This is a genomic window from Haloferax sp. Atlit-12N, from assembly GCF_003383095.1.
GTDB lineage: Archaea > Halobacteriota > Halobacteria > Halobacteriales > Haloferacaceae > Haloferax.
The window spans coordinates 1,262,093-1,317,327 of the sequence record NZ_PSYW01000001.1 but is presented as its reverse complement, the minus strand read 5'-3'; the positions used below and the strand labels follow the sequence as shown (position 1 = coordinate 1,317,327).

The 55,235-nt window shown below is 67.9% G+C and carries 58 protein-coding genes (1 of these 58 cut by a window edge); 38 read left to right on the top strand and 20 right to left on the bottom strand.

The genetic code is table 11. From position 1 onward, the window contains the following. Window position 1: 1 nt before the first annotated feature. The gene (gene hjc, locus C5B90_RS06980; RefSeq protein ID WP_007275553.1) at window positions 2-424 is read left to right on the top strand and encodes a Holliday junction resolvase Hjc; all 423 of its coding nucleotides are present in this window, start codon (window positions 2-4) and stop codon (window positions 422-424) included. 36 nt (window positions 425-460) lie between these two features. On the opposite strand, the gene C5B90_RS06975 is transcribed toward hjc, so the two are convergent. Further along, window positions 461-1,108 carry an SWIM zinc finger family protein gene (locus tag C5B90_RS06975; RefSeq protein WP_058568417.1) on the bottom strand — a complete coding sequence of 216 codons (648 nt, stop codon included), beginning with the start codon at window positions 1,106-1,108 and terminating at the stop codon, window positions 461-463. Between the two features lie 219 nt (window positions 1,109-1,327). Here C5B90_RS06975 and C5B90_RS06970 point away from each other — a divergent pair, with 219 nt between their 5' ends. Then, entirely contained in the window at window positions 1,328-1,531 is a 204-nt protein-coding gene (locus C5B90_RS06970) for a hypothetical protein (protein WP_004973872.1), read from the top strand. A 116-nt stretch (window positions 1,532-1,647) separates the two neighbouring features. Here C5B90_RS06970 and C5B90_RS06965 read toward each other — a convergent pair whose 3' ends face one another. Then, window positions 1,648-2,748: a DNA primase gene (locus tag C5B90_RS06965; protein ID WP_115880613.1), complete on the bottom strand. Its 1,101-nt coding sequence runs from the start codon at window positions 2,746-2,748 to the stop codon at window positions 1,648-1,650. 144 nt (window positions 2,749-2,892) lie between these two features. Between C5B90_RS06965 and C5B90_RS06960 the strand changes: the two genes are divergently transcribed. From C5B90_RS06960 to C5B90_RS06950, 3 genes are all read left to right on the top strand, one after another. Beyond that, window positions 2,893-3,486: a hypothetical protein gene (locus C5B90_RS06960; RefSeq protein ID WP_115880151.1), complete on the top strand. Its 594-nt coding sequence runs from the start codon at window positions 2,893-2,895 to the stop codon at window positions 3,484-3,486. A 65-nt stretch (window positions 3,487-3,551) separates the two neighbouring features. Continuing rightward, on the top strand, window positions 3,552-4,916 hold the full coding sequence (locus C5B90_RS06955) for an MFS transporter (protein ID WP_115880149.1): 1,365 nt from the start codon (window positions 3,552-3,554) through the stop codon (window positions 4,914-4,916). Between the two features lie 115 nt (window positions 4,917-5,031). Continuing rightward, window positions 5,032-6,798: a histidine kinase N-terminal 7TM domain-containing protein gene (locus C5B90_RS06950; protein WP_115880147.1), complete on the top strand. Its 1,767-nt coding sequence runs from the start codon at window positions 5,032-5,034 to the stop codon at window positions 6,796-6,798. Window positions 6,799-6,864: 66 nt separating this feature from the next. Here the strand turns inward: C5B90_RS06950 and C5B90_RS06945 are convergent, their stop codons facing one another. Further along, the gene (locus tag C5B90_RS06945; RefSeq protein WP_004065599.1) at window positions 6,865-7,608 is read right to left on the bottom strand and encodes a DNA polymerase sliding clamp; all 744 of its coding nucleotides are present in this window, start codon (window positions 7,606-7,608) and stop codon (window positions 6,865-6,867) included. A gap of 273 nt (window positions 7,609-7,881) precedes the next feature. Between C5B90_RS06945 and C5B90_RS06940 the strand changes: the two genes are divergently transcribed. The 3 genes from C5B90_RS06940 to C5B90_RS06930 all read left to right on the top strand — a co-directional run bounded on the left by C5B90_RS06940 (window position 7,882) and on the right by C5B90_RS06930 (window position 9,735). Then, window positions 7,882-8,331 carry a low molecular weight phosphatase family protein gene (locus C5B90_RS06940; protein ID WP_115880145.1) on the top strand — a complete coding sequence of 150 codons (450 nt, stop codon included), beginning with the start codon at window positions 7,882-7,884 and terminating at the stop codon, window positions 8,329-8,331. 109 nt (window positions 8,332-8,440) lie between these two features. After that, complete coding sequence (locus C5B90_RS06935; RefSeq protein ID WP_058568340.1) at window positions 8,441-9,214, top strand: 23S rRNA (uridine(2552)-2'-O)-methyltransferase; 774 nt, start codon at window positions 8,441-8,443, stop codon at window positions 9,212-9,214. A 119-nt stretch (window positions 9,215-9,333) separates the two neighbouring features. Then, window positions 9,334-9,735 carry a hypothetical protein gene (locus C5B90_RS06930; protein WP_115880143.1) on the top strand — a complete coding sequence of 134 codons (402 nt, stop codon included), beginning with the start codon at window positions 9,334-9,336 and terminating at the stop codon, window positions 9,733-9,735. A gap of 60 nt (window positions 9,736-9,795) precedes the next feature. On the opposite strand, the gene C5B90_RS20775 is transcribed toward C5B90_RS06930, so the two are convergent. The 4 genes from C5B90_RS20775 to C5B90_RS06915 form a co-directional block, all read right to left on the bottom strand. After that, a complete protein-coding gene (locus C5B90_RS20775; protein WP_004968931.1) occupies window positions 9,796-9,972 on the bottom strand; it encodes a hypothetical protein in 177 nt (58 codons plus the stop codon). A 55-nt stretch (window positions 9,973-10,027) separates the two neighbouring features. After that, on the bottom strand, window positions 10,028-10,744 hold the full coding sequence (locus C5B90_RS06925; protein ID WP_115880141.1) for a queuosine precursor transporter: 717 nt from the start codon (window positions 10,742-10,744) through the stop codon (window positions 10,028-10,030). Then, window positions 10,737-10,913, bottom strand: a complete 177-nt coding sequence (locus tag C5B90_RS06920) for a ribbon-helix-helix domain-containing protein (protein ID WP_115880139.1) — start codon at window positions 10,911-10,913, stop codon at window positions 10,737-10,739. The genes C5B90_RS06925 and C5B90_RS06920 overlap by 8 nt, the downstream gene beginning before the upstream one ends. 111 nt (window positions 10,914-11,024) lie before the next feature. Further along, window positions 11,025-13,181, bottom strand: coding sequence for a twin-arginine translocase subunit TatC (locus tag C5B90_RS06915; protein ID WP_115880137.1), 2,157 nt, complete (start codon window positions 13,179-13,181; stop codon window positions 11,025-11,027). Between the two features lie 130 nt (window positions 13,182-13,311). On the opposite strand from C5B90_RS06915, the gene C5B90_RS06910 reads away from it, so the two are divergent. Both C5B90_RS06910 and C5B90_RS06905 read left to right on the top strand, forming a co-directional pair. After that, window positions 13,312-14,745 carry a twin-arginine translocase subunit TatC gene (locus C5B90_RS06910; RefSeq protein WP_115880135.1) on the top strand — a complete coding sequence of 478 codons (1,434 nt, stop codon included), beginning with the start codon at window positions 13,312-13,314 and terminating at the stop codon, window positions 14,743-14,745. Between the two features lie 118 nt (window positions 14,746-14,863). After that, on the top strand, window positions 14,864-15,184 hold the full coding sequence (locus C5B90_RS06905; protein ID WP_115880133.1) for a hypothetical protein: 321 nt from the start codon (window positions 14,864-14,866) through the stop codon (window positions 15,182-15,184). Window positions 15,185-15,214: 30 nt separating this feature from the next. On the opposite strand, the gene C5B90_RS06900 is transcribed toward C5B90_RS06905, so the two are convergent. Continuing rightward, on the bottom strand, window positions 15,215-15,697 hold the full coding sequence (locus tag C5B90_RS06900; protein ID WP_115880131.1) for an SRPBCC domain-containing protein: 483 nt from the start codon (window positions 15,695-15,697) through the stop codon (window positions 15,215-15,217). A 74-nt stretch (window positions 15,698-15,771) separates the two neighbouring features. Between C5B90_RS06900 and C5B90_RS06895 the strand changes: the two genes are divergently transcribed. After that, window positions 15,772-16,410, top strand: a complete 639-nt coding sequence (locus tag C5B90_RS06895) for a histidine phosphatase family protein (RefSeq protein WP_115880129.1) — start codon at window positions 15,772-15,774, stop codon at window positions 16,408-16,410. Window positions 16,411-16,455: 45 nt separating this feature from the next. Here the strand turns inward: C5B90_RS06895 and larE are convergent, their stop codons facing one another. Continuing rightward, complete coding sequence (gene larE, locus C5B90_RS06890; RefSeq protein WP_115880127.1) at window positions 16,456-17,346, bottom strand: ATP-dependent sacrificial sulfur transferase LarE; 891 nt, start codon at window positions 17,344-17,346, stop codon at window positions 16,456-16,458. A gap of 177 nt (window positions 17,347-17,523) precedes the next feature. On the opposite strand from larE, the gene C5B90_RS06885 reads away from it, so the two are divergent. The 4 genes from C5B90_RS06885 to rpiA all read left to right on the top strand — a co-directional run bounded on the left by C5B90_RS06885 (window position 17,524) and on the right by rpiA (window position 21,844). Further along, on the top strand, window positions 17,524-19,518 hold the full coding sequence (locus C5B90_RS06885) for an endonuclease MutS2 (RefSeq protein ID WP_115880125.1): 1,995 nt from the start codon (window positions 17,524-17,526) through the stop codon (window positions 19,516-19,518). 54 nt (window positions 19,519-19,572) lie between these two features. Next, on the top strand, window positions 19,573-19,842 hold the full coding sequence (locus C5B90_RS06880) for a hypothetical protein (RefSeq protein ID WP_115880123.1): 270 nt from the start codon (window positions 19,573-19,575) through the stop codon (window positions 19,840-19,842). A gap of 134 nt (window positions 19,843-19,976) precedes the next feature. Beyond that, window positions 19,977-21,101, top strand: coding sequence for an ORC1-type DNA replication protein (locus C5B90_RS06875; RefSeq protein ID WP_004973842.1), 1,125 nt, complete (start codon window positions 19,977-19,979; stop codon window positions 21,099-21,101). 50 nt (window positions 21,102-21,151) lie between these two features. Further along, entirely contained in the window at window positions 21,152-21,844 is a 693-nt protein-coding gene (rpiA, locus tag C5B90_RS06870; protein WP_115880121.1) for a ribose-5-phosphate isomerase RpiA, read from the top strand. Window positions 21,845-21,974: 130 nt separating this feature from the next. Here the strand turns inward: rpiA and C5B90_RS06865 are convergent, their stop codons facing one another. After that, window positions 21,975-22,142 carry a DUF1931 family protein gene (locus tag C5B90_RS06865; RefSeq protein ID WP_004045310.1) on the bottom strand — a complete coding sequence of 56 codons (168 nt, stop codon included), beginning with the start codon at window positions 22,140-22,142 and terminating at the stop codon, window positions 21,975-21,977. 184 nt (window positions 22,143-22,326) lie between these two features. On the opposite strand from C5B90_RS06865, the gene larB reads away from it, so the two are divergent. The 3 genes from larB to C5B90_RS06850 all read left to right on the top strand — a co-directional run bounded on the left by larB (window position 22,327) and on the right by C5B90_RS06850 (window position 25,194). Continuing rightward, entirely contained in the window at window positions 22,327-23,088 is a 762-nt protein-coding gene (gene larB, locus C5B90_RS06860) for a nickel pincer cofactor biosynthesis protein LarB (RefSeq protein ID WP_115880119.1), read from the top strand. 369 nt (window positions 23,089-23,457) lie between these two features. Then, window positions 23,458-23,697 carry a GIY-YIG nuclease family protein gene (locus C5B90_RS06855; protein WP_004973837.1) on the top strand — a complete coding sequence of 80 codons (240 nt, stop codon included), beginning with the start codon at window positions 23,458-23,460 and terminating at the stop codon, window positions 23,695-23,697. A 123-nt stretch (window positions 23,698-23,820) separates the two neighbouring features. Then, complete coding sequence (locus C5B90_RS06850; protein ID WP_115880117.1) at window positions 23,821-25,194, top strand: phosphoglucomutase/phosphomannomutase family protein; 1,374 nt, start codon at window positions 23,821-23,823, stop codon at window positions 25,192-25,194. Between the two features lie 11 nt (window positions 25,195-25,205). On the opposite strand, the gene C5B90_RS06845 is transcribed toward C5B90_RS06850, so the two are convergent. The 3 genes from C5B90_RS06845 to samp2 form a co-directional block, all read right to left on the bottom strand. After that, window positions 25,206-25,586: a helix-turn-helix domain-containing protein gene (locus C5B90_RS06845; protein ID WP_115880115.1), complete on the bottom strand. Its 381-nt coding sequence runs from the start codon at window positions 25,584-25,586 to the stop codon at window positions 25,206-25,208. 78 nt (window positions 25,587-25,664) lie between these two features. After that, a complete protein-coding gene (locus C5B90_RS06840; RefSeq protein ID WP_115880113.1) occupies window positions 25,665-26,126 on the bottom strand; it encodes a GNAT family N-acetyltransferase in 462 nt (153 codons plus the stop codon). Between the two features lie 8 nt (window positions 26,127-26,134). Then, window positions 26,135-26,335, bottom strand: coding sequence for a ubiquitin-like modifier protein SAMP2 (gene samp2 / locus C5B90_RS06835; protein WP_004065555.1), 201 nt, complete (start codon window positions 26,333-26,335; stop codon window positions 26,135-26,137). Window positions 26,336-26,485: 150 nt separating this feature from the next. Here samp2 and C5B90_RS06830 point away from each other — a divergent pair, with 150 nt between their 5' ends. Next, window positions 26,486-27,469, top strand: coding sequence for a replication factor C small subunit (locus tag C5B90_RS06830; RefSeq protein ID WP_004973825.1), 984 nt, complete (start codon window positions 26,486-26,488; stop codon window positions 27,467-27,469). A gap of 58 nt (window positions 27,470-27,527) precedes the next feature. Here the strand turns inward: C5B90_RS06830 and C5B90_RS06825 are convergent, their stop codons facing one another. Both C5B90_RS06825 and C5B90_RS06820 read right to left on the bottom strand, forming a co-directional pair. Continuing rightward, window positions 27,528-29,804 carry a GAF domain-containing protein gene (locus tag C5B90_RS06825; protein ID WP_115880111.1) on the bottom strand — a complete coding sequence of 759 codons (2,277 nt, stop codon included), beginning with the start codon at window positions 29,802-29,804 and terminating at the stop codon, window positions 27,528-27,530. A 120-nt stretch (window positions 29,805-29,924) separates the two neighbouring features. Further along, complete coding sequence (locus tag C5B90_RS06820; protein ID WP_115880109.1) at window positions 29,925-30,410, bottom strand: TspO/MBR family protein; 486 nt, start codon at window positions 30,408-30,410, stop codon at window positions 29,925-29,927. A 122-nt stretch (window positions 30,411-30,532) separates the two neighbouring features. Between C5B90_RS06820 and alaS the strand changes: the two genes are divergently transcribed. The 11 genes from alaS (at window position 30,533) to C5B90_RS06765 (ending at window position 41,430) form a co-directional block, all read left to right on the top strand. Next, complete coding sequence (gene alaS, locus C5B90_RS06815) at window positions 30,533-33,301, top strand: alanine--tRNA ligase (protein ID WP_115880107.1); 2,769 nt, start codon at window positions 30,533-30,535, stop codon at window positions 33,299-33,301. A 102-nt stretch (window positions 33,302-33,403) separates the two neighbouring features. Next, window positions 33,404-34,180 (top strand): alpha/beta fold hydrolase, encoded by a 777-nt coding sequence (locus C5B90_RS06810; RefSeq protein ID WP_115880105.1) that lies wholly within the window; start codon window positions 33,404-33,406, stop codon window positions 34,178-34,180. Between the two features lie 114 nt (window positions 34,181-34,294). After that, window positions 34,295-35,008, top strand: coding sequence for a type 1 glutamine amidotransferase (locus C5B90_RS06805; protein ID WP_115880103.1), 714 nt, complete (start codon window positions 34,295-34,297; stop codon window positions 35,006-35,008). A 165-nt stretch (window positions 35,009-35,173) separates the two neighbouring features. Beyond that, window positions 35,174-36,337, top strand: a complete 1,164-nt coding sequence (locus C5B90_RS06800; protein ID WP_115880101.1) for an acyl-CoA dehydrogenase family protein — start codon at window positions 35,174-35,176, stop codon at window positions 36,335-36,337. Window positions 36,338-36,445: 108 nt separating this feature from the next. Continuing rightward, the gene (locus C5B90_RS06795) at window positions 36,446-36,736 is read left to right on the top strand and encodes a hypothetical protein (protein WP_058826829.1); all 291 of its coding nucleotides are present in this window, start codon (window positions 36,446-36,448) and stop codon (window positions 36,734-36,736) included. A 161-nt stretch (window positions 36,737-36,897) separates the two neighbouring features. Then, window positions 36,898-37,608 carry a PGF-CTERM sorting domain-containing protein gene (locus tag C5B90_RS06790; protein ID WP_115880099.1) on the top strand — a complete coding sequence of 237 codons (711 nt, stop codon included), beginning with the start codon at window positions 36,898-36,900 and terminating at the stop codon, window positions 37,606-37,608. 143 nt (window positions 37,609-37,751) lie between these two features. Continuing rightward, entirely contained in the window at window positions 37,752-38,828 is a 1,077-nt protein-coding gene (locus C5B90_RS06785; RefSeq protein ID WP_115880097.1) for a PGF-CTERM sorting domain-containing protein, read from the top strand. A 140-nt stretch (window positions 38,829-38,968) separates the two neighbouring features. Next, window positions 38,969-39,292 carry a ferredoxin family protein gene (locus tag C5B90_RS06780; RefSeq protein WP_058826827.1) on the top strand — a complete coding sequence of 108 codons (324 nt, stop codon included), beginning with the start codon at window positions 38,969-38,971 and terminating at the stop codon, window positions 39,290-39,292. 44 nt (window positions 39,293-39,336) lie between these two features. Next, window positions 39,337-39,711 carry a VOC family protein gene (locus tag C5B90_RS06775; RefSeq protein ID WP_115880095.1) on the top strand — a complete coding sequence of 125 codons (375 nt, stop codon included), beginning with the start codon at window positions 39,337-39,339 and terminating at the stop codon, window positions 39,709-39,711. Window positions 39,712-39,829: 118 nt separating this feature from the next. Further along, complete coding sequence (locus C5B90_RS06770; protein WP_008576810.1) at window positions 39,830-40,282, top strand: ferritin-like domain-containing protein; 453 nt, start codon at window positions 39,830-39,832, stop codon at window positions 40,280-40,282. A 185-nt stretch (window positions 40,283-40,467) separates the two neighbouring features. After that, window positions 40,468-41,430, top strand: coding sequence for an L-lactate dehydrogenase (locus tag C5B90_RS06765; protein ID WP_115880093.1), 963 nt, complete (start codon window positions 40,468-40,470; stop codon window positions 41,428-41,430). A 43-nt stretch (window positions 41,431-41,473) separates the two neighbouring features. On the opposite strand, the gene C5B90_RS06760 is transcribed toward C5B90_RS06765, so the two are convergent. The 4 genes from C5B90_RS06760 to C5B90_RS06745 all read right to left on the bottom strand — a co-directional run bounded on the left by C5B90_RS06760 (window position 41,474) and on the right by C5B90_RS06745 (window position 45,650). After that, window positions 41,474-43,591: a (Fe-S)-binding protein gene (locus tag C5B90_RS06760; RefSeq protein WP_115880091.1), complete on the bottom strand. Its 2,118-nt coding sequence runs from the start codon at window positions 43,589-43,591 to the stop codon at window positions 41,474-41,476. 80 nt (window positions 43,592-43,671) lie between these two features. Beyond that, entirely contained in the window at window positions 43,672-44,376 is a 705-nt protein-coding gene (locus tag C5B90_RS06755; protein ID WP_115880089.1) for an energy-coupling factor transporter transmembrane protein EcfT, read from the bottom strand. Then, a complete protein-coding gene (locus tag C5B90_RS06750) occupies window positions 44,370-45,071 on the bottom strand; it encodes an energy-coupling factor ABC transporter ATP-binding protein (protein WP_115880087.1) in 702 nt (233 codons plus the stop codon). The genes C5B90_RS06755 and C5B90_RS06750 overlap by 7 nt, the downstream gene beginning before the upstream one ends. Next, window positions 45,072-45,650, bottom strand: coding sequence for a biotin transporter BioY (locus tag C5B90_RS06745; RefSeq protein ID WP_115880611.1), 579 nt, complete (start codon window positions 45,648-45,650; stop codon window positions 45,072-45,074). A gap of 159 nt (window positions 45,651-45,809) precedes the next feature. On the opposite strand from C5B90_RS06745, the gene C5B90_RS06740 reads away from it, so the two are divergent. From C5B90_RS06740 to C5B90_RS06705, 8 genes are all read left to right on the top strand, one after another. Then, window positions 45,810-46,415, top strand: coding sequence for a conditioned medium-induced protein 4 (locus C5B90_RS06740; protein ID WP_115880085.1), 606 nt, complete (start codon window positions 45,810-45,812; stop codon window positions 46,413-46,415). Window positions 46,416-46,536: 121 nt separating this feature from the next. Continuing rightward, on the top strand, window positions 46,537-50,058 hold the full coding sequence (locus tag C5B90_RS06735; protein ID WP_115880083.1) for an LAGLIDADG family homing endonuclease: 3,522 nt from the start codon (window positions 46,537-46,539) through the stop codon (window positions 50,056-50,058). Between the two features lie 139 nt (window positions 50,059-50,197). After that, the gene (locus C5B90_RS06730) at window positions 50,198-51,301 is read left to right on the top strand and encodes a hypothetical protein (RefSeq protein WP_115880082.1); all 1,104 of its coding nucleotides are present in this window, start codon (window positions 50,198-50,200) and stop codon (window positions 51,299-51,301) included. Window positions 51,302-51,390: 89 nt separating this feature from the next. Continuing rightward, window positions 51,391-51,693, top strand: coding sequence for a hypothetical protein (locus tag C5B90_RS06725; protein ID WP_115880080.1), 303 nt, complete (start codon window positions 51,391-51,393; stop codon window positions 51,691-51,693). Window positions 51,694-51,828: 135 nt separating this feature from the next. Further along, window positions 51,829-52,167, top strand: coding sequence for a hypothetical protein (locus tag C5B90_RS06720; protein WP_058568304.1), 339 nt, complete (start codon window positions 51,829-51,831; stop codon window positions 52,165-52,167). Further along, the gene (locus tag C5B90_RS06715; protein WP_115880078.1) at window positions 52,164-53,102 is read left to right on the top strand and encodes a hypothetical protein; all 939 of its coding nucleotides are present in this window, start codon (window positions 52,164-52,166) and stop codon (window positions 53,100-53,102) included. Before C5B90_RS06720 ends, C5B90_RS06715 begins: the two co-directional genes overlap by 4 nt. A gap of 51 nt (window positions 53,103-53,153) precedes the next feature. Continuing rightward, on the top strand, window positions 53,154-54,020 hold the full coding sequence (locus tag C5B90_RS06710) for a hypothetical protein (RefSeq protein WP_115880076.1): 867 nt from the start codon (window positions 53,154-53,156) through the stop codon (window positions 54,018-54,020). Next, a complete protein-coding gene (locus C5B90_RS06705; protein WP_115880074.1) occupies window positions 54,017-54,679 on the top strand; it encodes a P-loop NTPase in 663 nt (220 codons plus the stop codon). The genes C5B90_RS06710 and C5B90_RS06705 overlap by 4 nt, the downstream gene beginning before the upstream one ends. 105 nt (window positions 54,680-54,784) lie before the next feature. On the opposite strand, the gene C5B90_RS06700 is transcribed toward C5B90_RS06705, so the two are convergent. Beyond that, on the bottom strand, window positions 54,785-55,235 hold the 3' portion of the coding sequence (locus C5B90_RS06700) for a transcription initiation factor IIB family protein (RefSeq protein ID WP_115880072.1). It continues 416 nt past the right edge of the window; the window shows 451 of its 867 coding nt (coding positions 417-867); the start codon falls outside the window, past its right edge; the stop codon is at window positions 54,785-54,787.

Below are 55,235 nucleotides of genomic sequence, written 5' to 3'. Positions count from 1 at the left end.
CATGTCTTCGAACAGAAAGGGAGACCGACGCGAGCGCGAACTCGTCAACGCTCTCGACGAGGCCGGGTTCGCCGTCATGCGCGCGCCCGCCTCCGGGAGCGCGACGACGCGCGAACTCCCCGACGTGCTCGCGGGCAACGGCGAGGTCTTCTACGCTATCGAGGCGAAGTCCTCCAGCGGTCGCCCCATCTACCTGAGCGGCGAGGAGGTCGAAGCGCTCGTCTACTTCTCGCGGAACTTCGGCGCGAAGGCCCGCATCGCCGTCCGATTCGACCGCGAGGACTGGTACTTCTTCCACCCCGGCGACCTCTACGTGACCGACGGCGGGAACTACCGGGTGAAAAAGGAGACGGCGCTGGCGGAAGGCGAGGACTTCGAGTCGTTCACCGGCGGTCCGACCCAGACCAAACTCGGCGGCGACTGAGGCCGCGACGCGAGTTCCTTAATCCTCCGCGTTCGCTCACGCCCGAGCGAGTCGCTCGCCGAGCGTGCGAGCGCCGACGAACCCGCGCTCGACGCGGCTGAGCCGCGAGGCGGGGAACCGGTAGGCGTGCAGTTCGCCGAGGTCGGCGAGGCCGGCGTTCACCGGCAGCGAGTCCAGATACACGGCCTCGAAGGCCGGTTCGTGGTCGCCGTAGTCGCGGTTGCTCTCGTACTCCGAGACGAGACGTCCCGTCTCGGTCGGCGTCTCGTCGGCGCGGGTGCCGAGCGCCCGCGTGACGACGAGGAGGCTCCCGCTCTCGCGGTCGTGGACGAGGTCGCCGGCGCGGTGTTCGTGGTCGGGACAGAGCTGTGGCCCCGTCGCGTCCATCGGGACGAACGTCTCGTCGCCGCAGACGGCGCAGGTGGCGCTCCGGCGGCCCGGCGGCGGAACTTCGCCGCGGGTGATTTCGATGGCGACCCGGCGGAGGTGCTTACAGCGGGCGTGCCGGATGGCGTTGTCTGGGCAGGTACAGGTGCGCGCCTCCACGTCGACGACGTAGGTGCCGCCGTCGGTTTCGACGACGTAGCGACCGTCGCGGAGCGGCCGGACGGCCATCGGTTCGACGCGGGCGCGGCGGGCGCGACCGGCCAGTCCGTCGGACGGGAGTGTGGTCTTGCGGCGCACCGGGCGGCGAGTCGACGCGGGTGTGTGTGCGATGTGCGTCATGGTGGTGCGGGATTCCGACCCTACCAGCGGCTGTCCGGGGTCAGTTTCCGTTACCTGTGTATAGGTTCTCGAACGACCTAAACCCTCGTTTCACGTGGAAAATCGGGCGCGTGAGTGGCTCTCGTCGGGCATCCGCCCATCGAAGACCTTTTAGAACGGCCGCGGATACGTCGTCGCATGGCTATCGAAGCGGAGATGCGGCGGAAGATTGCCGTCTCCATCGTCGCGGTCGGGGTGTTTATCGCCCTCATCGTCGGCATCGGTGCGACCTACAACCAGAGTGGACTCATCTCCACCGGCGGGTTCGCACTCGTCGGCGCTATCACGGCGTTCGTCCTCGTGATGGCTGGTATCGGCGTTTGGCTGTCGCGTTCTTCCTAACCCGGTCGGTCGGTTTCGGCGGCCCGGTCGTCGCCACGCCAGCGCTCGACGCGCAGCGGCGGCGCTCGGCGGTCTGTTGACGGCCCGCAGGAATGTCTCCCGTCTCCCTTTCCCTGTCAGTCGGCGGCTTCGTCCGCGGCGGCCGCGTCCGCGTCGTTCGTCGCCGTCTCGAAGTACTTCATCGGGTGCTTGATGGTGTCACAGCGGTCGTCGCGGTTCACACAGAGGTCGTACGCCTGCATCGTCTCGCAGGTCGGCGGCGCGTACTGCGACCCGCTGGAGTCCGAGAGGACGGTCGCCAGCTTTTGCAACTCCTCGGCGTTCGCGTCGCCGACGACGCCCCCGACCGCCTCGGGTTCGAGGCCGACGCCGACGAGGAACGCCGCGAGCGCGAACGCCGCCTCGTTCGGGAGGTCCTCGCCGTCCTGCGCCCGCGCCAACAGCGCTTCGACGCAGGGCGGGAAGTGGTCGGGGTCCACCGAGTCGACGTAGACGACGTTGACCGCGCCGCGGTCCGAAAGCAGGTTCCGCAGGCGCTCGACGTGGGGTTTGAGCGCGTCGGCGAGTCGGTCGCCGGCGTCGCTCCCGCGGACGGCGAAGGGAAGCCCCTCGGCGACCCGGCGGCGGGCCGCCTCGCGGAGCAGTTCCGAGAGCTCCTCGCGGGTGACGCGAACCGCGCCGTCGGCCAGCGAGCGGTTGACGAGTCGCCAGTCCGCGCCCCAGTCGGTGTCGGAGTAAGTGAGGTACGGCCCCACGTCGACCCAGTAATGGTCGGGCGCGCGGCGGCTGTTCCGGTTCCGGTTCGATTCGGCCCGCACCGCGCCGTCGAGGTCGAACTCGCGGAGGAAGTCGTCGAGGTTCGCGCGGGCATCGCCGTGGACGTCGTCGTCGCCGGCGTCGAAGTCGGCGAGCATGCGCTCGTAGGCCGTGTCGGCCTCGGCGCGGGCGTACTTGTCCACCGCCGCGGGCGTCTCGACGAGCGAGACGATGATGCGCGAGATGGGGTACGAGAGCAGTTCCGTCTGGGTGTCCCACCCGTAGGCCTCGTCGGGGTCGGGCTCGACGGTGCCCTCCATGAGGGCGCGCTCGACGCGCTCGACGCCACGCTCGACGGCCGGGGCGTCCTCGGCGACGAGCGTCGCGATGGCGACGTCGGCCGATTCGACCGCCTCTCTGGCCGCGGCGAAGAACGGGTATCGGGCGTGGAGCGGGCGCATCCGCATACCGCCACGTTCCGGGTGCCCACCGATAAACGCGACGGATTCGGCGGTGGCGCACGGGTCGCGTGAGCCCGTCACAGCCCTCGTCGCGACGACGGCGCATCACACAACCTATTACCGACCACTTCCTCAGGCTCTCACGTGCCGCACTTCGACTACCCGTGTCCGGACTGCCGCGCCACGACCAGTCTCCACGACGCCGACTGCCGCTTCGAGGGGACGCCGTGGGTCGAAGTCGAGCGGGCCTACGTCGACATCATCTCCGTCCTCGCGGGCGGCCCGTGCGACGAGGAGACGCTCCGCCGCGAAGCGCCGGGCGAGTGGGGGCCGCTCCAGCAGGCCGCGCTCCGCCGACTCAAGCGCGACGAGCGGGTGTCGGAAGCGAACTCGGGCGTCCTTCGGCTCCTCACCGCCGAGGAGTTCAGAGAGGAGGTGTCCGAGCCGACCCGGGAGCCGATGCGGACGCTCCACCAGTACGGGAGCGTCCCCGGCTGTCACGACAACGCCGTCTTCGCCATGATAGCGTGGTACGAGATGGTCGGCCTGTCGTGGCCCGAGACGCGCGAGAACGTCGTCAACTGGCTCCGTGACACCGGCTCGTGGGACCGTGGCGGTTTCGAGGAGGCGACGCCCGCCGAACTCGTCGAGAAGAAGCGCCACGTCTACGACGCGGGCTACGGCTGGAAGGAGAAGGCCGTCTCGGCCAAGCGCGTCATCGACAGATACCGTTCCTGAGCGTCGACCTCAGTCTCCAGAACCCCGGCGCAACCGTTAGGCGCTTCTCGAACCTGTGTAGTGTCGTGAGTGCCCCCGAGTCCGCCGTCTCTCCCGACGCCGAGTTCCCCGAGGAGTCGCGGGGAACGCGCCGCGCCCTCGCGGTCGTCATCGCCGTCGTCTTCATCGACCTCCTCGGGTTCGGGGTCGTCATTCCTATCCTACCGTTCTACGTCCGGAGCTTCGGCGTCAGCGACGTGTACATCGGCCTCTTGGCTGCGTCGTACTCGCTCATGCAGTTCCTCTTCGCGCCAGTCCTCGGCCGCATCTCCGACCAGCGTGGCCGCCGGCCGGTCATCATGCTATCGCTCGTCGGGAGCGTCCTCGCGTGGACCGTCTTCGGCGTCGCCGGCGAAATCGACCTGCTGTTCGGGACGGGGCTCGCGGTGGCGACGCTGTTCGCCTCGCGGATGCTCGCGGGCGCGATGGGCGGCAACATCGCCACGGCGCAGGCGTACATCGCCGACATCACGCCGCCTGCGCGGCGGGCCGGTGCGCTCGGTCTCGTCGGCGCGTCGTTCAGTCTCGGGTTCATCTTCGGCCCGGCAATCGGCGGGCTGATGGCGTCCGACCCGGTGGTCGCGCTCGCCCGCGACCTGCTCCCGTCGTTCGTGCCCGCGACGCGCTTTTCCCTGCCGAGTTTCACCGCGGCGGCGTTGAGCCTCGTGAGCCTCGGCTTCGCGTTCGTCTTCCTGCGCGAACCCGAGCGCACCCGCGCGCCGGCCGGTACGCCCGCGACGACGCTCGTCTCGCAGTTCCGCACCGCCCTCGACGACGACGACCTCCGGGGGCTCGTCGTCTCCTTTTTCGTCGTCTCGGTCGCCTTCTCGGGGATTCAGGTCATGTTCATCCCCTTCGCGGCCGACGTGTACGGCTACGGCGAGACTGAGACGGCGCTGTTTCTGACTTACATCGGCTTGCTCGGCACGCTGAACCAGGGGGTCGTCGTCGGCCGACTCGCCCGGCGGTACTCGGAGGCGAAACTGGCTGTCGTCGGCGCGGTCGGGCTCCTACTCTCGCTCGCGTTGCTCCCCTTTTCGCCCGACATCGGGGCGGTGCTCCCCGCGGTCGGCGGCCCACCGTGGCTCACCCGCGAACTCGTGGCGCTCCTCTTCGTCGGGGCGCTGCTGTCGTTCGGCAACGGGATGTTGAACGTCTCGCTGTCGACGCTCGTCTCCACGTCGGCGTCGGCCGACCAGCAGGGCAACGCCTTCGGCGTCACGCAGGGCGCGGGAAGCCTCGGCCGGACGCTCGGCCCGCCGTCGATGGCGGTGCTGTACGTCCTCGCGTACTGGTCGCCGTTCGTCGTCGGGGCCGCGCTCATCGTGCCCGTGGTCTACGTCCTCGCGTCCGTAGCGCGCCGGTCGCGGGCGGAAGTGGACGCGCCCTGAGTGGTCCTGCGTGCCGCGGCCGCGACACGACACCGCGGCCGAGACGCGGGTAAACCGTCGCTCGAATTTCGCCGCGGCCCGCAAGTGTTACGAGCGCCGAGTCTGAGGTCTACCCGTGCCTTCGGTCGTCGCCGTCTCGCCGCTGGTCGTCCTCTGCCTCGTCGCGGCGCTCGTCTCCGTCTCCATCGCGGTCGTCGCCTGGCGCGAGGGTACCGAACCCGGTTCGAAGTCGCTGTCGGTCCTCCTGTTTTCGGCGGCGCTCTGGGCCGGCTCCTACGGCGTCGCGCTCACGGTGTTCGACCCCGCGCTCCGATTCTGGTTCCAAATCCCCATCGACGTCGCGCAGGCCGTCATCGCGCCCGCGTGGTTCGCGTTCTCGCTTTCCTACACCGGCCGCGGCGAACTCCTCTCGCGACGGCTCATCGCCGGACTCCTCGTGTTTCCGACCGCCACCGTCGTCGCGCTCGCCACGAACCCGAGCCACGGCTTGCTGTGGACGAACTACCACATCGACCCGGTGTTCGGTGCGGCCACGGTGCGGTTCGACCCGAGCCTCTGGTACTACCTCCACGCGGTGTACGGCTACGTCATCATCGGCTCCGGATTGGTCCTCGTCATCGAGATGCTGGTCGAACGGCTCTCGCACTACCGTGAGCAGGCGGTCACCCTCGCCATCGGCTCGACCGCGCCGACGGTCGCCCACGTCGCCCACACCTTCGGCATCGGCCCGCTTCAGATGGTGAACTTCACGCCCATCGCGCTCGCGGTGACGGGTGCGACGTTCGGCCACGCGCTCTACCGGTTCCAGCTGTTCGGGCTCTCGCCGGCGACCGGTCGGCTCGGCCGCCGCGCCGCTATCGACGACGTGGCCGTGGGTATTCTCGTCCTCGACCGCGAGCACCGCGTGGTCGACGCCAACGAGACCGCCTCGTCGCTCCTCGACCTCGACCCGGCCTCGGCGTTCGACCCGCTGTCGTCAGTGCTTCCGGGGGTCGACCTCGACGAGGACCGACAGCTCGTGGACGTGACGGTCGACCGCCGCCGCCGGACCTACGAGGTGACACTCTCGCCGGTCACGGACCAACACGGCCGCCGGCTCGGCAGGACCGTCACCGTCTCCGACGTGACGGGGCGGGTCCGCCGCCGACAGCGGCTCGAAGTCCTCAACCGCGTCCTCCGGCACAACCTCAGAAACGACATGACGGTCGTCATCGGCTACGCCGACATGCTCGCAGAGCGGCTCCCGGCGGACCAGCGCGACCCCACCGACACGATACGGGCGCGGTCGAACAAGCTCCTCTCGCTCGGCGAGAAGGCCCGGACCGTCGAGCGAGTCATGGCCGGCATCGACGGCGGCAGCCGATTCGACGTCGCCGAGACGGTCCGAACCTGCGTCACCGAGGTCCGCGCGGAGTTCGACGCCGGCTCGGTCGACGTGGACGCCCCCGAGTCGCTGTCGGTCTCCGGGAGCGAATCGGCGGCGAAGCTCCTCGTCCGCGAACTCGTCGAGAACGCGCTCGAACACGGCGGCGACGACCCGACCGTCTCCGTGTCGGTCCGGGCCGCCGACGCCGACCTCGTCGTCGTCGTCGAAGACGACGGCCCGGGCGTCCCCGACTACGAGCGCTCCGTGGTCGAGACCGGCGGCGAGTCGCCGCTCCAACACGGCAGCGGCCTCGGTCTCTGGGCAGTCCGGTGGACGGTCGACGCGCTCGGCGGCGACCTCTCCTTCGACGTGAGAGACGGGCGGGACGAGACGGACGGTGAGAAAGACGACGCGACCGACGAGTCAACGGGTCGCGGCGACACCGGCACGACGGCGACGGTTCGACTGCCGTACTGGTGCCGGGACGAGACGGCCGACGCCGTCGCTGACCGGTAGGAGTCAGGAGAAGCGAGTGGGACGGCTCGGATGGTCGGTGAACGACGCGGTGGCCGAAACGTCCGCTCAGTCGCTCTGGATGCGCGGGGCGAGCATGTACGTGATGGTGCCCATCCCTTCCGCGATCTGGTAGTGAAGCTTGACAGGGAACTCCTCGCCGAGTTCGACGGTGACCTCGGCGTCGGTCGGAATCGCCTTGTTCATGTCCTTCAGGTAGTCCAGCGAGAACAGCGAGTCGGCAGCGCCGGCTTCGATGCTGATGAGGTCCGCGGGGGGAAGCGACAGGTCCACGTCGTCGGTGTCGCCTTCGGCCTCGATGTGGAACGTCTCTTCCGCGCCGTCGACGCGGAGGCGGATGTGGTCGGAGACCATGTCGGCCGCCTTGATACCGCGGTCGAGGTGCGTCCCCTCGAGGACGATGTTCGCGGCGAGGTCGAGGTCCGGGATGTCGGGTTCCTGGCGAATCGAGTCGGGGTCGATGAGCGCGAGCGTGTACGACAGCCCGTCGATACGGATGTTGAGCTTGCGCGTCTCCTCGTCGAGCGTGAGGTGGATGAGGTCGCCCGAGCCCGCCATCCCGGCGACCTCTTCGAGGCGCGAGAGGTTGACGCCGATGACGCCGCCGTCGGCTTCGTAGGATTCGAACGCCGCCGCGTCGAGCGTGAGGTCCACCATGCCGACGTTCGCGGGGTCGACGGCGCGGATGGAGAGACTCTCCTCGTTGAGTCGAATCTTACACTCGTCGACGAGGACGCTCACGGAGTCGAGCGCGTCCCGGAGCGTCGCGGCGCTCACGATGGCCTTGAACATATGTGCCGTCGTACGACAGCGGTCTTAAAAATACTCCTGATTTGGACTCATCGCAATATGATGTTCGCACGCTCTCCCGCGTGCGCGCTCCCGCGAGTACCCCACCGCTCCCGTCGGCTCCCCATGTGTGTTTTTGTCACTATTTTCGTACATAGCTAAACCGTCGATTTCGGGGGTTTCGGGCTTCAAAGCACTCAAATAGCTGATTGTGTAACCCCTGGTCATGGGGAACAACGAGACGAAGCCAGCCGCCCGCCGACGAGGTGCCGAGAGATGAGCGACGACGCCGACGCCGACGCGACTTCGACCCGCGTCGCCTTCGTCTGCGTCCAGAACGCCGGCCGGAGCCAGATGGCGACGGCCTTCGCCCGCCGGGAGCGCGACGAGCGCGGCGTCGGCGACCGAATCGAGGTCGTCACCGGCGGCACCGACCCCGCCGACCACGTCCACGACGAGGTCGTCGAAGTCATGCGCGAGGAGGGGTTCGACCTCGCCGACGAGACGCCCCGCGCAATCGACCAAGACGAGATTATGGGCGTGGACATCGTCGTCACGATGGGCTGTTCGGCAGAGGGAATCTGCCCGATGACGTGGCGCGGCGACGCTCGCGACTGGGACCTCGATGACCCAGACGGACAGGACCTCGATGCGGTTCGGGCGATTCGCGACGACATCGAGGGGCGCGTCTCGGCGCTGTTCGACGAACTCGTCGGCGACGACTGAGCCCGGCCGCCTCGACGTCCGTGGCTCCCGTGACGTGGCATGGTTCCGCACGATTCACGGCGCAAGCCGAAGCCGGTATACGGCCTGATACGCTACTGATGTCAAGACCATGGCGCGCAAGGACCACTACTACAACAAGGCCAAACAGGAGGGCTACCGCGCCCGCTCGGCCTACAAGCTGAAACAACTCGACGGGGACGCGGGGCTGTTCGGCCCCGGCAACACCGTCGTCGACCTCGGTGCCGCCCCGGGTGGGTGGCTGCAGGTCGCCTCTGAGGCGGTCGGCGACCACGGCAAGGTCGTCGGCGTCGACCTCCAGCGAATCCGCGGCATCGACCGCGACAACGTCCAGACGATTCGCGGCGACATGACCGAAGACGAGACGAAAGAAGAGCTGACGGCCGTCATCGGCGAGCGCGGGGCCGACGCCGTCGTCTCCGACATGGCGCCGAACATGACCGGCGAGTACTCGCTGGACCACGCTCGCTCTGTCTACCTCGCCCGGCAGGCGTTCGAGGTCGCACAGGAACTGTTGGCGACCGGCGGCGACTTCGCCGTGAAGGTGTTCGACGGCCCGGACGTCGCGGACCTCCGCGCCGACATGGAACGGGAGTTCCAGTACGTTCGGTCGATGCGCCCCGACGCCTCGCGCGATAGCTCTTCCGAGCAGTACCTCGTCGGCAAGCACTTCCTCACCGCGCCGGTTCGGAAGGGCGACGAACTCGACGTGGAAATCGTCGACGTGGGCAGCGAGGGAGACGGCATCGCCAAGGTCGAGGACTTCACCCTGTTCGTCTCCGGCACGGAGGCGGGCGACACCCCGACGGTCCGCGTCACCGACGTGAAACCGCGGTTCGCCTTCGCCGAGCCAATCGACGACTGAGCGTGCCGGGTTCCCGCAGTTTTGACTCCCGCGTCACCCGGTCTCGTTCTCGGCGGAATTTGTGCCTAACTTCGGGCAAGAATTATTATCAGTTGACACGATTTTGTTCGTGAGTCCCCATGTCAGCAGATACCACGACCGCCGAGTCGCGACCCCTGTTCACCGGCCTTCCGTCGGGCATCGTCCCGTACGTCGCTATCGCCGGGGCGTTGGCGTCGGCGTACGTCCACCTCTCGATGGCCCCGATGTTGCTCCAGTTCGACCAGACACAGGCGGTGCTGTTCGTCCTCGCGGGCGTCGGCTTCCTCGCGGGTACCGCCGTCTACCTGAGCAGGTTCTGGCGGCGCGAGTTCTACCTCGTCGCCATCGCGTTCGCGCTCGCTCAAATCGTCGCCTGGGTCGTCATGAGCGGACGGGTCAGCGACATGGCGATTCTCTCGAAGGGCGGCGAGGCGGTTTTCGCCGTCGCGGCGGCGTACCTCTACCTGAACGACCCGTCGGGCACTGACACGGCGGTCTGAGCGTACGCTGTCGCTCTCGCCGGCTCCGCGCCGCAGCGTCTCATCGCCGCACCGTCTTTTTCAGTCGTACACCACGAGGTCGAGGCGAAGCCCCGTCCGGCACCCCTTCCAACCCCCGCGGCAGGCTCCGGTGGCGAGGATATCGCCGAACGACGTGTACGTCCCGCAGTTCGGACAGCGAACCCCCATCTCCATCCCGTCCCGTTCGGTGAGCCTGTGGCGGTGCTCGTCGGCCATACACCGTGTGGTATGCTACCAAAAGAGATAAGCCGTCCGTCGTCCCGAGAACGCCTCAGTCCGCGACCCAGCCGTCGGTCGAGGACTCGTCGTCGCGCAGGAGCGCGACGACCCCGTAGACGAACGGGGTGTCCACGACTGCGATGAGGAGTTTCAGGAGATACTGGCCGACGGCGAGGCCGACGAGGACGTTCCACTCGAACGGGTCGCCGATACCGAGGACCGTCGGCGCGACGTAGAACGCGACGCCGACGAAGATGACCGTGTCGATGGCCTGACTCGTCGCCGTCGAGACGATGTTGCGGAGCCAGAGGAACGCGCCGTCGGTCATGTCGCGGATGCCGTGGAAGACGATGACGTCCCAGTTCTGGCTCACGAGGTACGCGAGCAGGCTCCCGGCGACGATGTTCGTCCCCGACGAGAGCACCGTGGCGAACTGCCCGGCGAACTCGGGGTCCGCGGCGGGTGCGGCGATGGTGCTCCAGACGAGGCCGAGGAGGACGAAGTTCATGACGAAGCCGACGTTCACCATGACCTGTGCCGCCCGGCGACCGTACAGTTCGGAGTAGCAGTCGGACGCGAAGAAGGTGAGCGCGTACGCCAGCGCCGCCCCCGGCATCAGGATGGCCGCGCCGACGTACGGGAGTTCGCCGATTGCGGCCGGCAGGGGAATCGCGAGCAGTTTCGACGCCGTCAACTGCGCCGTCGTCAGCGCGGTGACGAACAGGCCGACGAGGGCGACCTGCCCGACGGCCGACCGCCCCTCACTCATCTTCGACGAGTCGGTTGTGTCGGTCGTCTATCTCGTCGAGGATATCGAGCGTCTTCCGGATAGACGCCCGAACCGCATCGCTCCGGTTCACGAATTTCCTGTCGTCGCCGACGTGCTCGTCTAAGTCAGCGAGCAGTTCGTCGGGAATCTCGACGCTTATCTTGGCCATACTCTGCGATTCTCACGAGAATACTTAACGCCTTTTCAACGGTCTCAGCGGCGATATTTGGCGCGTTTTCGGGCCGGTGAGTCGGCGCGGCGGTCGCTTCGAGGACCGCCCTCACTCCGCCGCGCCGCGGGCGGGCGAGAGGTCGCGCCGGCCGCCGACCGTCAGCACGAACAGGATGCCGAGACCGATGCCGTAGGCGGCCATCAGCGGGAGCGTCACCATGAACATCGTCGTGATGCTCGCGGGGGTGAACACCGCCGAGATGGCGAGGATGAACACCGTGACCTCGCGCCAGCGCTTCCGCATCATCCGGTAGCTGATGCCGGCGGTGTTGAGAAGCACCATCAGGATGGGGATGTCGGCGAGGAGGCCGATACCCGCGGTGGTGAAGAAGATGAGCCAGAAGAAGTTGGTGATGCGGTAGGAGATTATCATGTTCGCCGCGATGGCGTCCTCGACGAGGAACGTGATGACTGTCGGCGCGACGTAGCTGTAGCCGAGCGCGAAGCCGCCGAGGAGACCGCCGGCGAGCGCGCCGGTCCACAGGAAGACGGTCCGGCGGCGCTTGCGGATGATGTTGCGCTCGCGGAGCGCGGGCCACGCGAAGTACGCGACGAGCGGAAGCGTCGCCAGCACGGCCAGAATCGTCGAGAACTTCACCTCGAAGATGAGCGCTTCCATCGGGTGAAGCGCGACGACGTTGAGCACCTCCTCGGGCGTCACCGCGGCGGGGAGTCGGCCGAGGAAGTCCTCGTAGACGTCCCTGATGCCGCCCGTGTAGAGCCAGCCGAACGTCGTCGCGAGGACGAGCATGAACCAGCCGACGACCCAGAACGCCCGCGAGGTGACGGAGTCGACGATGAACGCGATGTCGGTGTAGTAGCCGCCGACGTCGTCCTCGTCGGTCTCGCCCCCGGTCAGTTCGGAGAAGAACGCGCCGCCCGCGCGGGTCGTCCGGTCTTCGAGTTCGCCCGGCTCGTCTTCGGCGTCGGCCGCCTCAGCCTCGCGGTCCGCTTCGGCCTCGTCGAACCGGTCGATGAGGGCCTGCGCTTTGGCCTTGTCGCCGTCGTCGATTGCGGCGGACGCGAGGCTCATAATCTCGTCTTCGTCGCGGTCGGCGAAGACCTCGGGCGGCGCGGCGCGGACGCCCGCCACGTCGAGCGCGGAGAGGTCGAGTTTCGAGGGGTCACCGACGCCGATTTCGGTCCGTTCGAGCCGCTGGATGTCGCGGTAGACGAGGTAGGCGAGCCCGAGCGCGAGGCCGACGACACCGCCGGCGACGACGAACGCGCCCAACACGAGTCCCGTGCCGGGGTCGAGGAACACGTAGTCGCTTCCGACCGCGGCGAGTCCGTTGTTGACGAGGCCGACGCCGCCGTACTCGTAGAAGGCGTAGACGAGGAGGCCGCCGACGACGGCGACGCCAGCGAGGAGGTTCCAGTGGTGAGTCGCCGTCGCCTTGATGTCCATCTTCTCGCTGCCGCGCTTGGCCGTGACGACCACGCGGGCGAGATAGAGGCTGAAGGCGTACAGCGTGATGACGGGTACCGCCCACATGATTTGGGTGAACGGGTCCGGCGGGGTGAACAGCGCGCCGAACGCGAAGATGCCGACGACGGCGTGGCGCCACTTGTCGCGGAACAGTTCGTAGGGGACGATTTCGGCGTAGGAGAGCGCGGTCATCGCGAGCGGGAGTTGGCTCGCGAGACCGAACGAGAGCGTGAGCAGGAAAATAAACTGCGCCCACTTCACGATGGAGTAACTCGGCGTGAATCCGGCCGACAGCGCGTTCTGCGCGAGGAACGCGAACGTGAACGGGAAGAAGACGAAGTAGCCGTAGGCGACGCCCGCGGCGAACAGCACGACCATCGTCAGCCCGATGAGTGCGAGTTTCCACGGCGCGACGGGCGATTTCGGCCACGCGCCCCGGGCTTTCAGCGCGTCCCGCGAGACGTAGATGAACGGCGGGAGCGCGAAGAGAACCCCAACGACGAGGCCGATTTTCGCCTGCAAGAGGATGACGTCGAACGGCGTCTGGGCGATGATGCTGACGTCGCCGGCGATGCTGGCGTCCATCTGTGCCTTGGTCACGCCGCGGAAGAACTCCCAGACGTAGAGTCGGAGCGCGTAGAACGTACCGAGGAACCCGACGAGGAAGACGATAAAGACCTTCTGGAGGTCTTTTTGCGCCGCTCGGAGCATCGCACCGGCGGTCTCGCGGCCTGCCGCGATGGTCTGTTGGGTGTCCTCGTCGAGGGCGCTGGACATACGTACGTGGCGAAAGCAGTCTGGCGGTTATCAATCTTTTTCACCGCGGGCGTGATTTCGACTCCCTCGACGCGCCTCCTCGGCGCGATGCGAAAAGACCTATAACTGGCCGGAAGCGTAGGACACCTGAATGGCGGACGAGGAGCGCGACACAGGGCTCTCTGCGGCCGACGACGAGACGGACGCCTCGGACGACGCCGACCAGCGCTCGTCCGACGAGTCTGACGACGACGGGGCTTCGTCGTCCGACGGTCCGGTTTACGGTCGAGTCACCCCGCGAGACGAGACCGTTACCGACGGGTCTGCCGACGACGCTTCCGACGACACCGATACCGACGAGACGGAAGACGACGCCGGCGACGCCGACACTGATGCGGCCCCCGAAAGCGACGCGGACGATTCTGATTCCGAAGACGACGCGGACGATTCCGACTCGGACGACGGTGTCGAGGACTCCGACGCTGATGGTGATTCTTCCGGAAGTACCGGTGATAGCGACGATGCCGACAACTCCGACGACGAACCGCGTCTCCTCGCCGACGACGAACACACCTCGCACGTGCCCGAGGGGACGTACGATGACTCGAGCGACGAGTCGGCCAACGACGCCGACCCGGACGCGGCGGCCGACGGCGCGACCCCGGCGCTGACCGGCGAAGACGAGGTGGGCGGCGTGGCTCCGTCGTCCGTCTCCGTCGAGGACGCCGAGTTCGACGACCCCGAGTTCGAGGGCGACGACTTCGACGACGAAGACGTTGGTGGCCTCGTCGGCGAGGCACCCGAGAGCGACCAGGAGATGCCGCTGACCGCGCACATCGAGGAGATGATTCGCCGGCTGGCGGTCGTCCTCGGCGTCGCCGGCGCGATTACGCTCGTGCTCTTCCCCGGCGCGGACATCCTCAACGCGCTCGTGGACACGCAGGCCGCTTTCGGCATCCACATCCCGAGCGCGACCGACGTTATCAACTTCCTCTGGAACTCCCACATCCCCGGCGCGGACACCATCGTGGACCGCCGGCCGCGGCTCTACGGTCCGCTCGAACTCATCCTCACCAAACTGAAGGTCGCCGGCCTCGCCGGCACCGTCATCGGCCTCCCCGTGTTCGTCTACGAGACGTACCTGTTCATGCGTCCCGGCCTCTACCCGAAAGAGCGCAAGTACTACCTCGCGGCCGTGCCGACGAGCCTCATCCTCGCGCTCGTCGGTGTCCTCTTCGCGCACTTCGTGGTGCTCCCGGCCATATTCGCGTACTTCACCTCCTACACCGAGGGGACCGCCGTCGTCGCGTTCGGTCTCAAAGAGACGTTCAACCTCATCCTCATCCTGATGGGCTACATGGCGGTCGTCTTCCAGATTCCGCTGTTCGTGGAACTGGCCATCATGATGAACCTCGTCACCCGGCAGTGGCTCGAAGACCGCCGTCTGCTGTTCTGGGGCGCGTTCCTCGGCCTCGCGTTCCTCGTCAGCCCCGACCCGACCGGGATGGCCCCGATCATCATCGGCGCGACGATGATTGTCCTGTTCGAGGGGACGCTCGCGGCCTTACGTTGGACCGGAAACTGACCGGATTCTCGCTTTTTCTCGTTTCTCCCTCGGCCCGGTTGTTCCTCCTCGTTTCTGCCGACTGCCGACCGCCGACCGTTCAGAAGACCTATCTCAGAATGGTTAGAATATACACACGATGGTCGACCTCGTCGCCCTGTCGGTGGTCGCCCTCCCGCTCTGGTTCGCCGTGAGTGTCTGGGCCGGCATCGACGCGACCAGACACAGTTCGCACAACGCCTTCCTCTGGGGCCTCTCGGTGTTCGTCGGCGGGATTCTCGGATTGGCGCTGTACCTCAACCTCGGGCGCGACGAACCCGGAGTGAGCCGCCGCGCGGGTCAGTCGCGGTCGCCGAACGGCATCCCTTCCGCCCGCACCGAGACCGTCACCTGTCCGAACTGCCACTCGCTGGAGGAAGCCGACCGGGACACTTGCCGTTTCTGCGGCGAGTCGCTGTAGCGCACCGAATCTCCCGGTGACTGCGGGGAATCACGCCACGTCCGACGACTCCGCCGCCTCCCGCTTCTCGGCCGCGACCGCTCCCTCGACACGCGTCTTCAGTCCCTCGTTCATGGCGACGAACCCCGCCCGCGTCTGCTCGCCGACGAACCGCAACAGGAGTCCGGCGAGGACGCCCGAGAACGTCTCGGCGTGCTCGAATTGGGTTCGCTCGCCGCCGTCGAGCGGTTCGAGGTGGAACCGATGTTCACCGTCGAACAGCCCCGGGAAGACGAGGTGGCCGAGCCAGCGCAGTTCGCGGTGCTTCTCGCAGTAGACTACGTCGGGTTCGAACTCCGACTCGCGGCCGCCCGGCGGTCGCAGGTGGACGGTGAGCGTCGCACCCTCGTTCGGCCGCCCGGCGATTCGCATGAAGGGATTCCACTCGGGATACTGGTCGAAATCGACGAGGGTCTCCCACACCCGCTCGGGCGGGGCGTCTATCTCGATGCTCGTGACGAGTTCGTGTGCCATACCTAACAATTGGCGCGCTGAGACCGTGAATCTCGCGCGGAACGTTCATTGCCGGTGGGGGATGAGACGGACGTATGGCAACCCTCCTTCTCGCCAGACACGGCGAGACGACGTGGAACCGCGCCGGGCGCGTACAGGGGTGGGCCCCTGTGTCGCTCACCGAGCGTGGCCGCGCGCAGGCCGACGCCCTTGCGCGCCACGTCGCGGACTCCTACGAGGTCGACCGCCTCGTCTCCTCTGACATCGAACGCGCCCAAGAAACCGCCCGTCCCGTCGCCCGCGAACTCGGCCTCGAACCGGTCCTCGACTCGGCGTGGCGCGAGCGCGACGTGGGCTCGCTGCAGGGACTGGAGTTCGACGAACTCACCGACCGGTACCCGCAGTACGCCCTCTCGGCGGTCGGTGCGCCCGCCGCCCGCGAGCGCCCCCCGAGCGGCGAGAGCCTCGTCGAGGTCCGCCGCCGCGTCCTCAACGCCCACGAGGGGCTGGCCGACTCGCTCGACGCCGACGAGACGGTGCTCGTCGTCAGCCACGGCGCGCCGATTCGGCTGTCGCTCGGCGAGGTGAAGGGACTGGACATCGTCGAGACGATGCTGTCGCAACCGCTCGACAACGGCGGGCTGTGTGAGTTCGAAGTCGAACTGAGCGACGACGGTGACGACCCGTTACTCCACGTCGTCGCCGAGAACGAGACGCGCTTTCTGACGACGTAGGCCGATTCGGCGGTTTGGTCCGAGTTTCTGACTGCTGTCTCTCAGTTACTTCCGCATCGGGTAGTCCTGCGCGAACACGTCGTCCACGAGAAGGTCGTCGTCGCCCGCGTCGTCGTCCGCCTCGGCCGCGGGGCTGACGCTCCCGGTCCGGTAGCCGTGGAGGTCCAGCGTGACGTGGTCGAAGCCGGCGTCCTTCAGGTGGTCGCGGGCGGCGCGGACGAAGTCGGCGTCGAGAGCGCGGTCGAGTTCCTCTGGTGCGACCTCGATGCGAGCGAGGCCGTCGTGGTCGCGGACGCGGAACTGCTCGAAGCCCCACGTCCGGAGAATCGTCTCTGCGCGTTCGACCCGAGAGAGCCGTTCTTCGGTGACTTCGAGGCCGGTCGGAATCCGCGAGGAGAGACAGGCCATGGAGGGCTTGTCGGCGACCGACAGGTCGTAGTCGTCGGCGATGGCGCGGACCTCCTCTTTCGTGATGTCGTGGGCTAAAAGCGGCGACAGCACCTCTAACTCCTCGACGGCACGGAGGCCGGGACGGTGGCCCTCGCCGGGGTCCGAGGCGTTGGTCCCGTCGCAGACGGCCTCGATGCCGCGGTTACGGGCGGCCTCGTACATCCGGCCGAGGCGCATCGTCCGGCAGTGGTAACACCGGTCGTCGTCGTTGGCGACGAAGTCGGGGTTGTCCAACTCGGAGAACTCGACGGTCAGGTGTTCGATGCCGATTTCCTCGGCGACGCGCTTCGCGTCGTCCAACTCGGCGTCCGGGAGGGTCTCGCTTTTCGCGGTGCAGGCGACCGCGTTCTCGCCGAGCGCCTCGTGGGCGAGTGCGGCGACCACGCTGGAGTCCACGCCGCCCGAAAAGGCGATGAGGACGCTCTCGCGCTCCGCGAGCGCCTCACGTACTGCGTCGGCCTTCGCCGCGACGTCTCGCTCGCTCATGGCCTCCCTTCCCGGCCGACGGTCAAAAGCCCCTCGCCCCCGGCGCGAACGACCGCGAAGGGCGCACGCGCCCCCGAATCGGACGAGACGAGCGCTCCCGCGGCGGCGCGACCGGCGCGTCGTCCCGGAGTCACCACCCCGCGACTTTTTGTCCTATGCCGCGATAGGTCCGGCCGAATGGACTTCGAGACCATCCCGGGCGTCGGCGAGAAGACTGCCGCCGCGCTCGCGGAACTCGACGACGCCGAGCGAGCGCTCACCGACGGCGACGTGGCGGCGCTCGCGCGGGCACCGGGGCTCACGGAGGGACGGGCGGCGGCCATCGCCCGCGGGGCGATTCGCCGCGACCACGACGACCCCGGCGGCTTCCTCGCCACCGACCGCGCCTCGGAAATCTACCGCGACGCGCTCGGTCTCCTGCAGGCGCGGACGGTCACGACGTACGCCGAGAAGCGACTGGAGACGCTGTTTCCCACCGGGTCGGCCTCGCGCATCGAGGAGGTTCGGGCGTTCGCCGCCGACGCGACCGACCTTGACCCCGACCCCGACGTGCTCGCGGCGCTGGCGGGCGTCGAACCCCTCGCAGACCCGAAGCCGCGTCGCGTCCGAGAGCGCTGTATCGCCACCGCCGACGCGGAGCGCTACGCCGCCGCCAAGGAGGCGTTTCCCGAACTCTCTATCGAGGTCGTCGAGGACGGCCGCGACATCGCCGAACTCGCGCGGTCGTACTCGACGGTGGTCGTCCTCGACGAGTCGTTCGCCGGCATCGACGTGGACGGTGACGTGCGCGTCCTTCCCGACGCCGCCGAGCGGACCGACGAGGTCGTCCCCGAGCGACTGCTCGCCTTCTTCGCCGCGAACCGCGAGGCCTTGCAGGCGGCCGCCGTGGTCCACGAAGCGGCCGAACTCGACCCGCCGTGTGACCTCGCCGCCCTCCGCGACGCCCTCTCTCGGCTGGCCGACGACGGGACCGTCCTCGGCGACGACGAACTCGAACGCCTCTCGAACGCGGTGGACGACCTCGACACCGCCGTCTCGACCGCCGAATCGGTCGCCAACGACCGCCTCCGCGACGTGATTCGCGAGCGCGACGTGACCATCGAGGGGACCGACTTCCTCTCGCTCGTCGAGCAGGGCGCGCGCGTCGATTCCCTGCTGTCGCGCGAACTCGAAGACGAGTTCGACGAGGCGCTTTCGGCTGCCCGCGACCACCTCGTGGAGTCGCTGTCGCTCCGCCCCGGCGAGGCCGACCTGACGGAGCGGGTGTTCCCCGAGGACCCGTCGTTCCCGCTCGGTCACGACGAGGAAGCGGTCGGTCGCCTCCGAACCGAACTGAAGGCCGCCCGCGACCGCCGCGCCGCGAAGCTGAAAGCCGGCCTCGCCGCCGACCTCGGCGACCTGCGCGACCCCGTGGAGACGCTGGTCCGCGACGCGCTCGAACTCGACGTTCGCCTCGCCGTCTCTCGGTTCGCCCGCGACTTCGACTGCGTCTTCCCCGAGTTCACCGGCGCGGCCGGAGACGACGGTGCCGGCTCGTTCGCCATCGAGGCCGGCCGCTCGCCCCTCCTCGACGTGGACTTCGTGGATGTCGACCCCGTGGACTACGAGGTATCGGGCGTCACGCTCCTCTCGGGCGTCAACAGCGGGGGCAAGACCTCGACGCTCGACCTCGTGGGCCTCGTCGTCGTCCTCGCGCACATGGGGCTTCCCGTCCCCGCCGAGTCGGTTCGCCTCTCGCGGTTTTCCGAACTCCACTACTACGCCAAGTCGCAGGGGACCCTCGACGCCGGGGCCTTCGAGAGCACGCTCCGCGACTTCGCCGCGCTCACCGACGGCGCGGCCGACCGCCTCGTTCTCGTGGACGAACTGGAGAGTATCACCGAACCCGGCGCGTCGGCCAAAATCATCGCCGGCATCCTCGAAGAACTCGCCGAACAGGGCGCGGCGGCCGTGTTCGTCTCCCACCTCGCCGGCGGCATCCGCGAGGCGGCGGACGTGTCGGTCGCGGTCGACGGCATCGAGGCCGTCGGACTGGAAGACGGCGAACTCGTGGTAAATCGGTCGCCCGTCAAGGACCATCTGGCGCGTTCGACGCCCGAGTTAATCGTGGAGAAATTAGCGGGCGAGAGTGAGACGAGTTTCTACGGCAGACTCTTAGAGAAGTTCGACTGACGCCCTCGCCCGCCGCGACACACGATTTATTTAGGCACACCGACAACTTCGCCCGTGCCCTCCGACTCGCTCTCCCCCGAGGAACGACAGCAGTACGACCTCGTCTACCACGCCACGAAGAACGCCATCTGGGACGTGCTCGGGACCGCGGTGTACCTGGTGTTTCTGGTGTTCGGTGGGCTCCTTGTGCTGTCCGTATTCGTGCTTCCGGCGCTGGCTGCGCTCTCGCGGACCGGCGGAACGCCGGTCGCCCTCGGCGTCGGCGCGGTCGGGCTGATTCTGTTCGTCGCTATCGGCTACCGAATCGCCCGGCTCCTTCAGTAGGTGACGTATCGGCTCGCGACCTCCCACCGGATCGTGGCGACGACGCCGACCGCGAGTGAGACGACGCCCGTCCGCCCCCCGTCGGACGCCGCCGCGGTAAACGATTAAGTCCCCCGCGCGTGGTACTTCACTCGATGAGGGAGGACCCCGAAGAGGGGATGCTGTCGTGGGACGAGACCGTGTTCCGCGACGAACACGTCTTCGAAATCGACCACGTTCCGGAGACGTTCAACCACCGCGAGAGCCAACTGCGGAGCCTGAAGTACGCGCTTCGGCCCGCGGTCCGCGGCTCTCGCCCCCTGAACACGATGGTGCGTGGGCCGCCGGGGACGGGCAAGACCACCGCGGTCCAGAAACTGTTCGGCGAGTTGGGCACGCAGTCGGGCGTCCGGACTGTCCGGGTGAACTGCCAGGTCGATTCGACGCGCTACGCGGTGTTCTCGCGCGTCTTCGAGCACATCTTCGAGTACGAACCCCCGTCGTCGGGCATCTCGTTCAAGAAACTGTTCGGCCAGATAACCGACCGCCTCGTCGAGGACGACGAGGTGCTCGTCGTCGCGCTCGACGACGTGAACTACCTGTTCTACGAGAACGAGGCGTCCGACACGCTCTACTCGCTGTTGCGCGCCCACGAGGCGCACTCCGGCGCGCGCATCGGCGTCATCATCATCTCGTCGGACCTCTCGCTCGACGTCATCGACGAACTCGACGGGCGCGTCCAGAGCGTCTTCCGGCCCGAGGAGGTGTTCTTCCCCCGCTACGACGTGGACGAAATCGTGGATATCCTCCGCGGGCGGTCGAAGCGCGGCTTCCACGAGGACGTTATCGGCGCGCCCGAACTCGACCAGGTCGCGGAGTTCACCGCCGACAGCGGCGACCTCCGGGTCGGCATCGACCTGCTCCGTCGCGCCGGTCTCCACGCCGAGATGCGCGCCTCCCGCACGGTCGACATGGAGGACGTGGAGGCGGCCTACGACAAGTCGAAGTACGTCCACCTCTCGCGGTGTCTGCAGGGGCTTTCGGACCCCGAGCGCGAACTCGTCCGGGTCGTCGCCGAGTACGACGGCGAGCGCGCCGGCGCGGTGTACGACGCGTTCAACGAGGAGACCGGCCTCGGCTACACGCGCTACTCCGAACTCGTGAACAAACTGGACCAACTGGGCGTCATCGAGGCCCGATACACCGAAATCGAGGGACGCGGCCGCACCCGTGCCATCTCGCTCGCCTACGACGCGGACGCGGTCTTAGACCGCCTCTGACGCCGCCGGTTTCGGGACCATTTTTACTCGTCGGCCGAGTCGGCTGAGCCATGAAGACTACCGGCGGAACCGACGCGCAGAAGCGCCGCGCCGCGGAGGCGGCGGTCGAAGCGGTCGAAGACGGAACCGTCGTCGGCCTCGGAACCGGCAGCACCACCGCCTTCGCCATCCGCGCCATCGGCGACCGCGTCGCCGACGGCCTCGACGTTCGGGGCGTCCCGACCTCCTTCGCGTCCCGCGAACTCGCCCGCGAGTGCGGCATCCCCGTCGCCGACCTCGACGAAGTGGACGCCATCGACCTCGCCATCGACGGGGCCGACCAGGTGGCGACGACCGACGGGGCGCTCGTCAAGGGCGGCGGCGCGGCCCACGCCCGCGAGAAAGTAGTTGACGCCTTCGCCGACCGATTTCTCGTCGTCGCCGACCCCTCGAAAACCGCAGAAACGCTCTCGAACGCCGTCCCCGTCGAGGTGCTCCCGTCGGCGCGGACGACCGTCGCGGCCGGCGTCGCCGACCTCGGGGGCGAGGCGACACTCCGCCGCGCCGAGCGCAAGGACGGCCCCGTCGTCACCGACAACGGGAACCTCGTCCTCGACTGCGAGTTCGGCGCGATTCCGAACCCCGAGTCGCTCGCGGCCGACCTCGCGTCGCTCCCCGGTGCAGTCGAACACGGCATCTTCGCCGGTCTCGCGGACGCGGTCTACGTCGGCACCGACGACGGCGTGGAAGTCACCGAATACTGACTCGTTGGTCCGGCGCTCGAACGGACACCTTCGACCGCCTCGGCTCACGGGGTGAGACGACTTCCTTCGCGGGGATACAACCGGCGCTCTTCGGCCGGCGATAAAAGAACGAGAGGTCTAAAGACCGAATTTACAGGTCGCGGGGCTGGACCGTCTTACGGTCGTTCTGCTCAGCGCGGCGAGCAGCGTCTTCGAGAAGCTCCTTGACTTCCTCGTCGAGAGCGTCGTAGAAGTCCGAGGCCACGTTCTTGTCCTTGAGCGCTTCCTTGACGGCTGCCTTGACAATGAGGTCTGCCATACAGAATGTCCTACCGATTCTCCTTTAATAAACTTTCCTATATTGGACGTTAATACCGCCGGATTTGGGGGTTATGGCGCTTCTATGAGGACGGATTTACCGGGAACAATCTCCACTTATATATGCTTTGCCCCCGCGAGGGCGGAACGACGGGTATGAGTACGTCACAGGCCAACGTGCGGCCATGCGCGACATTTTGGAGGCGGTCGCGGACGGTTCGCTCTCGCCCGCCGAGGCGGAGGTACGACTCTCCGGGTACGCGACGACCGACGCGGGCCGGTTCGACGCCGCCAGAGAGACGCGGCGCGGCGTTCCCGAAGCGATTCTCGCGGAGGGGAAGACGCCCGACGAGACGGCGACGCTGGCCGTCGCGGCGGTCGAAACGAGCGGTCGAGCGCTCGTCACTCGGGCCGACACCGGCCACGCGGAGGCCGTCGCCGACGCCCTCCCGGACGCCGACATCGACCGCGACGCCCGGGCGAAGACCATCGTCGCGGCCGCGCCGGACTTCGAGCGCCCCGACCTCGACGCGACCGTCGCCATCGCCACCGGCGGCACCTCCGACGCCGAGGCCGCGGGCGAGGCGGCCGCGGTCCTCCGCGAGATGGGCGTGGACGTCGAACGCATCGAGGACGTAGGGGTCGCTCACCTCGGTCGCGTGCTCGACAACCTCGACACGCTCCGCGAGGCCGACGTGGTCGTCGTCGCCGCCGGCCGCGAGGGCGCGCTGCCGACCGTCGTCGCCGGCCTCGTCGACACGCCCGTCATCGGTCTGCCCGTCTCGACGGGGTACGGCCACGGCGGCGACGGCGAGGCGGCCGTTCTCGGGATGCTTCAGTCGTGTACCGTCCTCTCCGCGGTGAACGTCGACGCCGGCTACATCGCCGGCGCGCAGGCCGGACTCATCGCCCGCGCGGTCGCTGACGCCCGCGACGACGACGCCTGACCGGGCGTTAGTTCTGCATCTCGTGGTCGTGCGCGATTCCGCGTGCGTACGCACACGCGCGAAGCCCTCATATGGGTGGGGTACCGTGTATCACACACCGGCTTGGTGGCTGCCGGACCGCAACAATGCCAGTCTGTGACCACTGCGGGTCACACGTCTCCGAGCGCTTCGCACGCGTGTTCGCCGACAAGGACGGTCAGGTTCTCGCCTGTCCCAACTGCTCGGCGAACGCGGGTATCGCGGAGGTCGCTCGACAGCGTGCCCGCACCGCATGACCACTGAAGCGAGAAAAGACCACCACGCGAAGCCAACTTCTCGTGCGCGAGGCCGGGCGTAGGGTTCATACCCGCGCCCCTGAACCATTCTCTCGTGCACTTCGTCTACGTCATCGAGTGTAGCGACGGCTCGCTGTACACCGGGTACACGACCGACGTGGAGCGACGCGTCGCGGAGCACGACGCCGGCGAGGGCGCGAAGTACACCCGCGGCCGGACGCCGGTCGAACTCGTCCACGTCGAGGAGTTCGACTCGAAGTCGGCCGCGATGTCGCGCGAGTACGAGATTAAACAACTCCGCCGCCGGGAGAAACAACGCCTCGTCGAGTCGTGAGCGAGTTGGGGCCGCGTTGGGGTTGCGCCGTAGCCAGCCGTGCCCCCACCGAGTCGCCGCGGCGCGCCCCGAACCCGTCGGCTCGTAACGTAGTTTTTTGCCCCGCCGCGGAGTGGTGCGCGTATGGACGAAATCTCATTCGGGACCGACGGGTGGCGCGCCACGCTGGACACCTTCACCGACGACCGCGTCCGCGTCGTCGGACAGGCCGTCGCCGACTACCTCGCCGACGAGGGCTTCACCGCGCCGGTGCTCATCGGCTACGACGCCCGCGAGACCTCCCCCGGCTTCGCGGAGTCGCTCGCCGAGGTCGTCGCTGGCAACGGCTTCGACGTGCTCCTGCCGGAGCGGGACTGCCCGACCCCGCTCGTCGCTTACGCCATCGCTGACCGCGGCCTCTCGGGGGCGCTCATGGTCACGGCCTCGCACAACCCGCCGGAGTACAACGGCGTGAAGTTCATCCCCTCCGACGGCGCTCCGGCGCTCCCCGACGTGACCGACGCGGTCGCCGAGCGCCTCGCCGAACCGGACCTCCTGCCCGAGTCCGAACGCGGCACCATCGAGCGTGTCGATGTGGTCTCGCCGCACGCCGACCACGCGATGGACCTCGTCGGCGACGACCTCTCGGACCTCACGGTCGTCTACGACGCCATGCACGGCAGCGGCCGCGGTGTCACCGACGCGCTCCTCGAAGCCGCCGGTGCGGAGGTCGTTCGCCTGCGCTGTGAGCGCGACGCCGACTTCGGCGGCATTTCGCCGGAACCCTCCGCGGAGAACCTCGGCGGCCTCGCCGAGGCGATGGCCGAACACGACGCGGACCTCGGGGTCGCCAACGACGGCGACGCCGACCGCATCGGCATCGCCACGCCCGACCGCGGCGTCCTCGACGAGAACCTCTTTTTCGCCGCCGTCTACGACTACCTGCTCGAATCCGACTCCGGACCGGCCATCCGGACCGTCTCGACCACGTTCCTCATCGACCGCATCGCTGAGGCCCACGGCGAGGAAGTGTTCGAGACCGCGGTCGGCTTCAAGTGGGTCGCTGACGGCATGCGCGAACACGACGCGCTCATGGGCGGCGAGGAGTCCGGCGGCTTCTCCGTCCGCGGGCACGTCCGCGAGAAGGATGGCGTCCTCATGGGCCTGCTCGCGGCCGCCGCGACCGCCGAGGAGGACTTCGACGCCCGCCTCGACCGCATCGAGGCCGAACACGGCGAAATCGTCGCCGACAAGATAAGCGTCGCCTGCCCCGACTCCGAGAAGGCGCGCGTCATCGACGAGTTGGAGGGTGTGCTCCCCGAGACGGTCGCCGGTCGCGACATCGCCAAGGTCGTCACGCTCGACGGCTTCAAACTCCTCTTAGAAGACGGCTCGTGGCTCCTCGTCCGTCCCTCGGGGACGGAGCCGAAGATGCGCGTCTACGCGGAAGCCGGGAGCGAAGACGCGGTCTCGGCGCTCCTCGAAGCCGGCCGCGAACTCGTCGCACCTCTCGTCTGAGCGGGCCGGTATCAGGGCTCTCGCGGCTCTTCTTCGTCGCCGACCGGTCTGACAACCCCGCGGTACGACGGCGTGAAAAGCGGGAGCGTCTCCGCGTGCTCGGTCAGCGAGACGCCCTCTTCAGCGGCCTCGACGAGGTCGGCGGCCTGAAGCTTCGGCAGGTGGACGTGGACGATGCCGACCTCGGCCTGCTCGACGACCTGCAGGTCCACCTCGTCGGGCGGGAGGTCGGTTGTCCGTACTGCGAGAGCGACCGCGAGGTCCCAGACCGACGCCGGCTCCGTCCGGTCGTGGAGATACTCCAACACGTAGCGGCGCGACGGGTCGGAGAGCGCGTCGAAAACGCGGTCCCAGTCGGTCAAGATACGGTCGCTCCGGTCTCGCTTTGCCATGGGCTTGACTCCCTAGCGCTTGACGACCAGCGGCTAAATCTGTGTCGGTTGGTAACATCCAACAACTACGGGAGGCCGCTACTCGTCCCGCAGGACGCCGCGAAATCGGTCGTCGCCCGCATCCGTGTCTGCGACTGCTCCCGCATCCCCATTCCCATTCCCATTCCCATTCCCATCTCCGTCCCGCGCCTCGATGTCGAATCCGAGCGACTCGTAGAACGGTCGGACGCCCCCGTCGAAGTCGGCGACGAGTCGGTCCCGACGGTCGAGCGCCGCCCGGACGAGCGCGGTTCCGACGCCCCGGCCGCGGCGACTCGGGGAGGCGGCCACGGCGTCGATGTAGTCGCCGTCGAGCGCCAGCACGCCGACGACGCGGCCGGACGCCTCGGCGACGAGACAGTCGCCGGCGGCTAGCCGGTCGCGGACCTCGCCCGCGTCGGCTTCGAGCAGTCCGGCGTCGAGGACGCGCATCACGGCTACCAGTTCGTCGGGGTCGCCCTCTCGAACGCGGATATCGGGGTTTTCGGCGGTGCCGTCCATATCGCCGACTACCCGCCCTTGATGAGGCGGAGCACCTTCACGCGGTCGACTTCGACGGGCTGGTCTTCGGGGACGGGGCGGCCGTCGACGAGGACGGTCACCTCGTGGGGGCTGAGGTCCACCGCCCGCACGAGGTCCGCGTAGGTCCCGTCGTCGCCGACGGCGACCTCGCTGGTCTCCTCGCCGACGACCTCGACGGTCACGTTCATGGTCGCTCGTGGGTCGGGCGCGGGTTTCAGTCCGTCGGCTTCGACCGCCTCGACGCCCCCGCGACCCGGCGTTCGGCCCGCCGACGGGTCGGTGTCACGCCGGCTCTCCGTCTCGGACGGTTTATGTGCGGGGCGGCCAGTAGAACGGATATGAGCGAGGCCGCGGAGTCGGGCGACGCCCCGGCGGGTCGTGAAATCTGGATCGAGAAGTATCGACCGCAGACCTTCGACGACGTCTACGGACAGGACGACATCGTCGAGCGCCTGCGGAGCTACATCGAGCGCGACGACCTGCCGCACCTCCTGTTCGCGGGACCGGCGGGCGTCGGCAAGACCACCTCCGCGACGGCCATCGCCCGCGCCATCTACGGCGACGACTGGCGCGGCAACTTCCTCGAACTCAACGCCTCCGACGAGCGCGGCATCGACGTGGTCCGCGACCGCATCAAGAACTTCGCGCGCTCGTCGTTCGGCGGCCACGACTACCGCGTCATCTTCCTCGACGAGGCCGACTCGCTGACGAACGACGCGCAGTCGGCGCTCCGCCGGACGATGGAGCAGTTCTCCGACAACACGCGCTTCATTCTCTCGTGTAACTACTCCTCGAAGATTATCGACCCCATCCAGTCGCGCTGCGCGGTGTTCCGCTTCTCCCCGCTCGGCGACGACGCCGTCGCGGAGCAGGTCCGCGACATCGCCGCGGCCGAGGACATCGAGGTCACAGAAGACGGCCTCGATGCACTCGTCTACGCCGCCGGCGGCGACATGCGTCGCGCCATCAACTCCCTGCAGGCCGCCGCGACGACCGGCGAAGTCGTCGACGAGGAGGCCGTCTACATGATTACCTCGACGGCCCGCCCCGAGGACATCGAGGAGATGGTCCGGGCCGCCATCGACGGCGAGTTCACGACCGCGCGCAAGCAGTTAGAGACGCTCATCGTCGACACCGGCATGGCCGGCGGCGACATCATCGACCAGCTTCACCGCTCCGTCTGGGAGTTCGACCTCGACGAGCGCGAGGCCGTCCGCCTCATGGAGCGCATCGGCGAGGCCGACTACCGCATCTCCGAGGGCGCGAACGAGCAGGTCCAACTCGAAGCGCTCCTCGCGTCGCTCGCGCTCTCGCAGAACTGAACTGGGCCGACTCGGCCGCGCCGGCCACGGCGCTCTCCGGTCTCTCCTCGTTTTCGCCTCACGCCCGGAACTCGAAGCGCGCGCCGCCCGCCGTCCCCGAAGTCACGATGGCCGACCAGCCGTGGGCCTCGGCGATGGATTCGACGATCGCGAGCCCGTAGCCGATGCCGTCGTCGCCGGTCGTCTCGCCGGGTTCGAACACCTCGTCGCGGCGCTCGGGGTCGATGCCGGGGCCGTCGTCTTCGACGTAGAACCCGCCGTCGACGCCGCCGACCTCGACGCGAACGTCGGGTCCGGCGTGTTCGACCGCGTTCCGAAACAGGTTGGCGAGCAGTTCGGCGAGGCGGTCCTCGTCGGCGTCGACGACGACCGATTGGGGGGTGAGTAACTCGGCGTCGGCGGTGTCTGTGGTCGCCCACGCCTGTCGGGCGACCGCCCCGAGGTCCACGCGCTCCGTCTCGTCGACCAGTTGGCCGCGGCGGGCGAGCGACAGCAGGTCGTCGATGAGCTCTTCCATCTGTTCGAGCGCCCGCTTGGCCGTGTCGAACCGCGACTCGTCGCCGGTCTCGCGGGCGAGGTCGAGGTTTCCGCGGGCGACCGAAAGCGGGTTCCGAAGGTCGTGGCTCACGATGTTCGCGAACTCCTCCAATCGCTCGTTCTGTCGCTCTAACTCGCTTTCGCGGGTCTTCCGCTCCGTGATGTCGGTGTAGATGGCGTAGCCCGACCCGCGCTCTTCGCCGGGCGACAGCGGGACGACGTTCAGGATGAACTCGCGGACGCCGGCTTCGGTCCGGCGGCGGACCTCTCCGCGGTAGCTCTCGCCGGCGGCGACGAGGAGTTCGGGGATGGTTTCGTCCGCACCCGGTTCGGGAACCGGGTCCGGGTCGGGTTCCGGCGGGACGATTCGCCCGAGGAGGTCGCTTCCGACCACGTCGTCGGCGTCGTAGCCGAAGGCCGACTGGAACGCCCGGTTCACGTCGCGGACGGTGACCGCGCCGGCTTCCACGTCGTAGGCGACGGCGGCGTCGGAGACGTGTTCGAACAGCGCCGTCGAGCGGTCGCGCTCCTCCCTGAGCCGCGATTCCGCGCGGATGCGCTCGGCCGTGACCGCGACGTGCGCCATGAGGAGTTCCGTCAGTTCCGCGTCTCGCTCGTCGAACGCGCCGGGCGTGAACGTCGTCGCCTGGAAGACGCCGAGGTCCCCGATGGGGACGCTCAGGACCGCGCGGTACATCCGCTTGACCGGGCGCGCCTCGGGGTGGTCGCGCACGTCGTCGGTGATGTCGGTGTTTCTAGATAGGTACACTTCGGCCGCGATGCCCCCGTCGTCGAGGGGGACGCGCTCCGCCCCGTCGGCCGGCGCGTCCGACGAGATAGCCGCCGGAACGATGTAGCCGTCCTCGACGACGCCCACGTAGCTGATGTCGAACTCGAGGATGTCGTCCGTGATTTCGACGGTCTGTTCGAACAGCTCGTCGAGACTCGTCGCCGCGGCCAGCTCGGTGGCTCCTCGGTGGAGTCGCTCTATCTGCTCGCGGCTCTGTCGAAGCGCGGCCTCGGACTCGATACGGCTCCGCGTCTCGGAGACGTAGGACACGAGGAGTTCGGCCAGCGTGAGGTCGGTTTCGTCGTACGCGCCGACCTCGTTGGAGATGGCCTGAAACACGCCGTCGTCGCCCAGCGGGACGCTCACTGCCGAGCGGTACGCGGGGTCGTCGGGGTCGGCCGCGGGGTGGTCGCGCACGTCGTCCACGAGAAACGAGCGTTTGGTCCGGTGCGTCTCCCCGAGCAGCCCTGTGTCCGAGGGAATCGGCCCCGTTCCGGCCATGTCGTCGTTGTTGGCGACGACGTAGAAGCTGTCTCCGTCGTGGACGAAAAACGAGGTGTTGTCGAACTCGAGGATGTGCTCCGTGAGGCCGATGGCGCGCTCGTAGAGTTCCTCGACCGTCTCGGCCGCGATGAGGTCCGTCGTCCCCTCGTAGAGCCGTTTGAGTCGGTCCCACTCGGCGTCGTTTCGGGCCGTCGCCACCTCGCTTGCGTCCCGGTTGGCGGTCGATGCGAGCACCCATCGAACCTGCGATTCGAGCGCGGAGCGGTCGCCTCGGCTGACGTAGGCGTCGAACCGGTCGGGTCGCTCGATGGCCTCGGGCGGCGCGTCGGTGTACAGAACCGTCGGCACGTCGCCGGGGACCGCCGCGTCGGGGTCCGTGACGACGGCGCACGCGGCGTCGCTCGGGTCGTTCTCGTCACTCGCTGACGCCACCGTGACCCCGTCGCCGAGGTCGATATCGTCGAAGTCGTCGTCCACGAAAACCGTTGGTTCCGTCGCGTGCACGGCAGTCCTCCTATCGAACGTCAACGAGAATTATAATCGTTGCGGCATGTTTCCAATCACCAAGAGGGTGCAGTGTGTCGTTCGCGTCGGGGTCGTGGCCGGGACGACGTGTCGAATTACTCAGTTTAGCGACCAGAAGCCGTAGTTGAGAACAGTTGCGAAGCACGTCCACAGGAGGTAGGGGACGAGGAGACCGGCCGCGCGCCGGTCGACGGCGGCGAACTCGCGCATCGTCGCCAGAATCGCCGCGATGAGGACGAGGATGACGGCGAGGCCGAGTGCGGGCGACTGCAGTCCGAAGAACGCCGCGGACCACGCGACGTTGACGACGAGGTGGCCGACGAAGACGGCGAGCGCCCGCTCGCGGCGGGGGTGGTCGCGCCGGGAGACGAGCCACGCGGCGACGCCCATCAGGGTGAAAAGCGTCACCCAGACCGGGCCGAACACCCAGTTCGGCGGGGCGAACCACGGTCGGGTGAGCGTCCCGTACCACGACCCGATAGCGGTCACGGTGAAGACGCTTCCGAGCGCGCCGGCGAGTTGCGCGAGGACGACCCACGCGAGCAGTTCGACCGCCGGTCGCCGACGGAGCGAGGCGAGTTCCATACTCCTCGTTGGCTCGGGAGGGAAAAGAACGACACGGCCCGTGCGGGCGAAATTGAGGGGAATCGGGCGTCTGCGCCCATTTCCCGGAACTGTTTTACCCGACGGTAGACCAGAGTTTGGCAATGAGCGAACTCGAAGCGGAGTACCGCCTCGACTACTTCGAGGAGGAGGGCTTCTACCGGAAGCAATGCCCCGTGACGGGCGTCCACTTCTGGACACGAGACCCCGACCGCGAGACGTGCGGTGAACCGCCCGCCGACGACTACACCTTCATCGACAACCCCGGCTTCGACGAGGAGTACACCCTCGAAGAGATGCGCGAGAAGTTCCTCTCTTTCTTCGAGGACCACGACCACGAGCGCATCGACCCCTACCCGGTCGCCGCGAACCGCTGGCGCGACGACGTGCTCTTGACGCAGGCATCTATCTATGACTTCCAGCCGCTCGTCACGTCCGGCGAGACGCCGCCGCCGGCCAACCCGCTGACCGTCTCTCAGCCCTGCATCCGGATGCAGGACATCGACAACGTGGGCAAGACCGGTCGCCACACGATGGCGTTCGAGATGATGGCTCACCACGCGTTCAACGCCCGCGAGGAGGCCGGCGACAAGTACGCCTACGAGGGCGAGGTCTACTGGAAGGACGAGACGGTCCGCCTCTGCGACGAGTTCTTCGAATCGCTCGGCGCGGACATCTCCGAAATCACCTACATCGAGGACCCGTGGGTCGGCGGCGGCAACGCCGGTCCGGCTTTCGAAGTCCTCTACCGCGGCGCCGAACTCGCTACCCTCGTCTTCATGTCGATGAAGCAGGACCCGGAGGGCGACTACGAACTCAAGGACGGCAACACCTACTCGCCGATGGACACCTACATCGTCGACACCGGCTACGGACTCGAACGGTGGACGTGGGTGTCGCAGGGGACGCCGACGGTGTACGAGGCCGTCTACCCCGACATGATAGAGTTCCTGAAGGAAAACGTCGGCATCGAGCACACCGACGAGGAGGAGGAACTCATCCACCGCGCGGCGAAGCTCTCGGGCCACCTCGACATCGACGAAATCGACGACCTCGCCACCGCGCGCGCCGAAGTCGCGGGCGAACTCGGTGTCGACGAGGCCGAACTCACGTCCCTGCTCCGCCCGCTCGAAGACATCTACGCCATCGCGGACCACTGCCGCACCCTCGCGTACATGTTCGGTGACGGCATCGTCCCCTCGAACGTCGGGACGGGCTACCTCGCCCGCATGGTCCTCCGGCGCACCAAGCGCCTCGTGGACAACCTCGGCGTGGACGCCCCGCTCGACGAACTCGTGGACATGCAGGCCGAGCGCCTCGACTACCAGAACCGCGATACCATCCGCGACATCGTCCGCAGCGAGGAGCGCAAGTACAGAAAGACGCTCGAACGCGGCTCCCGCAAGGTCCAGCAGCTCGCCGACGAGTACGCCGACAAGGACGAACCCATCCCGCTCGACGAACTCATCGAGCTGTACGACTCCCACGGCATCCAGCCCGACATGGTGCAGGAAATCGCCGAGGAGCGCGGCGCGACCGTCGACATCCCCGACGACTTCTACTCGCTCGTCGCCGACCGCCACGAGCAGGTCGACGGCGAAGACGAGGCCGCGGAGCGCGACGACCGCCTCGGCGACCTGCCGGCGACGGACAAGCTCTACTACGACGACCAGGAGCGCACCGAGTTCGAGGCCGTCGTTCTCGACGTGTTCGAGCGCGAGGAGGGCTACGACGTGGTCCTCGACCAGACGATGTTCTACCCCGAAGGCGGGGGCCAGCCCGCCGACCACGGCTCGCTCGCCACCGACGACACGACGGTCGAGGTGACCGACGTGCAGATCGTGGACGACGTGGTGCTCCACCGCACCGACGAGGACCCCGGTAAGGGCGAGTTCGTCCGCGGCCAACTCGACGCCGAGCGCCGCCGTCGGCTCATGCGCCACCACACGGCGACCCACGTTATCGGCCACGCCATCCGGACGGTCCTCGGCGACCACATCCGGCAGGCCGGCGCGTCGAAGGGCGTCGACCGCTCGCGGCTCGACGTGACCCACTACGAGCGCATCACCCGCGAGGAGGTCAAGCAGATAGAGCGCGTCGCCAACGAACTCGTGATGCGGAACATCCCGGTCAAACAGGAGTGGCCGGACCGCCGCGACGCCGAGAAGAAACACGGCTTCGACCTCTATCAGGGCGGTATCCCGCCGGGCGAGCAGATTCGCCTCATCCACGTCGGCACCGACGTGCAGGCCTGCGGCGGCACCCACGTCAAGCGCACCGGCGACATCGGGGTCATCAAGGTGCTGACGACGGAGCCCGTTCAGGACGGCGTCGAGCGCGTCGTCTTCGCGGCGGGCGACGCGGCCATCGAGGCCACCCAGCGCACCGAGGACGCGCTGTACGGCGCGGCCGACGTGCTCGACGTGAACCCCGCGGACGTACCCGAGACGGCAGAGCGCTTCTTCACCGAGTGGAAAGAGCGCGGCAAGACCATCGACCGCCTGAAGACGGAACTCGCCGAGGCGCGCGCCGCGGCGGGGGCCGACGAAATCGACATCGACGGCACGCCCGCCGTCGTCCAGCGCCTCGACGGCGACGCGGACGAACTCCGCGCGACCGCCAACGCGCTGGTCGAGGAGGGGAAAGTCGCCGTCCTCGGCTCCGCCGCGGGCGGGAGCGCCCAGTTCGTCGTCGGCGTCCCCGACGGCGTCGGCGTCAACGCCGGGCAGGTCGTCGGCCAACTCGCCGGGAAAGTCGGCGGCGGCGGCGGCGGCCCCGCGGACTTCGCGCAGGGCGGTGGCCCCGACGTGGACGCGCTCGACGACGCGCTCGACGAGGCTCCCGACGTGCTCCGCGCCGTTCTGAACGCCTGACTCGGTCGCGCGACCGACCCGAATTCGCGTTCGGGTTCGTTTTTGCTTGCTTCGTGTCCGCGAGACGGACGCCCTAAGTCACTCGCCCGCCGAGCCTCCGGTATGCCCACGGCAGTCGCAGACGGGGTCGAACTGTACTACGACAGCGAGGGCGACGGCGAGACGGTCGCCTTCGTCGGCGACGCGGGCTACGGCGCGTGGCAGTGGGGTTGGCAGCACGCCGCCGTCGCCGGCCCCTACGAGAGCCTCGTGACCGACCTCCGCGGGGCCGGCCGCTCCGACGCGCCCGCGGGGCCGTACTCGGTCGAGACGCTCGTTTCCGACCTCGTGGCCGTCCTCGCGGACGCGAACGTCAGGAAGGCCCATCTCGTCGGGTTCGGCCTCGGCGGGCTGGTCGCGCTGGAGGCCGCGCGGACGACGAACCGTGTTCGGAGCCTCGTCCTCGTCGGCACCGCCGCCTCGGGAGCGGAAATCGACCCCGAACCGCTCTCCGCCGCGCCCGACGACCCGGCCGCGCTCCGCGAGTCGCTCGCGCCGGCGCTCTCCGAGGAGTTCCGCGCGGAACAGCCGGACGTGGTCGACCAACTCGTCTCGTGGCGCGAACGGGAAGACGCCGACCACGAAGCGTGGGCCGCACAGGCCGCCGCCGTCGCCGACTACGACGCCGGCCCGCTCTACGAGGTGACGGTCCCGACGCTCGTCCTCCACGGCGGCGACGACCCGGTCTGGCCGGTCGAAGGCGGTCGCGCGCTGGCCGAGGGACTCCCCCGTGGCGAGTTCGAGTCGTTCGCGGGCGCGCGCCACCTCGTCACCGTCGAGCGGTCGCGCCTCGTCAACGACGCGCTCGTCTCCTTTCTCGAATCGCTCGACGACGACTGAGCGGCGCTCCGTCGCGTTCGCTCCGGCTTCGTCGCCGACGCGCCCCGTCCCAGGAGCCGGCAGAGAGCGTTCCGGGCGCAACTTCTTTAGAGCCGCACCGACTGTCTCTCCACGATGACCCGCCCGCGACTCGCGTTCTTGGACGCCTCTCACGGCGATTCGAGCACGTTCCGAAACTTCAGGCGCGAACTCGACGCCGACCTCGTCGAGTTCGACGTGACCGACGGCCGCCTCCCCGACCACTTCGACTACGACGGCGTCGTCATCACTGGCTCGTCGTCGTCGGTCTACTGGGACGAGGCGTGGATTCGAAACCTCGTGTCGTGGGTCGCCGACGCCGACGAGCGCGGCCTCCCCCTCTTGGGCGTCTGTTTCGGTCACCAGGTCGTCGCGGCGGCCCTCGGCGGCACCGTCGAAGACATGGGCGAGTTCGAACTCGGCTACAACGAAGTCGAGCGGACCCGCGCCGACGACGAGGACGACATCCTCGCCGGCATCGGCGAGCGATTCACCGTCTTCACCTCCCACGGCGACCGAGTGACCGAACTTCCGCCGGGCGCGGAACTCCTCGCCCAAAACGAGTTCGGCGTCCACGCGTTCCGTCGGAGCCACGCCTTCGGCGTCCAGTTCCACCCCGAGTACGACACCGACACCGCCGAGGCCATCGCGAGGCAGAAGGACTTCCTCCCCGACGAGCGGCTCCGGTCGGTCATCGACGGCATCACGCCGGAGAACTACGCTGCCGCCTGCGAGGCCAAGCGCCTGTTCGACAACTTCGTCACCTACGTCAATCGGACGAACGCGGGTTCGGTCGAATCGGCGGCCTGAGCGTTCCGACAGTCGCGAGCCGTTTTTTGCGTCGTACCCGAGCCGTATCCGAGCCGCCACCGAGTCGCGCCCGTCCGGCTTTCGTCGCCGACTTTTTGCTTGTCCGTCCCCCGCGAATCTCGACCGAGCGAATCGCTTTTCACCGCGCCGGGCGCAGAGTCTATCATGCTCGATTATCTGGAATTGGAGGGAGATCTGACCGGCGAAGAGAAACTCGTCCGCGACGAGGCCCGCCGCTTCGTCGACGAGCAGGTCAAACCCGACATCGGCGAGCACTTCGAGGCCGGGACGTTCCCGACCGAACTCATCCCGCAGATGGGAGAACTCGGCTTCTACGCGCCCAACCTCGACGGCTACGGTCTCCCCGGCCTCGGCGAGCGCGCTTACGGCCTCCTGATGCAGGAACTCGAAGCCGGCGACTCCGGCCTCCGGTCGATGGCGAGCGTGCAGGGGTCGCTCGTCATCTATCCCATCCACGCCTACGGCTCCGACGAGCAGAAAGAGCGATGGCTCCCGAAACTCGGGTCGGGCGAGGCGGTCGGCTGTTTCGGCCTGACCGAACCGCAACACGGCTCGGACCCGTCGGGGATGGAGACCCGCGCCGAGCGCGACGCCGACGGCTACGTCCTCAACGGCTCGAAGACGTGGATTACGAACTCGCCCATCGCGGACGTGGCGGTCGTCTGGGCGCGCGACGTGTCGGCGGAGGGGTCACCCGTCCGCGGCTTCCTCGTCGAGACCGACCGCGACGGGGTGACGACGAACAAAATCGAGGGGAAACTCTCGATGCGCGCGTCGGTCACGGGCGAAATCGGCCTCGACGACGTGCGCGTTCCCGAGGAGGACGTACTTCCCGGCGTCGAGGGAATGAAGGGGCCGCTTTCGTGTCTCACGCAGGCGCGGTTCGGCATCGCGTGGGGCGTCGTCGGCGCGGCCCGCGACGCCTTCGAGGACGCCCGGCAGTACGCGAAGGACCGCGACCAGTTCGGCGGCCCCATCGCGCGGTTCCAACTCCAGCAGGGGAAACTCGCGGAGATGGCGACCCAAATCACGAACGCACAGTTGATGGCCCACCGCCTCGCCGACCTCAAAGAGCGCGGCGACCTGCGACACCAGCAGGTGTCGATGGCGAAGCGCCACAACGTCCGCGTCGCCCGCGAGGTGACCCGAACCGCCCGCGAGATGCTCGGCGGCAACGGCATCACGACCGACTACTCGCCGATGCGCCACATGGAGAACATCGAGACCGTCTACACCTACGAGGGGACCGACGACATCCACACGCTCGTTCTTGGCGCTGACCTGACGGGAATCGAAGCATTCGAATAGGACTCGGGAGCGAACGCCCCGGCGGCTTTCGCTGTTGTGCGTGACGCATGACAACAGTACACATACATTTATATTTCCCCGCCCATAGGATACGATAGAGGCCCCACAATGACCACATCGGCCCAGGACCGTCCGACGGCGCTCGACCTCTCTCGCGAAGAGACGTGGGTCGTCCACGCCGCCTTGCTCGACGCCATCGAGCGGGCGGTCGATGCAGACGAAGAGCCGACACCGGCCCCCAGCCTGCTCGCGCGGGTCGAGGCCGGCGACGAAGATTTCGACAGCGCCGAACTCGACTATCTCGTAGACGCCCTCCGTACCTATCGGAAACAGGCGCCCGTCCGGGACGACCACCACATCTCGCGCGTCCTCGAACACATCGAGGCTGCGCGGGTATAGCTCCCCGACCCGACGCTGCCCGCTGATTTCCTTTCAACTCCACCGAGGCCGCGAGCGGCCGCGCTCGCGTCTCACCGTCCTCCCGTCCCGCACAGTACCGATTATCGTTTGACATTACGATATGGAAAATAACTTATTTGACCTCTGAAAAGAGGTGGTCGATGCGACCCTCCAATCGATCCGCGCTACTGACGACGACCCTCCTCGTCGCCGCCGTCCTCGCGGCGGCGGTGATGCCCGCGGCCGCTGCCTCGGGCCACTACGAGTTCACAGACGACGCGTACACGGCCGAACAGGGCGAGGTGGTCTCCATCACGCTCTCCGGCGCGTCGGACGCGAACAACACGTCCGCCGCACTGACCGGCGAGAACAACACCGTCCCGCTCCGCATCGGCGGCGAAGACGTGAACTTCGCCGTCAACGCGACGGTAGTCGACGAGGACCGCGACGGCAACGTCACCCTCGAACTGAACACCTCGACGGCGGGACAGGCGAACGCCTCGTCGTACCTCACCGCCGCCGGCAACGACTCGGTGAACGCGACGCAGACGACCGAGACGCTCCCGGCGACGCTCGACGCGGGCGACTACTCGCTCGCGCTCGGCCCGACGAACAACTCGACCGACACGGCGACGCTCTCGCTCCAGGCGGCGGAGACGACGACCGAACCGGCCGAATCGACTGAGACGACTGAGTCGACCGACACCGAGACGACCACGACGGCGGACGAGACGACCGAGACGACGACGAACGCGTCGGCCTCGGCGACGACCGAGACGACCGGCACCAGCGACACCGGCATCCCCGGCTTCAGCGCCGTGCTCGCGGTCATCGCGCTTCTCGCGGCCGCCTTCCTCGCGGTCCGCCGATAGCGCCCGAAACGACTCCGCGCGACGCCACCCTCGGTTTTTCGTTGCCTCGCCCGGATAGCCACGGCACCGCCGTTCGTCGCCGCAGGCTCGCCTTAAATGACAATCCAGTAACTATTTCATTCGGACGCGAGAACGCCTGACCGATGGCACCCTCCAGACGATTCGAACTGCTGGCGACGACGGTGCTCGTGGTGGCACTCCTCGCGGCCGCGACGACCCCCGCGGCGGCCGCCGAGGGCCACTACGAGTTCACGGACGACGCGTACACAGCCGAACAGGGAGAAGTGGTCTCGATCACCCTTGAGGCCGGTGACGAGGCGAATGACACGTTCAGGCTCCACCTCGGGTCCGCGGACGTCGGATTCGCCGCCCACGCGACGGTAGTCGACGAGAACGACGACGGCGAGGTCACGGTTCGGGTGAACACCTCGATGGCGGGACAGACCAACGCCTCGGCGTACCTCTCCGCCGCCGGCGAGGACTCGCTTTCGAACGCCTCGCAGTCTACCTCGCGGCTCTCTCACATCCCCGACGCGGGCGACTACGACCTCCGAATCGGCCCGTCGGACGACCCGAACGCGACGGCGCACCTCGTCATCGAGGAAAACGAGTCCGCGACCGACCCGATTTCCGGCACGCCGGAGTCGGAACCGAGCGGTGACCCCGACTTCAATGAATCCGTGGTCACCGCCAACGTCGCCGGGTCGGGCGTCGCGGAGATTCCGGTTCGGTTCGGCGGCACGGAGACCGTGACGGTCTCCATCGAAGCCGACGAGACCGGGTTCTCGACGGTCCTCGAACTCACCGACGCCGACGACGACGGGTCGGCCAACATCACCGTCGATGCCGCGGCCGACGCCGAGTCGCCGCGGGACATCGTGTCGGTATCGGACGGCGACGACGCCGAGTTTCAGTCGATGAACGAGTCGGTCCCGACACTCGAAGCCGGGATGGATTACGACCTCGGTGTCGCGCACAACGGGTCCGTTGTCAACGTCGCGACGCTCGTGGTCCGAGACGAACCCGTGGAAACGACCACGTCGATTGCGACTGAATCGGCCGAGTCGACGACCGCGGACACCACCGAGTTGACGACGAACGCGTCCGCCTCGGCGACGACCGAGGCGACCGGCACCAGCGACACCGTCGTCCCCGGATTCGGCGCCGTGCTCGCCGTGGTGGCGCTCCTCGCGGCCGCTTTCCTCGCGGTTCGTCGCTGACGCCCCCGGTGTCGGTCGGGTACCGACTTCGGTTCCGACCTCGACTCGACTCCAAAACAACCCTCGACCCCGACACCGTCCCCGATTTTTGACGTCGCAGATGCGGACGTTTTAGTACGCGGTACGGCCAACGCCCGGCAATGGCTATCGACTCGAACTTCGACCAGAATCGGGAGCGAGCGGGCGAGGAAAACGGCGTCGCCGTCTGGGGACCCGTCGAACCGCCGGAGAAACTCGGCATCCACGGCACCCACGTCGCCGTCGACTACGACATCTGTCTCGCGGACGGCGCGTGCCTCGAAAACTGCCCCGTGGACGTGTTCACGTGGGTCGACACGCCCGACCACCCGGTGAGCGAGCAGAAGGTCGAACCGACCAACGAAGACCAGTGTATCGACTGCATGCTCTGTGTCGATATCTGTCCCGTCGACGCCATCGACGTGGACGCCTCGCGGCAGGCCTGACACGAAGACCAGACGTTATCTCTCCCCGCCGCGTCACGTCGGCCATGGGACTCATCCACACCGCCCTCGTCGTCTCGGACATCGACGCCACGCTCGACTTCTACGCCGACCTCGGCCTCGAACAGACCAACGAGTTCGAACTCGACGGCGTCCGCAACGTCTACGTCGGCAGCGACGACACCGACATGGAACTGCAGTTCAAGTACGACCCGACCTCGTCGGCGCGCGTCGAACCCGCCGGCATCGACCACGTCGCCGTCGAGGTCGCGGACGCCGACCGCGCGTTCGAGGACATCGTCGAGGCGCAGTCGCCCGACGTGGTGAAGCCGCCGGTGGACATCGACCCGGTGAACGCCCGCGCGGCGTTCGTGAAGGACCCTGACGGCTACGTGGTCGAAATCGTCTCTATCGAAGACTAAACTTCGCGCCGCGACGCGTCTCACACGCTGACTTTCGCCGACGCGGACGCCTCGGCCGGCCGGCCACCTCGCCGCGGCGAACAGCTATTTGTTGCCAGAGCGTCAATACGGAGTCGCTATGTCTGAGGACGTAACCGCGCTGTTGAAGCGCGCCTATCAGGACGAGATCGAGACCGTGATGAACTACATGACCAACTCCATCGTCCTCGACGGCGTCCGGGCGGAGGAAATAAAGGAGTCCCTCCAGACCGACATTCAGGAGGAACTCACCCACGCTGAACAGTTGGGCAACCGGCTGAAGCAACTCGACGAGAAGCCGCCGGGTTCGGCGTCCTTCGAGGCGCGCCAGCACGACCTCCAGCCCCCGGAGGACAGCACGGACGTGCTCGCGGTCATCAACGGCGTCCTCACGGCCGAGGAGGACGCCATCGAGACCTACCGCGCGCTCATCGACGCCGCGGAGGAGGCCAACGACCCCGTCACCGAGGACCTCGCCGTGACCATCCTCGCCGACGAGGAGGCCCACCGGACCGAGTTCCGCGGCTTCAAGAAAGAGTACGACCGCGAATAGGCTCACCAGCCGCCGACCGACGAGCCACCGCACGCGGGTTCGACCGATCTCCGTATTCACTATTTTTCGAAAAATGTGTCATCATCGACCCGTATCTAACAAATTATAATCTGTTACAAAAGTAGTACTCCCAGTTCTCCGAAACGGAGCTTTGTTTTTATCAACCGCTCGGCCGAACGCCCGGTATGAGCACTGAACGCGGCAAGGGTACGGTCGCAATCGTCGGGGGTGCAGGCGCAGTCGGGTCGAGCACGGCGTTCGCGCTGATGGAGAGCAGTCTCGTCGGCGAAATCGTCCTCGTCGATATCGACGAGGAGCGCGTCGAGGGCGAGGCGATGGACCTCAACCACGGCTCGTACTTCACGTCGCCGGTCCGCGTCCGGACGGGCGACTACGAGGACTGCTGGGACGCCGATGTGGTCATCGTCACCGCCGGAGCCAGCCAGAAGCCCGACGAGACGCGTCTCGACCTGATGGAGCGGAACGCCGACATCTTCGCCGACATGATTCCGCAGATTACCGAGGGGCTGAACGACGACGCCGTGATGCTCATCGTCACCAACCCCGTCGACGTGCTGTCGTACGTCACGTGGAAGGTGTCGGACCTGCCGGCCGAGCGCGTCATCGGCTCCGGCACCGTCCTCGACACGTCGCGGTTCCGCCACTCGCTCAGCCGCGAGTTCGACCTCGACCCGGCGAACGTCCACGCCTACGTCGTCGGCGAGCACGGCGACAGCGAGGTCCTCGTCTGGAGTTCGGCGAACCTCGGCGGCATCCCGTTCGAGTCGTACGCCACCAGCCACGGCGTCGACGACATCGACGCGCTCAAAGCCCGTGTCGAAGAGGGGGTCCGCGAGGCGGCCTACGAAATCATCGAGCGCAAGGAGCGGACGAACTACGGCGTCGCGCGCTCCGTGGCCGCGACCACCGAGCGCATCCTCGGCGGCGACAACTCCATCCTCACCGTCTCGACGCTCGTCTCGGGCGAACACGGCGTCGACGACGTCTACATGAGCCTCCCGTGTACCGTCAACCAAGGCGGCGTCCGCGACGTCCACGAGTTCGACCTCTCTGAGACCGAGACGGCGGCGCTCCGGGAGTCGGCGGGCGTCATCCGCGAGTCCATCGACCGCTTGGACTTCGAATAGAATCGGAGAGAAGAGACGAAAATAGCACAGCCGCGCCGCCGACTCAGTCGGCCGATGCGGGCGTCGTGTCCGTCCCCGTCTCGGTCGTCGCGGCGGCCTTCGCGTCGAGCGCCTCCACGACGAGTTCGGAGATGTCCACGATGTCGATATCTTCCTCGTAGTCACCGGTCTTGCGGCCGTCTTCGTACATCGTCGCGCACATCGGGCAGGCGACGACGAACCGCTCGACGCCGCCGGTCGTGTCGTCGAGCGCCTCGCGCAGGCGCTCTTCGGACGGCTTCGACTCTTCTTCGTGGTCCATCCAGAGGCCGCCGCCGCCGCCGCCGCAACAGAACGACTGGTCGCGGTTGCGCGGCATCTCGGCGAGTTCGACGCCGGTCGCGCGGATGACCTCGCGGGGCGCTTCGTACTCGCCGTTGTAGCGTCCGAGGTGACACGGGTCGTGGTACGTCACCGTCTGGGCGGCGAGTTCGTCCCCCGCGAGACCGAGGCGGTCGTCGCCGACGAGGCGTTCGACCAGTTGGGTGTAGTGGTACACCGGGTAGTCGAACGAGTCGTCCATCTCCGGGTACTCGTTTTTGAACGTGTTGTACGAGTGCGGGTCGGTACAGACGATTTTGTCGAACTCGCAGTCGGCCATGGCGGCGACGTTGTCCTCGACGAGCATCTCGTAGAGACCCTCCTCGCCGACGCGGCGCACGTCGTTGCCGTCGTGCTGTTCGTCCTCGTAGAGGATGCCGTAGGAGACGCCCGCCGCCTCGAAGATGCGAGCCATCGAGCGGGCGACGGCGCGGTTGCGCTCGTCGTAGGAGGGGTAGTCGCCGACGTACCAGAGGAACTCGACCGATTCGTCGCGGGCGTCGGGCACCTCGAAGTCGAGGTCGTCGGTCCAGTCGGGCCGCTTGCGCTGTGGGTCGCCGAAGGCGTTGCCGTTCTGGAAGATGTTCATCATCGCCTCCTGTACTGGCTCTTGCTGTTGGCCCGTCTCGGTGAGCCGGCGGTTCATCTCGGTGAAGTGCGTCAGGTGCTCGATATCGACCGGACAGGCGTCCATGCAGGCCATGCAGGCCATGCAGGATTCCATCGACTCGGCGTCGACGACGGAGGTGCCGCCGTCCGCGACGATGTCGATGGAGTCGCCGCCGGCGTCGACCGACTCGCGGTAGGTCTTCAGGTCGAGAATCACGTCCCGCGGGTCGAGGTTGCGGCCGGAGGCCTTCGCCGGGCAGGCGTCGGTACAGCGGCCGCACTTCGTGCAGGCGTCCATGTCGAGCATCGCCTTCCACGAGAAGTCGTCCTCGGAGACGTAGCCGATTTCGTCCGGCGGCGTGTCCGCGGGCACTTTCGGCAGGCGCGTGCCCGCCTTCTCGTCGGCGGTGACGATGTTGGCGAAGGAGGTGAGCATGTGCAGGGGCTTGGCGTAGGGGACGGCCGCGACGAACGCCAAGGCGAGGAGCGCGTGGGACCACCAGCCGAACCAGTAGAGCGTCTGTGCGAGGCCCTGACCCATGCCCGCGGCGTCGAACACGAGGGCGACGAAGTAGCCGACGAAGCTCACCGTCTCGAACTCGGGGAACTCGGTGCCGACGATGCGGATGCCCTCGAGGACGTAGCCGCCGACGCCGAGGAAAAAGAGCGTCCAGACGAACGCGGCGTCCTCGAAGCCGGTGTGTTTGCCCCACAGCCGCGGGTGTCGGACCCCGTAGCGACGCCACAGCGCCATCCCGACGCCGACGACGAACAACAGGCCCATGAGGTCCATGACGAACGAGTACGAGAGGTAGAAGTCGCCGACGAAGAAGGAACTGCCAGTCACCCGCCGCCACACGTCGATGTCGATGGCGAGGATGGTCGTCCCGATGAGGAGCGTCAGGAAGCCCCACATGATGAACGCGTGCATCACGCCGGCGAACCGGTCGCGCTTGAACTGCTTTTCGTTGGAGAACACCACTTTCGCCGCCCGAACCGTCCGCCCCGGCAGGTCAGATAGCCGGTCGAACGAGTCTTCACCACCCCGCGCGTATCGCGCGAACCGCTCGTACACCCCGTAGAGGAACACGAGCGACGCGATGGCGGCGAGGCCGTAGAAGAGCGCCTCGCCGACCGGACTAATCGTCCAGAACGTCTCCCGGGTAACATCCGCCTGTGCCGCAAAGTCCATAATCAATCACCGGAGAACGGAGGGTTAAATCTTGCCACCCGAGGCGTGTCGGTCGGCGGATTACGAGCGCCCCGGTGGCCTCAGAGCGCGGCACTCGCGAGGAGCGCGGCGGCGAGGACGACTCCGGGCGCGTCACGCCGGCCGAACCGAATCTCGGGGAGCGTCGGGTTCCACGCGAAACACCGCGCGCGGAGCGCGAGCGCGAGGGCGTCGGCCCGCGCGAACGACCGCCGGAGACCGCCGGCGGCGACGAGCGAGAGCCGTTCGTCCAGCCGTCGCTCGCTCCCGAGGCGGGCCGCCTGCGCCTCGCGGACGCGGCGCAGGTCGCGGCGGACCAAGGGGAGAAACCGGAAGACGAGGGCGATACTGACGCCGAGCGCGACGCCGACGCGACCCGGAACGAGCCGCTGAATCGCCGCGCGGGACTCGCGTACGGGCGTCGTTCTGACGTACGCCGCAGCGACGAAGAAGACGAGCAGCACGCGGACGCTGGCGAGCGCCGGGTCCACGGCCGCCTCGGGGTCGAACCACGGCGCGCCGAGGCGGGCGGCCTCGACCAGCGGGCCGAGCGCGAGGAACGGAATCGCGTAGCGGAGGTCGCTGAGGGCGGACACCGGCGAGGTGTCGGCGGCGCGGAGACAGCCCGCGGCGACGACGCCGAGGGCGACGAGCCCGGTGGGTGTGGTATGCGCGAAGCCGGCCGCCGCGAAGGCGACCTGCACCGCGAGTTTGGTCCGCGGGTCGAGCCGGTGGGCGAGGGTGTCGCCCGGTTCGTAGGTCAACACGGCGGGCGAACGTCGAGGTCGGGGAGGCGGTCTGCGGCCTCGTCGGGCGCGGCGTCGAGGGCGACGTCGCCGTCGGCGAGGACGACCACGCGGTCGGCCAGTTCGGCGACGTCGCGCAGGTCGTGCGTGACGACGACGAGGCTCGTCCCCGCGGCGCGGAGGTCGCGGAGGCGCGCGAGCACGGAGCGACGGGCGGGTTCGTCGAGGCCGGTGAACGGTTCGTCCAAGACGAGGTGGTCGGGTCGCATCGCCAACGCGCCGGCGATGGCGAGGCGCTCGACCTCACCGCCGGAGAGGGCGTCGACGCGCTCGTCTTTCCGACCGTCGAGGTTGACCGCGGCGAGCGACTCGCGGACGCGGCGGTCGATTTCGTCGCGGTCGAGCCCGAGGTTCTCCGGGCCGAACGCCACGTCAGCGCCGATGGTCGCCGCGACGAGTTGGTCTTCGGGGTGCTGGAACACCATCGCCACCGCGGTCCGGGCGGCGACGAGGTGGTCCGAGACGGACCGGCCGTTGACAGAGACCGAGCCCTCGTCGGGGTCAAGTAGGCCGTTGAAGTGGCGAACGAGCGTGGTCTTGCCGGAGCCGTTCGCGCCCGCGACGACGACGCACTCGCCGTCGTCGATGGCGAGGTCCACGCCATCGACCGCGACGGTGTCACCGTACCGGTGGACGAGGCCGTCGACGCGAATCATCTACTGGGCGGCGATGGCGTCGGAGCGGACGATGCCGACCGCGGCGGCGATTTTGAACGCCTCGGCGGGGATGAACGCGGCGGAAGCCGTCCAGAAGGCGGATTCGAGGCCGACGCTCTGGACGTACGCGAAGCCGAGCGTCCCGAAGGCGTAGACGACGACAGTGCCGGCGACCATCGCGCCGACGAGCCGGGCGGTGCTCACGCGGTAGTCGCCGATGTCGACGCCGCCGTGGACGACGAGGCCGACGATGACTGCGGCGACCGGGTACGACCAGAGGTAGCCGGCGGTCGGCCCAACGAGCGGCGCGAGCCCGGCGGAGCCGCCGGCGAACACCGGCGCGCCGAGACCGCCCGCGGCGAGGTAGAGCGCGATGGAGCCGCCGCCCCAGACGGGGCCGAGGAAGATGCCCGCGAGGAAGACGACGAGCACCTGCATCGTCACCGGAATCGGCGAGACGGGGTTCGGGAACGAGACGTAACTGCCCGCGCCCATGAGCGCCGCGAACAGGGCAGCGCGGGCGATGTTGCCGACGAGTTCGTCGCCGACGAGTTCGACTGACTCGTGTTCGGTTGCCATGCCCATCGCTGTCTCGTAAACCCTGTTTAACTTATCGGTTTACAGAGTCCGTGGCGGGGTCGGTCCTCGGTCCCGTCGGCCAGTTCGAGTCGTCTCTCCGGCGCTCGGCGGCTCTCGGGTCAGCATCATTAAAGACGCTGGGCGTGCCATTCTCCGGGTATGGACGAAAAGACCGCCGAACTCCGCGACATCTTCATCGAGGCGACCGGGTCGGACACCGTGACCGAACAGCAGTCCGAGTCGCGCGGGTCGCTCGCCGACGTTGACGACCCCGAAGCGGTTCGCGAGCGCGTCCGCGACATCGTGACGACGATGCGCGAGCGCTACGCGTTCGACACCGAGTTCGACGACGACGCGCTCGTCGCCCTCGTCGTCGGCTTCTTCGACGGCGACGCGGACGCCAACCTCGCGGTCGAACTCGACGCGTCGCCCGAGGCGGTTCGCACCGCCCGGTTCGACCTCCACCTCGTCCGCGACGCCGACCGCGAGTTCCCGTTCGACGCCGACCGCTTCGACAACCTGCTCGTCGACGGCGCGGACGACGAGACCATCGCCGAGACGCTCGATGTGCCCGTCGAAGTCGTCGCCGAGTGCCGCCCCGTCGCCGAGGCGGACATCCGTTCGAGCCGGGCCAACTACCGCTTCCGCGACGAGTTCGCGGAGCTGTTGACCGACGACGACCTCTCGAACCGGATGGCCGAGGACGCCCGCCGCGACGGTCTCCGCGAGGCGACCGAGGACATCGAGACCGACGTGTCGCTGTAGCGGGCGGGCGCTGTGACCCGTCGGGCCGCGCGAGTCCCGACGCGCGGCCGACCCGTCGGGACGGCGGAGGGTCGGCCGAACGACGAAGGTTCTTAACCGATTGGGGACATACCCTTGTGCGATGGCGCAGGCCCCCCAGAACCGAGACCTGACGGAGCGGTTCATCGAGTTCTACCGCAACTACTATCGAGAGGAAATCGGAAAACTCGCACAGCAGTACCCGAAAGAAAAACGGTCGCTGTACATCGATTACGACGACCTCTATCGGTTCGACGCGGAACTCGCAGACGACTATATCACGAAGCCCGGCCAGTTCCAGGAGTACGCGGAGGAGGCGCTGCGCCTGTTCGACCTCCCCGCGGACGTGAAGCTCGGGCAGGCGCACGTCCGGATGCGCAACCTCCCCGAGACGGTCGACATCCGGAACATCCGAGTCAACGACGACCACATCGGGACGCTCATCTCGGTGCAGGGAATCGTCCGCAAGGCGACCGACGTGCGCCCGAAAATCACGGAGGCCGCCTTCGAGTGCCAGCGCTGCGGGACGATGAGCTACATCCCGCAGGGCGACGGCGGCTTTCAGGAGCCACACGAGTGTCAGGGATGCGAGCGTCAGGGGCCGTTCCGCATCGACTTCGACCAGTCGAACTTCATCGACTCCCAGAAGCTGCGCGTCCAGGAGTCCCCCGAGGGCCTGCGCGGGGGCGAGACGCCGCAGAGCATCGACATCAACCTCTCGGACGACGTGACCGGCAAGGTCACCGCCGGCGACCATGTCACCGCTGTCGGCGTCCTCCACATCGAACAGCAGACCTCGGGCAACGAGAAGACGCCCGTCTTCGACTACTACATGGAGGGCATCTCGCTCACCATCGAGGACGAGGAGTTCGAGGACATGGAGATATCCGACGAGGACGTGGCCGAAATCGTCGAACTCTCGAACGACCCGGCCATCTACGAGAAGATGGTCGAGTCCGTCGCGCCCGCCATCTACGGCTACGAGCAGGAGAAGATGGCCATGATTCTCCAGCTGTTCTCGGGCGTCACGAAACACCTGCCCGACGGGTCGCGGATTCGCGGCGACCTGCACATGCTGCTGATAGGGGACCCTGGTACCGGGAAGTGTGTCGACGGTGATACGCGAGTCACGCTCGCCGACGGGCGCGACGTGTCGATTCGAGAGTTGGTCGAATCGAACCTTGACGATCCGAAACCAATCGACGACGGCGTCTGGGACACCGCGGACTTCACCGTCCCGTCACTCGGCCCCGACGGAACGCTCACGCCGCGTCAGGCGACGAAAGTCTGGAAGCGAGAGGCCCCAGACCGGATGCTCCGTATCCAGACGAACACCGGCCGCGAAATCGAGGTCACTCCCTCCCACCCGTTGTTCACCCGAACCGACGGGATGACGACCGCAGTCAGGGCGGACGGCTTAACCGAAGGAGAGTTCCTCGCGGCACCGCACTCGCTCCCGGTGACGGGTCGGGACGAACTCGACGTCGACTTCCGGCGATCGAAGTCGCATAACGCGATTCGACTCGAACTCCCAGACGAGTGGGAGCCCTGGCTCGCTCGGCTCATCGGCTACATCGTCGCTGAGGGGTACGTCGAACAGCGCGACGATGCGACCGGGTTCGTCTCCGTAACGAACAACGACCGCGAAGTGCTCGACGACGTGGCAGACGCGTTCGACCGTCTCGGCGTCAACCACTTCGAGCGGTCCCCGCACGAAGAAAAGAGCGCGCGTGAGGTCATCTGTGGGTCCGGCGAGCTCGTTAGCTTCCTCGAAAACCTCTCCCCGGCACTCTTGGCGGGTTCGGCCGAGCAACGAATCCCGGAACAGCTCATGTCGGCAAGTGCGAACACCGGCCGGGCGTTCCTCCGCGCGCTCATCGAAGGCGAAGGCCACGTCTCGGCGAGCCAACGAGAGATAACGGTCGCCTCGATGAGTCGTGAACTCCTCGAAGACGTCCGGACGCTCCTGCTCACGGCTGGTATCCGGTCGCAACTGCGCCCACGACAAAACGGGAGCTACCGGCTCCGAATCAGCGGCAACGACTTCCGGACGTACGTCGACGAAATCGGATTCGTAACCGAGCGGAAGTCCCTTGCGACCACCGAATTCGTGGGAACCAACGGGAACACGAACACCGACTTGATTCCCGCCGGCGGAGAGCTTCGGGAACTCCGCGAGGCGCTCGGGCTCACGCAGGCCGAGTGTGGCCTTCCGCGGTCGACGTACCAGCACTACGAACGAGGCGACCGCACCCCGAGTCGCGGAAGCCTCTCCTGTGTCGTCTCGGCGTTCGAAGATGCACTGCAGAGCCGAGACGGCGAAGAGTCACGAGCGGTCGCTGATGGGGGCCGCTCGGTTGCAGACCGCGTCTCTGAGCTCCGGTCGCTCGTCGATGGCAACGTCGCATGGGAGCGGATTCAGTCGATAGAGCTCGTCGAACCCGCCGAAGAGTGGGTGTACGACCTCGAAGTGGAGGGAACACACAGCTACGTTTCCAACGGGCTCGTCTCGCACAACTCCCAGATGTTGTCATACATCCGACATATAGCGCCACGGTCGGTCTACACGTCCGGTAAGGGTTCGTCCTCGGCGGGTCTCACCGCCGCGGCCGTCCGCGACGACTTCGGCGACGGTCAGCAGTGGACGCTCGAAGCCGGCGCGCTCGTCCTCGCGGACAAGGGTATCGCGGCGGTCGACGAGCTGGACAAGATGCGGCCCGAGGACCGCTCCGCGATGCACGAGGGGCTCGAACAACAGCAGATTTCGGTCTCTAAGGCCGGTATCAACGCGACGCTCAAGTCGCGGTGTTCGCTCCTCGGCGCGGCGAACCCGAAGTACGGCCGCTTCGACCAGTACGAGCCCATCGGCGAGCAGATCGACCTCGAACCCGCGCTCATCTCCCGGTTCGACCTCATCTTCACGGTCACGGACGACCCCGACCCCGACGAGGACTCCAAGCTCGCGGACCACATCCTCAAGACCAACTACGCGGGCGAGTTGAACACCCAGCGGACGAACGTCGCCAACTCCGAGTTCACGGAACAGCAGGTCGACGCCGTCACCGACGAGGTCGCGCCCACCATCGACGCGGAACTCCTCCGCAAGTACATCGCCTACGCGAAGCGCACCTGCTACCCGACGATGACCGACGAGGCGAAGCAGGTCATCCGCGACTTCTACGTGGACTTCCGCGCCCGCGGCGCCGACGAGGACGCGCCCGTCCCCGTCACCGCCCGGAAGCTCGAAGCGCTCGTCCGCCTCGGCGAGGCGTCCGCCCGCGTCCGCCTCTCGGACAAGGTGACCCGCGAGGACGCAGAGCGGGTCACGGGCATCGTCGAGTCCTGTCTGCGCGACATCGGCATGGACCCGGAAACCGGCGAGTTCGACGCCGACATCGTCGAGACCGGCCGGTCGAAGACCCAGCGCGACCGCATCAAGAACCTGCTCGAACTCATCCGCACCATGCAGGAAGAGTACGAGGAGGGCGCGCCCCACGAGGAGGTCCTCGAACGCGCCAACAGCGAGCTGAACATGGACGAGAAGACGGTCAACGACCAGCTGGACAAGCTCAAGATGAAAGGCGACATCTACGAGCCCCGCGGCGACGTGTACCGCGCGACCTGAGCCTTCTCCCCGATTTTCCGACTGTCACGAACGCCGTACTGTCTCGAACTCTGTACTGTCACGACGAGTGGACATTCTCGAACGCGTGTCGTTTATTTACACCAACACTCCTATGTAATCTGAAAGTCATGTAGTACGCATGAATCGTCGAGCGTATCTGGCGACCGCGGGTGCACTCTTTCTCGCGGGATGCTCGTCAGCGGATGGTGGGGAGACGACGACGGAAGAGCCGACGACGACGACTGCCACGCCGACGCCGACGGAAACTCCGACTACGACCACGACTGAAGAACCGACGACGACGGAGGAGCCGCCGACCGAGACGACGACAGAGGAGCCGGACAGAGTGGACCGCATCCTCGGACTCGCCGTGGAGGACCTCGACGCCGCGGTCGAGGAGTTCGCGTCCGCGGCGGGTGACGACGGCGGCTTCCACGACCTGAACGCCACGACGCCGTTCTCGTTCGAGGACGATGCGGCGTCGCTGTACCTCGCGCGCGGCCACTTCAACACGCTCGACCAACTCGACAAGACCGCCGCCCAGCGAAGGCGCCTCGGTCGTCTCCGACGGGCGTTCTGGTTCCTCTGGTGGACGGGAAAGACCCACGAGAACGCCAATCAGGCGTTCTACCGTACCAACAACGCGGTGTCCAGACTGTACGGCGAGGAGTTCAACCGCATCGACACGCAGGTCCAACAGATAGCGGAGGCGCTCGAACCCGCGAGAGACACGCTCGACAGTTTAACGAAGGAGTCCGACGCCGACTCGCTCGACGAACTCACCGGCCTCGAACCCGCTGACCACGGGCGCAAAGTCGACTTCTTCGAGCGGGAGTTCGGGCAGATTTCGGCCTTCGCCGACGACATCCTCTCGTTCCGCAACGCCATCCGGCGGTTACAGGACGGATTCGACGAGTACCTCGGCGAGAGCTACGGCGACGCCACCGGGTCGTTCTTCCGGGCGATGAGCGCGTTCGAGGACCTGAATGCGCGGGTTTCGGAACGCGACCCCGTGGCGGCGATTGCCGAGCGCTCCGAGGAGTTCGTCTGCCTCACCGACGCGATGGCACGGGCCAGCGAGGTGCTCGACGAGGCGGCGACGGCGGGCGACAACGACATCCCCGAAAAGCAGACCAGCCTCGAAAGCGAGGCCCGCGAGGCCTTCGCGGACTGCGACCTCGTGGCGGAACATTTCACCTTCGTCGCCGACTTCTTCGAGGAGCTGCCGGACGAGCGAGCGTGAGACGGCCGTTCGACTCGCGACCCGTCTGTGACCGGCCCGCGTGGAACCGACGAACTTAGTGGAGCGTGCGGCGACGGGACAGACGACCGATGGACCGAATCTCCGCCATCCGCAACATCGAAGACGCCATCCGCGACCTCGAATCGGGCGACGCGGACCTCGCCAGCACCGAGCGGCGCGTCGTGACCGTCCTCCGGACGTTCGCGACGGAGTTCGAAGACGACGCCGGGGACGGGACGCTCGACGCGTGGACGGCCGTCGGCGACGACCGCGCGGAGGGACTCGTCGTCCTCGCCGCCGACGAGGGCGACGCGCGGACGCGGGTCAGAGACCTGCTCGACGAGGCGGCCGGCGACGCCGACGACGTGACGTTCTCCGTCGAGCGCGTCTGAGGCGAGTCGCGCGGAGGTTCGAATCCGATGGACGCGCTACGCGCACCACCGCCGCCGCTCCCGTCTGTGACAGTCGATTGACGCGAGAACGCCGCTGTCGAACGATTTTTCTCCCGACTCCGTGACCCAGCGTGCGTGCTGTTGGTCGTGACCTACTCGCAGGCGGCGCGGACGACGCTTCGGAACATCTGTCGGACCCACGACGAGGTCGTGGTCCGCCGACTGGGTCGCGCCGCGCTGTTCGACGAGACGGAGTTGGCCGCCTTCCTCGCGCTTCGGCTTCGGGAGAAACACGACGAGGCCGTGCAAATCGAACGAACCGAACCGTTCAACGAGTTCGCGGCGGTCCCCGATGCAGTCCGCGAGGCGGCGGCCGCCTACGAGGACCGCGAGTCGCCGGCGACGCCGTACAGCAAGTTCGCTTCGGGAACCGACCACCCCTCGGCCGCGGAGATGAAGCGCCGCGAGCTATGAGGCTTCGACTCCCCGACGGGACCGTCCGCGAAGGGCCGGCCATCGACCTCGCCGACGGACCGTTCGACGTCGGTGCCGACGAGGTCGTCGCCGCGGTAGGGGACGACGGGGGCGACGCGACTGGCGCGCTCCGAATCGACTGTCCGCAGCCGGGTCCCGGGTACGACCGCCTCGGTCGGATTCCCGTCTCGAAGCCGACACCGTCCCGCGGGTGGCTCCTCGCGGCGGTCGGCCGGTCCCGCGGGCTTCGCTCTCCCGTCGCCGACGACCTCGCCCGACTCGAAGCGAAGCTCGCCGAGCGCCGCGACCGTGCGGCCGAGGAGTCGGAAGCGGACGAACGCGAGCGCGCCGACACGTCCGCGGCCGCGCTCCGCGAGGCCCGCCGCCGCGTCGCCGCCGCCGGCGAGGACGAGTCTCGACTCAGAGAGCGCGTCGCAACCCTTCGCGGGCGGGTGAATGCTCACCGAGACGCCGGCGACGACGAGGCGACTGAGACAGCGCAATCGGAACTCGTGGCGGTCGCGACCGAACTCTCCGAGGTCGAAACCGAACGCGTCGCGGCCGAACAGCGGCTCTCGGCGCTCGAACGGGCGGCCCGAACCGAGCGAGACAGTCGCGAGGCACGACTCAAACTCGAAGACGCGGTCGAGAACCGTCGCCGAGAGGCGCGGGCGTACTTCGCGGCCGAACTCGGCGAGGAGTTCGAGGCGGCGCTTCGGGGCCTCGCGGCGGCTCCGTCGCTGATGGCGACTTCGGAGTCGTCTGCCCCGGTGGCCGACCTCGAAGCTGACCCCGTCGCGTACGCGCTGGCCGCCGTCCGCCTCGCCGACCTGTCCGCGCCGGTGGCCGTCGCGTGCGACCGAGTTTCGGACGCCGAGGCCGCAGCGAACTGGCTCGACGCGCCGGTCGTCAGATGCCGGCCGAACGGCGAGTGAGCGAGCCACATCGGGCGTTGATTTATATACGAAGCGGCGGCCAGCCCCGCCATGCACTCCGATATCGACGTGGCCGTAGACGACGGCGTCGCCCTCGTCTCGGTCCGAGTCCACAACGACGCGCCGGTCGACCGTCGCGTCAGGCTTCGTAACCGACTCGACGGGTCGGTGCTCCCGCCGCGTCGCGCCGGCGTTCCCGAAGCCGGCTGGGACGACGACGGATTCGAAGGTGTCGTCCCCGCGGGCTCGACGGTCGCGCTCGGCTACGCCGTCTCCCCGTCGTCGACGGCCGACGCTCCGGGAGCTCAAGACCTCCCCGACCGCGCGGTCGACGTGAGCGCGCTCGGCCGCGCCGACGGCGCGGAGCGGACCACGGGCTCGACGCCCGACGATGCGGTTCGAACGCTCGGTTCGGCGCGGCCGCCGGCCGATGCAGTTCCCGTCGCTTCTGACCTGCCGCCGACGCTGGAGCCGGAGACGCCCGAACCGACACCCAGCACGACGAGCGACGCGTCAGATGGTGAGCGCCGAGAGCCGCTTCCGAGTTCCGAACCTCGGACTCGCCCCGAACGTCCCGAACCGTCCGAACAGCCCACGGACGCCGACGTGTCGGCGGCGGTCGGGTGCCCTGAGGAGCGTGGTCACGAGACCGCGCAGTCACTCGAAGCGGAGCCGCCGGAGTCGCCGGAGCCGCTCACAGCGTTTGAGCGTCGCATCGAGCTCGCCGAGCGGTTGGACGGCGCGTCGGTCGCGGACGCCGCGGCGACGCTCTCGGAGGCCGACGCCGGCGTCGAGGCGCTCGAATCACTCGATTCGGACCGCGAACGCCTTCGCCGACTGGCAGCGCGCGCGACGGCGCTCGCGGACCGCGCGGCCGACGCCGACCCCGACGTGGACGCGCTCCGGAGGCTCGCGTGATTCTCGCGGTCGTCTCCGGGAAGGGCGGCGTCGGGAAGTCGACGCTGTCGTTCGAACTCGCGGCGGAACTGGGGGCAGTCGTCGTCGATGCCGACCTCGGGATGGCGAACCTCCCGTACGCCCCCGGTCCCGACCTCCACGACGTGCTCGCGGGGCGCGCGGACCCGCTCGAAGCCGTCCGCTCGGGCGGCCCGGTCTCGATTCTCCCGTGCGGGCGGACGCTCGCCGGTGCACGGGCGGCCGACGTGCGCCTCCTCGCCGACGCGCTTCACGCGGTCGAAGCGGCCTACGGCGACGTGGTCGTGGACTGTCCCGCGGGGATGCGCGCCGACGCCGGCGTCCCGCTCACTATCGCCGACGCCTGCGTCGTGGTCGCGTCACCGAAGGGGTACGCGCTGGCCGACGCGGTTCGGACGCGGGAACTCGCGCGCGAACTCGGGTGCGGACTCGCCGCCGTCGCGGTCAACCGCGTCGTCGACGAGGTGCCGCTCGACGCCTTCGCCGACGTGCTCGGCGCACCGGCGACGGAGATTCCCGCGGACTCCCGACTTGCCGAGGCAGTCGAGCGGTTCGACCCGGTCGTCGCCTCGTCGCCGGAGAGCCTTCCCAGTAGTCGTATTCGAGAACTCGCGGACGCGGTTCGCGTAAGCGGCCGGTAGAAACGTCGTCTCGTCTTCGGTCCGTTCGTGTGGTTCGCAGTTCGATTCTCGCGTTTCCCTCGCCGTCGTCTCAGTTAGCGAGTCCCGTCGCCTGTCGGCGTCGGCTCACTCGCGGAGCGCCACGTACGTCTTGCGGAGCGTCACGGGCGTCACGTCGGCCACGTCGGCGGCCTCGGCCTGCGTGCAGTCCTCGCCGCGGTCGCGAGCCGCGGTGTAGAGACACGCCGCGGCGACGCCGCAGGGGTTCTTGCCGCCAACGACGCCCTCGTCGCGGGCTTCGGCGACGTACTCGCGTGCCCGGCGCTCGGTGTCGCTGTCGAGGTCGAGTTTGGTCGCGAACCGCGGCAGGTACTCGGTCGGGTCGGCGGGCGCGACGGGCAGGCCGAGGTCGCGGTTGAGCGCGCCGTAGGCCGCTTGGTGCTCCGATTCCGTGGCCTTCGACACGTCGCAGACCTCCTCGACGCTCCGGGAGACGCCGGCGACACGGCAGGCGGCGTAGACGCAGGCCGCGGCGAACCCTTCGAGCGAGCGACCGCGCAGGAGGTCCTCGTTCTGG

Excerpts from the sequence above, each read along its gene's own strand:
- hjc (WP_007275553.1), top strand. The coding sequence starts at position 2 with ATGTCTTCGAACAGAAAGGGAGACCGACGCGAGCGCGAACTCGTCAAC.
- C5B90_RS06970 (WP_004973872.1), top strand. The coding sequence starts at position 1,328 with ATGGCTATCGAAGCGGAGATGCGGCGGAAGATTGCCGTCTCCATCGTC.
- C5B90_RS06965 (WP_115880613.1), bottom strand. The coding sequence starts at position 2,748 with ATGCGCCCGCTCCACGCCCGATACCCGTTCTTCGCCGCGGCCAGAGAG.
- C5B90_RS06945 (WP_004065599.1), bottom strand. The coding sequence starts at position 7,608 with ATGTTCAAGGCCATCGTGAGCGCCGCGACGCTCCGGGACGCGCTCGAC.
- C5B90_RS06940 (WP_115880145.1), top strand. The coding sequence starts at position 7,882 with ATGAGCGACGACGCCGACGCCGACGCGACTTCGACCCGCGTCGCCTTC.
- C5B90_RS06935 (WP_058568340.1), top strand. The coding sequence starts at position 8,441 with ATGGCGCGCAAGGACCACTACTACAACAAGGCCAAACAGGAGGGCTAC.
- C5B90_RS06930 (WP_115880143.1), top strand. The coding sequence starts at position 9,334 with ATGTCAGCAGATACCACGACCGCCGAGTCGCGACCCCTGTTCACCGGC.
- C5B90_RS20775 (WP_004968931.1), bottom strand. The coding sequence starts at position 9,972 with ATGGCCGACGAGCACCGCCACAGGCTCACCGAACGGGACGGGATGGAG.
- C5B90_RS06925 (WP_115880141.1), bottom strand. The coding sequence starts at position 10,744 with ATGAGTGAGGGGCGGTCGGCCGTCGGGCAGGTCGCCCTCGTCGGCCTG.
- C5B90_RS06920 (WP_115880139.1), bottom strand. The coding sequence starts at position 10,913 with ATGGCCAAGATAAGCGTCGAGATTCCCGACGAACTGCTCGCTGACTTA.
- C5B90_RS06915 (WP_115880137.1), bottom strand. The coding sequence starts at position 13,181 with ATGTCCAGCGCCCTCGACGAGGACACCCAACAGACCATCGCGGCAGGC.
- C5B90_RS06910 (WP_115880135.1), top strand. The coding sequence starts at position 13,312 with ATGGCGGACGAGGAGCGCGACACAGGGCTCTCTGCGGCCGACGACGAG.
- C5B90_RS06905 (WP_115880133.1), top strand. The coding sequence starts at position 14,864 with ATGGTCGACCTCGTCGCCCTGTCGGTGGTCGCCCTCCCGCTCTGGTTC.
- C5B90_RS06900 (WP_115880131.1), bottom strand. The coding sequence starts at position 15,697 with ATGGCACACGAACTCGTCACGAGCATCGAGATAGACGCCCCGCCCGAG.
- C5B90_RS06895 (WP_115880129.1), top strand. The coding sequence starts at position 15,772 with ATGGCAACCCTCCTTCTCGCCAGACACGGCGAGACGACGTGGAACCGC.
- larE (WP_115880127.1), bottom strand. The coding sequence starts at position 17,346 with ATGAGCGAGCGAGACGTCGCGGCGAAGGCCGACGCAGTACGTGAGGCG.
- C5B90_RS06885 (WP_115880125.1), top strand. The coding sequence starts at position 17,524 with ATGGACTTCGAGACCATCCCGGGCGTCGGCGAGAAGACTGCCGCCGCG.
- C5B90_RS06875 (WP_004973842.1), top strand. The coding sequence starts at position 19,977 with ATGAGGGAGGACCCCGAAGAGGGGATGCTGTCGTGGGACGAGACCGTG.
- rpiA (WP_115880121.1), top strand. The coding sequence starts at position 21,152 with ATGAAGACTACCGGCGGAACCGACGCGCAGAAGCGCCGCGCCGCGGAG.
- C5B90_RS06865 (WP_004045310.1), bottom strand. The coding sequence starts at position 22,142 with ATGGCAGACCTCATTGTCAAGGCAGCCGTCAAGGAAGCGCTCAAGGAC.
- larB (WP_115880119.1), top strand. The coding sequence starts at position 22,327 with ATGCGCGACATTTTGGAGGCGGTCGCGGACGGTTCGCTCTCGCCCGCC.
- C5B90_RS06850 (WP_115880117.1), top strand. The coding sequence starts at position 23,821 with ATGGACGAAATCTCATTCGGGACCGACGGGTGGCGCGCCACGCTGGAC.
- C5B90_RS06845 (WP_115880115.1), bottom strand. The coding sequence starts at position 25,586 with ATGGCAAAGCGAGACCGGAGCGACCGTATCTTGACCGACTGGGACCGC.
- C5B90_RS06840 (WP_115880113.1), bottom strand. The coding sequence starts at position 26,126 with ATGGACGGCACCGCCGAAAACCCCGATATCCGCGTTCGAGAGGGCGAC.
- samp2 (WP_004065555.1), bottom strand. The coding sequence starts at position 26,335 with ATGAACGTGACCGTCGAGGTCGTCGGCGAGGAGACCAGCGAGGTCGCC.
- C5B90_RS06830 (WP_004973825.1), top strand. The coding sequence starts at position 26,486 with ATGAGCGAGGCCGCGGAGTCGGGCGACGCCCCGGCGGGTCGTGAAATC.
- C5B90_RS06820 (WP_115880109.1), bottom strand. The coding sequence starts at position 30,410 with ATGGAACTCGCCTCGCTCCGTCGGCGACCGGCGGTCGAACTGCTCGCG.
- alaS (WP_115880107.1), top strand. The coding sequence starts at position 30,533 with ATGAGCGAACTCGAAGCGGAGTACCGCCTCGACTACTTCGAGGAGGAG.
- C5B90_RS06810 (WP_115880105.1), top strand. The coding sequence starts at position 33,404 with ATGCCCACGGCAGTCGCAGACGGGGTCGAACTGTACTACGACAGCGAG.
- C5B90_RS06805 (WP_115880103.1), top strand. The coding sequence starts at position 34,295 with ATGACCCGCCCGCGACTCGCGTTCTTGGACGCCTCTCACGGCGATTCG.
- C5B90_RS06800 (WP_115880101.1), top strand. The coding sequence starts at position 35,174 with ATGCTCGATTATCTGGAATTGGAGGGAGATCTGACCGGCGAAGAGAAA.
- C5B90_RS06795 (WP_058826829.1), top strand. The coding sequence starts at position 36,446 with ATGACCACATCGGCCCAGGACCGTCCGACGGCGCTCGACCTCTCTCGC.
- C5B90_RS06790 (WP_115880099.1), top strand. The coding sequence starts at position 36,898 with ATGCGACCCTCCAATCGATCCGCGCTACTGACGACGACCCTCCTCGTC.
- C5B90_RS06785 (WP_115880097.1), top strand. The coding sequence starts at position 37,752 with ATGGCACCCTCCAGACGATTCGAACTGCTGGCGACGACGGTGCTCGTG.
- C5B90_RS06780 (WP_058826827.1), top strand. The coding sequence starts at position 38,969 with ATGGCTATCGACTCGAACTTCGACCAGAATCGGGAGCGAGCGGGCGAG.
- C5B90_RS06775 (WP_115880095.1), top strand. The coding sequence starts at position 39,337 with ATGGGACTCATCCACACCGCCCTCGTCGTCTCGGACATCGACGCCACG.
- C5B90_RS06770 (WP_008576810.1), top strand. The coding sequence starts at position 39,830 with ATGTCTGAGGACGTAACCGCGCTGTTGAAGCGCGCCTATCAGGACGAG.
- C5B90_RS06765 (WP_115880093.1), top strand. The coding sequence starts at position 40,468 with ATGAGCACTGAACGCGGCAAGGGTACGGTCGCAATCGTCGGGGGTGCA.
- C5B90_RS06760 (WP_115880091.1), bottom strand. The coding sequence starts at position 43,591 with ATGGACTTTGCGGCACAGGCGGATGTTACCCGGGAGACGTTCTGGACG.
- C5B90_RS06750 (WP_115880087.1), bottom strand. The coding sequence starts at position 45,071 with ATGATTCGCGTCGACGGCCTCGTCCACCGGTACGGTGACACCGTCGCG.
- C5B90_RS06745 (WP_115880611.1), bottom strand. The coding sequence starts at position 45,650 with ATGGCAACCGAACACGAGTCAGTCGAACTCGTCGGCGACGAACTCGTC.
- C5B90_RS06740 (WP_115880085.1), top strand. The coding sequence starts at position 45,810 with ATGGACGAAAAGACCGCCGAACTCCGCGACATCTTCATCGAGGCGACC.
- C5B90_RS06735 (WP_115880083.1), top strand. The coding sequence starts at position 46,537 with ATGGCGCAGGCCCCCCAGAACCGAGACCTGACGGAGCGGTTCATCGAG.
- C5B90_RS06730 (WP_115880082.1), top strand. The coding sequence starts at position 50,198 with ATGAATCGTCGAGCGTATCTGGCGACCGCGGGTGCACTCTTTCTCGCG.
- C5B90_RS06725 (WP_115880080.1), top strand. The coding sequence starts at position 51,391 with ATGGACCGAATCTCCGCCATCCGCAACATCGAAGACGCCATCCGCGAC.
- C5B90_RS06715 (WP_115880078.1), top strand. The coding sequence starts at position 52,164 with ATGAGGCTTCGACTCCCCGACGGGACCGTCCGCGAAGGGCCGGCCATC.
- C5B90_RS06710 (WP_115880076.1), top strand. The coding sequence starts at position 53,154 with ATGCACTCCGATATCGACGTGGCCGTAGACGACGGCGTCGCCCTCGTC.